The 57,671-nt window shown below is 67.9% G+C and carries 37 protein-coding genes (1 of these 37 running past the window's edge); 14 read left to right on the top strand and 23 right to left on the bottom strand.

The genetic code is table 11. The annotated features are described in order from the left end of the window. Together JZ792_RS20720 and JZ792_RS20715 are read right to left on the bottom strand one after the other, a co-directional pair. On the bottom strand, positions 1 to 4,337 hold part of the coding region annotated (locus JZ792_RS20720; protein ID WP_216912402.1) for a WXG100-like domain-containing protein (this coding region is incomplete at its 3' end). 6,553 nt of the annotated region lie to the left of the window's left edge; 4,337 of 10,890 annotated nt are visible. 27 nt (positions 4,338 to 4,364) lie between these two features. After that, positions 4,365 to 4,676: a hypothetical protein gene (locus JZ792_RS20715; protein ID WP_216912400.1), complete on the bottom strand. Its 312-nt coding sequence runs from the start codon at positions 4,674 to 4,676 to the stop codon at positions 4,365 to 4,367. Between the two features lie 220 nt (positions 4,677 to 4,896). Here JZ792_RS20715 and dtd point away from each other — a divergent pair, with 220 nt between their 5' ends. Continuing rightward, positions 4,897 to 5,328 (top strand): D-aminoacyl-tRNA deacylase, encoded by a 432-nt coding sequence (gene dtd, locus JZ792_RS20710; RefSeq protein WP_216912393.1) that lies wholly within the window; start codon positions 4,897 to 4,899, stop codon positions 5,326 to 5,328. 227 nt (positions 5,329 to 5,555) lie between these two features. Beyond that, entirely contained in the window at positions 5,556 to 7,451 is a 1,896-nt protein-coding gene (locus JZ792_RS20705; RefSeq protein WP_216912391.1) for a non-ribosomal peptide synthetase, read from the top strand. 34 nt (positions 7,452 to 7,485) lie between these two features. Here the strand turns inward: JZ792_RS20705 and JZ792_RS20700 are convergent, their stop codons facing one another. Next, positions 7,486 to 7,755, bottom strand: a complete 270-nt coding sequence (locus tag JZ792_RS20700) for a hypothetical protein (RefSeq protein ID WP_216912389.1) — start codon at positions 7,753 to 7,755, stop codon at positions 7,486 to 7,488. A 344-nt stretch (positions 7,756 to 8,099) separates the two neighbouring features. Here JZ792_RS20700 and JZ792_RS20695 point away from each other — a divergent pair, with 344 nt between their 5' ends. Beyond that, the gene (locus JZ792_RS20695) at positions 8,100 to 9,638 is read left to right on the top strand and encodes a hypothetical protein (RefSeq protein ID WP_216912387.1); all 1,539 of its coding nucleotides are present in this window, start codon (positions 8,100 to 8,102) and stop codon (positions 9,636 to 9,638) included. Positions 9,639 to 9,811: 173 nt separating this feature from the next. Here the strand turns inward: JZ792_RS20695 and JZ792_RS20690 are convergent, their stop codons facing one another. After that, entirely contained in the window at positions 9,812 to 10,090 is a 279-nt protein-coding gene (locus JZ792_RS20690; protein ID WP_438804354.1) for a hypothetical protein, read from the bottom strand. A 286-nt stretch (positions 10,091 to 10,376) separates the two neighbouring features. Between JZ792_RS20690 and JZ792_RS20685 the strand changes: the two genes are divergently transcribed. After that, on the top strand, positions 10,377 to 11,030 hold the full coding sequence (locus tag JZ792_RS20685) for a Uma2 family endonuclease (protein ID WP_254190107.1): 654 nt from the start codon (positions 10,377 to 10,379) through the stop codon (positions 11,028 to 11,030). Positions 11,031 to 11,131: 101 nt separating this feature from the next. Beyond that, the gene (locus JZ792_RS20680) at positions 11,132 to 12,577 is read left to right on the top strand and encodes an AAA family ATPase (RefSeq protein ID WP_254190106.1); all 1,446 of its coding nucleotides are present in this window, start codon (positions 11,132 to 11,134) and stop codon (positions 12,575 to 12,577) included. Between the two features lie 108 nt (positions 12,578 to 12,685). On the opposite strand, the gene JZ792_RS20675 is transcribed toward JZ792_RS20680, so the two are convergent. From JZ792_RS20675 to rplN, 4 genes are read right to left on the bottom strand one after another with little or no spacing between them, the layout of a single operon-like run. Then, positions 12,686 to 12,871 (bottom strand): type Z 30S ribosomal protein S14, encoded by a 186-nt coding sequence (locus tag JZ792_RS20675; protein WP_109525397.1) that lies wholly within the window; start codon positions 12,869 to 12,871, stop codon positions 12,686 to 12,688. Between the two features lie 4 nt (positions 12,872 to 12,875). Next, positions 12,876 to 13,439 carry a 50S ribosomal protein L5 gene (gene rplE, locus JZ792_RS20670; RefSeq protein ID WP_109525396.1) on the bottom strand — a complete coding sequence of 188 codons (564 nt, stop codon included), beginning with the start codon at positions 13,437 to 13,439 and terminating at the stop codon, positions 12,876 to 12,878. A 1-nt stretch (position 13,440) separates the two neighbouring features. After that, a complete protein-coding gene (gene rplX, locus JZ792_RS20665) occupies positions 13,441 to 13,758 on the bottom strand; it encodes a 50S ribosomal protein L24 (RefSeq protein WP_109525395.1) in 318 nt (105 codons plus the stop codon). 1 nt (position 13,759) lies between these two features. Continuing rightward, positions 13,760 to 14,128 carry a 50S ribosomal protein L14 gene (rplN, locus tag JZ792_RS20660; protein WP_109525394.1) on the bottom strand — a complete coding sequence of 123 codons (369 nt, stop codon included), beginning with the start codon at positions 14,126 to 14,128 and terminating at the stop codon, positions 13,760 to 13,762. A gap of 372 nt (positions 14,129 to 14,500) precedes the next feature. Between rplN and JZ792_RS20655 the strand changes: the two genes are divergently transcribed. Further along, positions 14,501 to 16,549 carry a M13 family metallopeptidase gene (locus JZ792_RS20655; RefSeq protein WP_308165377.1) on the top strand — a complete coding sequence of 683 codons (2,049 nt, stop codon included), beginning with the start codon at positions 14,501 to 14,503 and terminating at the stop codon, positions 16,547 to 16,549. A gap of 48 nt (positions 16,550 to 16,597) precedes the next feature. Here JZ792_RS20655 and JZ792_RS20650 read toward each other — a convergent pair whose 3' ends face one another. Beyond that, positions 16,598 to 18,379: an MFS transporter gene (locus JZ792_RS20650; protein WP_216912383.1), complete on the bottom strand. Its 1,782-nt coding sequence runs from the start codon at positions 18,377 to 18,379 to the stop codon at positions 16,598 to 16,600. A gap of 203 nt (positions 18,380 to 18,582) precedes the next feature. Here JZ792_RS20650 and JZ792_RS20645 point away from each other — a divergent pair, with 203 nt between their 5' ends. Beyond that, positions 18,583 to 19,962, top strand: coding sequence for a SagB family peptide dehydrogenase (locus tag JZ792_RS20645; protein ID WP_216912381.1), 1,380 nt, complete (start codon positions 18,583 to 18,585; stop codon positions 19,960 to 19,962). On the opposite strand, the gene JZ792_RS20640 is transcribed toward JZ792_RS20645, so the two are convergent. From JZ792_RS20640 to JZ792_RS20600, 9 genes are all read right to left on the bottom strand, one after another. After that, positions 19,937 to 21,013: a DUF6545 domain-containing protein gene (locus tag JZ792_RS20640; protein ID WP_216912379.1), complete on the bottom strand. Its 1,077-nt coding sequence runs from the start codon at positions 21,011 to 21,013 to the stop codon at positions 19,937 to 19,939. The genes JZ792_RS20645 and JZ792_RS20640 overlap by 26 nt on opposite strands. A 120-nt stretch (positions 21,014 to 21,133) precedes the next feature. After that, on the bottom strand, positions 21,134 to 24,667 hold the full coding sequence (locus JZ792_RS20635; protein WP_216912377.1) for a non-ribosomal peptide synthetase: 3,534 nt from the start codon (positions 24,665 to 24,667) through the stop codon (positions 21,134 to 21,136). A gap of 108 nt (positions 24,668 to 24,775) precedes the next feature. Next, positions 24,776 to 25,564, bottom strand: coding sequence for an ABC transporter permease (locus JZ792_RS20630; protein ID WP_216912375.1), 789 nt, complete (start codon positions 25,562 to 25,564; stop codon positions 24,776 to 24,778). Then, positions 25,561 to 26,349 (bottom strand): ABC transporter permease, encoded by a 789-nt coding sequence (locus tag JZ792_RS20625; RefSeq protein ID WP_308165376.1) that lies wholly within the window; start codon positions 26,347 to 26,349, stop codon positions 25,561 to 25,563. The genes JZ792_RS20630 and JZ792_RS20625 overlap by 4 nt, the downstream gene beginning before the upstream one ends. Next, complete coding sequence (locus JZ792_RS20620) at positions 26,346 to 27,305, bottom strand: ATP-binding cassette domain-containing protein (RefSeq protein WP_216912373.1); 960 nt, start codon at positions 27,303 to 27,305, stop codon at positions 26,346 to 26,348. The genes JZ792_RS20625 and JZ792_RS20620 overlap by 4 nt, the downstream gene beginning before the upstream one ends. Before the next feature lie 7 nt (positions 27,306 to 27,312). Continuing rightward, positions 27,313 to 31,602, bottom strand: coding sequence for a nocobactin polyketide synthase NbtC (nbtC, locus tag JZ792_RS20615; protein ID WP_438804355.1), 4,290 nt, complete (start codon positions 31,600 to 31,602; stop codon positions 27,313 to 27,315). A 34-nt stretch (positions 31,603 to 31,636) separates the two neighbouring features. Beyond that, the gene (locus tag JZ792_RS20610; protein WP_216912369.1) at positions 31,637 to 32,980 is read right to left on the bottom strand and encodes a beta-ketoacyl [acyl carrier protein] synthase domain-containing protein; all 1,344 of its coding nucleotides are present in this window, start codon (positions 32,978 to 32,980) and stop codon (positions 31,637 to 31,639) included. After that, positions 32,977 to 33,735 (bottom strand): thioesterase II family protein, encoded by a 759-nt coding sequence (locus JZ792_RS20605; protein ID WP_216912406.1) that lies wholly within the window; start codon positions 33,733 to 33,735, stop codon positions 32,977 to 32,979. Before JZ792_RS20605 ends, JZ792_RS20610 begins: the two co-directional genes overlap by 4 nt. Before the next feature lie 126 nt (positions 33,736 to 33,861). Then, a complete protein-coding gene (locus tag JZ792_RS20600; RefSeq protein ID WP_216912367.1) occupies positions 33,862 to 38,427 on the bottom strand; it encodes a non-ribosomal peptide synthetase in 4,566 nt (1,521 codons plus the stop codon). A gap of 231 nt (positions 38,428 to 38,658) precedes the next feature. On the opposite strand from JZ792_RS20600, the gene JZ792_RS20595 reads away from it, so the two are divergent. After that, positions 38,659 to 39,636 (top strand): ABC transporter substrate-binding protein, encoded by a 978-nt coding sequence (locus tag JZ792_RS20595; protein WP_216912365.1) that lies wholly within the window; start codon positions 38,659 to 38,661, stop codon positions 39,634 to 39,636. Between the two features lie 70 nt (positions 39,637 to 39,706). Here the strand turns inward: JZ792_RS20595 and JZ792_RS20590 are convergent, their stop codons facing one another. From JZ792_RS20590 to JZ792_RS20580, 3 genes are all read right to left on the bottom strand, one after another. Next, positions 39,707 to 44,794 carry a non-ribosomal peptide synthetase gene (locus tag JZ792_RS20590; RefSeq protein WP_216912363.1) on the bottom strand — a complete coding sequence of 1,696 codons (5,088 nt, stop codon included), beginning with the start codon at positions 44,792 to 44,794 and terminating at the stop codon, positions 39,707 to 39,709. A 69-nt stretch (positions 44,795 to 44,863) separates the two neighbouring features. After that, positions 44,864 to 45,799 (bottom strand): methionyl-tRNA formyltransferase, encoded by a 936-nt coding sequence (locus tag JZ792_RS20585; RefSeq protein WP_216912361.1) that lies wholly within the window; start codon positions 45,797 to 45,799, stop codon positions 44,864 to 44,866. A 71-nt stretch (positions 45,800 to 45,870) separates the two neighbouring features. Then, positions 45,871 to 47,157, bottom strand: a complete 1,287-nt coding sequence (locus JZ792_RS20580; RefSeq protein WP_308165375.1) for a SidA/IucD/PvdA family monooxygenase — start codon at positions 47,155 to 47,157, stop codon at positions 45,871 to 45,873. A gap of 154 nt (positions 47,158 to 47,311) precedes the next feature. Between JZ792_RS20580 and JZ792_RS20575 the strand changes: the two genes are divergently transcribed. Next, positions 47,312 to 47,782: an MTB12 C-terminal domain-containing protein gene (locus JZ792_RS20575; protein WP_216912357.1), complete on the top strand. Its 471-nt coding sequence runs from the start codon at positions 47,312 to 47,314 to the stop codon at positions 47,780 to 47,782. Positions 47,783 to 47,914: 132 nt separating this feature from the next. After that, the gene (locus JZ792_RS20570; RefSeq protein WP_216912355.1) at positions 47,915 to 48,622 is read left to right on the top strand and encodes a siderophore-interacting protein; all 708 of its coding nucleotides are present in this window, start codon (positions 47,915 to 47,917) and stop codon (positions 48,620 to 48,622) included. A gap of 60 nt (positions 48,623 to 48,682) precedes the next feature. Here JZ792_RS20570 and JZ792_RS20565 read toward each other — a convergent pair whose 3' ends face one another. Both JZ792_RS20565 and JZ792_RS20560 read right to left on the bottom strand, forming a co-directional pair. Next, positions 48,683 to 50,419 carry an ABC transporter ATP-binding protein gene (locus tag JZ792_RS20565; RefSeq protein WP_216912353.1) on the bottom strand — a complete coding sequence of 579 codons (1,737 nt, stop codon included), beginning with the start codon at positions 50,417 to 50,419 and terminating at the stop codon, positions 48,683 to 48,685. Beyond that, positions 50,416 to 52,260, bottom strand: coding sequence for an ABC transporter ATP-binding protein (locus JZ792_RS20560; RefSeq protein WP_216912351.1), 1,845 nt, complete (start codon positions 52,258 to 52,260; stop codon positions 50,416 to 50,418). The genes JZ792_RS20565 and JZ792_RS20560 overlap by 4 nt, the downstream gene beginning before the upstream one ends. 168 nt (positions 52,261 to 52,428) lie before the next feature. Between JZ792_RS20560 and JZ792_RS20555 the strand changes: the two genes are divergently transcribed. From JZ792_RS20555 to JZ792_RS20535, 4 genes are all read left to right on the top strand, one after another. Further along, positions 52,429 to 52,881, top strand: a complete 453-nt coding sequence (locus JZ792_RS20555) for a TIGR03667 family PPOX class F420-dependent oxidoreductase (RefSeq protein ID WP_216912350.1) — start codon at positions 52,429 to 52,431, stop codon at positions 52,879 to 52,881. A gap of 78 nt (positions 52,882 to 52,959) precedes the next feature. After that, complete coding sequence (locus JZ792_RS20550) at positions 52,960 to 53,901, top strand: RluA family pseudouridine synthase (RefSeq protein WP_216912349.1); 942 nt, start codon at positions 52,960 to 52,962, stop codon at positions 53,899 to 53,901. 92 nt (positions 53,902 to 53,993) lie between these two features. Beyond that, positions 53,994 to 54,737 (top strand): CPBP family intramembrane glutamic endopeptidase, encoded by a 744-nt coding sequence (locus JZ792_RS20545; RefSeq protein ID WP_308165373.1) that lies wholly within the window; start codon positions 53,994 to 53,996, stop codon positions 54,735 to 54,737. Between the two features lie 430 nt (positions 54,738 to 55,167). After that, a partial coding sequence (locus JZ792_RS20535) for a hypothetical protein (RefSeq protein ID WP_216912347.1) occupies positions 55,168 to 57,671 on the top strand: 2,504 nt, incomplete at its 3' end.

Raw genomic sequence — 57,671 nt, 5'->3', positions numbered from 1 at the left:
ACACCGTGACTGTCGAGCACCCCCTCGGCCCATCGGCCGACCTCGGTCGTGGCCAGTTCGGCGCGGATCCGGGCCACCCTCGCGTCGGTAGAGGCCATGCCCGGATCGTGCGGGACCGGCGCGGGACGGGCGGACGGCTCGGAACCGGCATGCGGGTCGGCGGTGCTCACGAGTACGCGCCCGTCGGAGTCGACACGCACATCGAGACGGACGGGGTCGGCGTCGGCGCGGTCGATGATCGCGGCGACCTCGGGGTCGGTCCGCGCCCGATCGAGCACGCCCTGATGTTCACCGGGTGGCGCGACGACCAATGCGCGGTCCGACACCAGCAGCAGTTGCTCGGCGATGGGCCTGGCATCGGGGTCCGATTCCGCGCGGATGGCCGTGTACTCGCGCGCGCCACGGGTGGCGAGCTCGCTCTCGCGTCGGTCGACCGTGTGCTCCGCCGCGTCCCGCTGATCGGCGAGATCGGACAGGGTGCGCAGATCGTGTTCGGTCCGGCGCAACGCGGCGGCTTGGTCGGCGGACAGGTCGGGCGAACGGAGTGCCGCGGCCACCTCGGCGCGCCGGTCTGCGATACCGCGATCGAATACCGGGCGCGCGGCGGTCGGATCGACCCCTACCGACGTCGCGAGCGTCGCCACTCGGCCCGAGATCTCGTCCAGCGCCAGCAGATCCGCGCGAACTGCCAGGGCGTCGGCGCGCAACCGCCGGGCGGCGTCGGGGTCGGCAGGCCGGTGGACTTCGTCCGGTAGGAGCGTGTCGGCACCCTGCGCGCGCGGCAGGCGCTGCTCGTTCCAGGCGTCGCCGTAGAACCGGGTGTAGGTCGCGCCGTTGTCGAACTCGAAGCGCGCCAGCGGTTCCCGCAGCGCGTCGACCGCCACCTCGTGCGCGATCGCGGCGATCTCGTCGGGCGGCAGATCCGGATCGGAGCGCAGGAGGCTGAGTTCGGCTCGCTCGTAGGCATCGGCGTAGACGGCTTCGAGTTGGTTGGAGCTCACTTCGTAACCGATGGCACGCAGGTCACGGGCGAGCTGGAAGCGGCGGCCGGTGGCCGCGGCCTCCTCCTCGATCATCGTCCGCACATAGTCCTCGCGCGTCATCGACCGCACCACCTCGGCGCTGTGCGGTGTCAGACCGTCGACGAATCGCTGCGCGTGCACGGATTCGTGCGCCAGCGCCAGCACCTGCCCGATGTGGCTGTTTCCCTCGGTGAACACGACGGCCGCGAGGGCGCTGCGGCGGAACGAACCGACCCGGCCGTCGGCGGCCGGGTTGTGGTCGTAGAGATCGCGGACCGGTCCCGCGTCCAGCGCGGCCAGGATCTCGCGGCCGGTGGGAGTCTGGGCGAGCAGATCGCGGACCTGGTCGCGGTGGTCGTCGACCGAACGGCCGATGCGGGGCGAGGCATCGGTGTCGGCGAGCGGGTGCGAGGCGTCGTCGGGCAGGGCGTTGCCGTCGGCGTCGAACAGCACGGCCGAGACACGGTTCAGTTCGGTCGGGATGTCGGGCGGGAAGCCGCGGCGCACGCCGACACCGGGATCGCTGACCTGGACGGTGCGTTCACCGGTCACCGGGTCGACATGGGTCCGCATGGTGTAGGCGTGTGCGCCGACACCGTATTCGTCCAGCACACCGTGGTATTCGTCGACCACGAGCGCCCATTCGGCCGGGTTGTTCGGGTCGAGCAGGGCCTCGGCGATCTCCTGGTGCCGGGGCACGACGGTGTCGCCCTCGATATGCGGCGCGGGCACGTCGTGCAACCTGCCGCCGGTGTGGGCTTCCAGCTCCGCGCGCGACATACCGGCCGGCCCGACGTCGTCGGGGACTCGCACGGTAGTGCTACCGGTCTCGCCGACGATCTCCGCCAGCGAGAGAACCACACACTGACCGCGGCGGGCATCGTCGTGGTGCGGGAGCGGGCGATCCGGCGTGGCGGTGTCGGCCGGGTCCGGACCGGTCCTGTCGTCGGTGTCGCGATTGGCGCTGTCCGGGCGGGCGGTGTCACGGGAAGCCGGGGGGCTGTCGATGGTGGCCGCCGGGATCAGAGCGAGCAGGCTTTCCGGCGAGACGTCGGTGCTCGTATCGTCGCCGCGATCCGAACGTGCGGGCTGGTTCGCCGAATCAGCGGGCGGCGCGGTGGAGTCGACCCGTCTTCCCGGTGCGGCACCGTCGCGGCCCTGCTGGTTGGCCGCGCTGTCGCGGCCCTGTGGATTGGCCGCGCTGTCGGCGACACCGGCCCTGCCCGCGAAAGGGGTAGCGGGACGGCGTGAATCGGTCGCCGCGCCCGCCCGGTTGTCCGGCGATCCGGCGGTGGGACGGTCACCGGTCTGCGCCGCGCCCGCTTGCGGCGCACCGCTGTGCGCGGTCTGTGCCGAGGTCGTCGCGGGATTCGTGGTCGGGCCCGGATTCGCGGTGGCGGGGGAAGCCGCGCCCGAGGTGGGGGTCGCCGCGGTGCCGAGCGGGGTTGGTGAACCGCCGGTGGCGGGGGCGGTCGCGCCCGGCATGCCGGGTGTCGCAGGTGGGGACTGCTGTGTCGTGTCCGCTCCGTGGTGGGCGTCCGAGGTAGGCGCGTCGTGAGCTGCCCGGTCCGGGCTCGCCGCGTCCGCGCCGGTTCGATCCGTGCCCGATGCCTCCGCTCCCGTCCGATCCGGACTCGCCGCGTCCGTACCGGTTCGGTCCGCACCCGACGCCTCCGCTCCCGTCCGGTCCGGACCCGCCGTGTCCGCGCCGGTTCGGTCTGTGCCTGACGCCTCTGCTCCAGTCCGTTCCGGACCCGAGGCTTCCGAGGTGCTTCGGTCCGGAGTCGCCGAGTCTGTCCGGTCCGAAGCCGACGGGTCGGGGGTGCCGTCTCGCGACGGGCTCGCATCCTGCGTGGCGGGGGTATCGGCTGCGCGGGTTTCCGGGGCGGCCTCACGGGTGGGTGAGCCCGAACCTTCTCCGTCTGTATCCGGCGACGTCGCAGTGGGTTTCGCTTCGGAGGAGGTCGCCGGATCCGTGACGCTATCGCCTACCTGGTGCACCGGCGGCGTGTCGGCGTTCGGGCGGGGAGTGGAGCCGTCGACAGGCGGTGCGGACGCGTCGTGGGTCGCCGTCTGCCCATCGGCCGGAGCGAGATCGGCGGGCGAGAGCCCATCGGGCCGAGCACCGGGAACTCCCCGGTTCGTCTCACCGGATTCGCCCGAATCCGTTCCACCCGTGAGCGGTTCGCCGTCAGGACCGAGAGCGTCGGGACCGCGCCCGTCCGGCCCGAAGGCGTCCGGCCCGAACCGATCACCGCCGAAGGCGTCCGCGTCGGCGGGATCTATATCGAGTCGTGGCGAGCCGCCGATGCGCGGGCTCGGGTCGGGGTCGGGGGTCGGCGCGGGATACCACTCGGGATGTCTGTTGTGGTAGAAGCCGTCCGCCATCGCCCTGTTACCACCGGCGAGTCCGCCGTTGGACACACCCGCGGTGAGCATGCGCGGATCGAATTCGGTATTTCGCGCGTTCTCCCACGCGGCGCCCCACCCGTCCTGGTAGGCGTCGATACCGAACTGGGTCGCCACGCTCGCACCGAAACCGGCACCGGCGCCGACCGCGCCCGCGCCCGCGCCGGTCACCACGCCACGGACGACGTTCGGCATCGCGTCCGGCAGCCTGCGCCCGAGCCAGTCGCCGAACGGGCTGGCCGCGCCCGCGCCCGCGGCGGAACTGACCGCCGTCACGGCGACCTGCTCCCAGTTGATCCCGTTACGGTGATTCTGGGTGACCTGGTAGCCCTGGATGCCGACTTCCTGGAAGGTGCCGATGAGGGTGTCCAGCGCCATGTGCCGGACGATGAAGGTCGCCACCTTCTGCCCGACCAGTTTGGCGAGATGCTGGATGATCCGGTTCATCAACCGCTGGGCCAGAATTCGGATGCCGACCCGGGTCAAGCCGACCGCCGCCGCCTGCACCGCGGGCGCGGTCGGCGGGAAGGCCCACGCCGCGGCGAGTTCGATGGCGAGCAGCGCCAGCGACGAGATCATCATCAGCTGGGCGTAATCCATCTCGGTGCCGACCGCGTCCGCCGAGGCGGCCATTCCCTCGAAGTACTCGATCAGCTTTTCCAGCGACTGGTCACCGCTGCGCAGTTGATCGAAGGCCGCGGTCATCGCCGCGAGACCTTCCCCCTGCGGGTAGGCGGCGATCGAGGCCGCCTTGGCATCGTCGATATCGTCGAGGATGGCGCGCAGCCCACCGGCGGCGGTGCGCCAGTCGTCGGCGATACCCCACATGCCCTCGGGTTCACCGGCGGGCCAATCCGAGCCGGCCACCCACTCCAGCCAGCGCAGATACCCGGGTAACTCGGCCATCAGCGGCTACGCGTCCGTCGCGGCCGGTCAGTCGAACTGACCCTCGTTATCCTCTTCCAGTTCTCGTAACTGCCTGGCCGTGTCGTACTGGGTGGTGCTGAAATTGTCGAAGGATCCGGCGATCGCCGCGGCGCTCGTCTTCAGATTGCCCCGCGACGACAGGTAGCCCTCCGGACCATCGGAGAATCGCCTACCCATCTCGTCATCCCCCCAGGGCGCACCGCGACCGGCCAGCGAGACATCGAGCGTGCCCATCACGGTATTGATGGCATCACGCACGCGGCCGGTTTTACCCGCCGCGATATCCAGCAGATTCGGGTAGTTCTCGACAGTGCCCATGAGTGCCGCTCCTAGGACCGCGTGATGAGCACGGCCGCCACCTGTTATCTCGATGTTCGCGTCCGACGACCATGCCAGCGTCAGACGACAACCGAGTAGCGCCGACATGAACGAACAGTGCCACCGAACCGACATCCATTCCGAATGGTCCGATCCCGCAACGGCTCCCACCACCGCGTCGCGGTGCGGGCGCACCCCCGTGACGTGCGAGGATCGGACCATGCGGGTACTGCTGCAACGCGTCACCTCCGCCCGGGTCACCGTCGACGACGAAGTGACCGGGCGAATCGAGCCGAACCCGCAGGGCCTGGTAGCCCTGGTCGGCATCACCCACACCGACGACCTCACGACGGTCAAGGCGCTGGCGGACAAGACCTGGCGCTTACGAATCCTCGACGGCGAGCGTTCGGCCGCCGACCTGAACGCCCCGATCCTCGTGGTCAGCCAATTCACCCTCTACGCCGACACCGCGAAGGGACGCAGACCGTCGTGGAACTCCGCGGCCCCACGCCCGCACGCCGAACCGTTGGTCGACGCCTTCGTCGACGAACTGCGCGCATTGGGCGCCACCGTGGCGACGGGCCGCTTCGGCGCGGATATGCGCGTCGAACTCACCAATGACGGTCCGGTGACGGTCATGCTGGAGATCTAGGGCGGCCTCCGCGGACGAACTCGCCTCGGTCACGCGGGATCCCGCGATTCGGCGTCGGGATCGACCGTTCAGACCGGGTCGGTTCCGAAGCGGACCACGGAATGTCACCCGCGGTCCACACGCGATTCACCTCCCCGGTTCCACGGGGTCGCACACCGTGGCGACCCTGGTCCGACATTCGGCGGACGTACCGGCCGATATCTGTTGTGGCGCAGAGGAGGAACGACGTGCCCGGTGGCCCGCGGACACTGACCGAACTGCTGGAATCCCTGCGCGACAGCGAGCAGACGATCACTTTCGCCGACACCGGGAGCACGCTCGCGCACCGGGACCTGCCCGTGGCGGCGCGCGAGGTCGCGGGGCGGTTACGCGCGCTCGGGGCCGGTCCCGGCGATATCGTCGGGCTGCTCATGCCGACCGGCCCGGCGTGGATCACCGGGTTCTTCGGCGCGATCACCGCGGGCGCCGCCGTCACCGGACTGCCGCTGCCGCCGGTGGCACCCGCGGCGGTCGTCACACACCTGGCGGCGATCGTGCGGGCAGGCGGGGTCCGGTATCTGCTCGCCGCGGGCATCGGCGTCACGGTGGCCACCGCACTCGCCGAGCAGATTCCCGAGCTGCGGTTCATCGATATGGACACCCCTGGCACCCAGCCCGACGACTCCGACCGGACACCTCCCTCCGCCGCACCGGACACGCTCGCGGTCGTGCAGTTCAGCTCCGGCAGCACCGCCCGACCCAAAGGTGTGCTGCTGACCCACGACCAGTTCGTCCACGGCGTGACAGCGCTGATCGACCATGCTGGGCTGAGCTCCGACGACGTTCTCGTGCAATGGGTTCCGCTGTTCCACGACATGGGTCTGGTCTCGCTCATGACGTCGCTGTTCACCCCGTACAGCGCCCACCTGTTCGGGGCGAAGACCTTCATCACCGATGCCGCGGAGGTGCTGCGGTACACGGCGCGGGTGCGCGGCACCATCGTCTGCGGCCCGAACTTCTCCTATGACAGATTCATCGGCGCCGCGGCCGAAGCGTTCGGCGATGACGCCGCCGACAAGCCCCTGGCCGCTTGGCGGTTGGCGATCAACGGGGCCGAGCCGGTGCGTCCGCACACCGTGCGCGAATTCGCCCGTGTCTTCGGACCTCTCGGCGTGGCCGAAGCGACGATGTCACCCTGCTACGGCATGGCGGAGGCGACGCTCGCGGTCACCATTCCGCGCCCGGAGAGTCCGCCGCGTGTCCTGACCGTCGACCGCGACGCGCTGGCACCGGGCGACCTGTACCGGGTCGTGGCGGCCGACGCGCCGAACGCGCGGGAAATCGTCGGCGTCGGTGTACCGGTGCCGGGAATCTCACTGCGCGTCACCGATTCGGACGGCACACCGCTGTCCGATGGGCACGTGGGCGAGATCCGCGTCCAGGGACCGGCGGTGACGTCGGGCTATCTCGGCGACGACGTGGTCACCGGGGAAACCCTCGTCGACGGGTGGTTGCGCACCGGCGATCTGGGCTTGATCGATGACGGCGAACTCGTCGTCGTCGGCCGGACCAAGGAGATGATCGTCGTCGCGGGCCGCAACTTCTTCCCCGACGATGTCGAGGAAGCCGTCCGCGCGGTGCCCGGTGTCTACAAGGGCCACTGCGTCGCGGTCGCCGACAGCGACACCGAACGCATGATCGTCGTCGCCGAGACCGAGGCCGTGCCGGGCACCCGGGGAGCCGAGGCCGTGGCCACGGCGATCCGTCGCGCGGTATCGGGAACGCTCGCGCTGTCGGCGGTGACGGTGCTGGTCGTGCCCCCGAAAGCCCTGCCGCGCACGACCAGCGGGAAATGGCAACGCGCGCTGATCGCCGAACTCGCCCGCGCCCAGTTGGCCGACCGCTCGTCCGCCGCGATCACCCGGATCCTGCGCGAGGAACTGGCCCGACGATTCCGATGCCGGGTCGAGCACATCGATCTCGCCGCCCCGATCACCGAACTGCCCGGCGCCGACTCGGTTCTGATCCTGGAGGCGATCGTCGCCTGCGAGCGACGCTGGAAGACCCGGCTCGACGAGGACGCGCTCGCTCACGTCTACACCGGCGCGGATCTGCGTGACCTGTTCGAGCGCGCACTGGCCTAGGGTCCGCCGATCCCATGGCATCCGGGCAGCGAATTCAGCGGCCCGACAATGTCTTTGCGGCACTCGGGAGTACCCGGCCGACCTGCCGCGTACGCACTCGAATTCGCCGGGCGGCGATGACCGGATTCCGGTCGAGACCCGCGACGCCCCGCACCGGCAGCGGCCACCGGGCGGGCAGACCGAGATACCGGATCCGGCCGGAATGCCACGGGGCTCGCGCGACCGTTCCGAGGATCTGACCACAGCGTCCGACGAAGATTCCGGAACCGACCCCGAAGACCACGCGGAACCGAAGAACCTGCACGGCAAACCACGCCCGCAACGGTGGTGGCCCGACGAGCGGGAGCCGATGCCGACGAATTCCGCGCGCCGGTCGACTCGGGCCGATCGTGGCTACCCGGCACGCACGACGCACCCGGCGCGGAGCCGTCGACCCCACCGAAACCGGTAGACCCGCAGGCCGACGGCCCGCCGAGTGTCGATGTGCCCTTCAATCTCAGCTGACGCCACCGGCGTGGCGTCAGTTCTTCCCGTACCGGAACGGCGAGCGGCTACCGGCGGTAATGCCCTTCGTCAGCGGCGCGACGCCGAATGTGGCAAACTCTGCGAGCACCAGTGCGGCCGAATGACGACCGTGTGCGGAAGGTGATGGGCGAGTTGAAGATCGCGATGGAACTGAGCGCGATCGAGCGCCAAGTGGCGGTGGACCGTAGTGCGGCCAGGGACCGGACGGCCGAGAGCGAGCTGGAACTGGCGGCCTCGCTGTGCGAACTCGCCAAGGCGCTGGTGGCGACGAAGACGAACGGCGCGCCGCGTGATCGCACCGCGGACGCGATCGGCCCCGCCCAGGAGGCGGTCGGTATCCGGCTGCATTGGCTCGCCAACGGTCACGTCAGCGCTCGACACGCAGGCAATGTGCAGGAAGCGCTGCGCGTATTCGAGCAGGCCACCCGGCAGACCGGCCACCGCGAACTCGCCGTCAGCACCATCCGCAATGCCTGCCACACCTATCGCGAAGTGGCGCAGGCCTACCCGCACGTGGCGGGCACCTGCGCGGACGGACTCGGCAAATGCGGGGTGTGGCTCGGCAGGCTCGACCAGCACTCGGCCGTCGCCGCGACCGTCGACGCCGCCCGCATCCGCGCCGAACTCGCCGGCGCCAACCCCGAACTCGCGGGCAAGTACCTGGCCAGCCTGAGCACCCTGCTGCGCACGCTGATGGTCGGGCGCTCGCGCAAACAAGCGATATCGATGTACCGGGAGCACTATTCCTCGTTCACTCCGATGAGTTTGCAGATCCGGTTGCGGGCGTGCGCGGTCAGCGATCTGGACCTCACCCCGAAGTCGGCGGGCGCGTTGCTCGAACTCGACTGCCGCACCCTGGAACAAGCCGGACGGCTGACCCAACAGCAGATCCTGCGCAAGACCTCCGGCGACCTGTCGACCGTCGAGGAGATCAACTGGCGGCTGGCACTGGTCGGGATGCGGCCGATGCTGCCGGGAGCCGACCCGGAACCGCCGTCGATGCCGGTGGAGATCGGGCCGACCTTCGGCGCCCTCGGTGTGCGCTGTCCGGACCGCGACGCCATCGCCAAACTGAAGGCGGCGATCGTCGTGGCCTACGCGATCGACGATATCCAGCCGGTCGACAACGCCACCTTCCGCGCCGCGGCCGACCCCGAGGCTGCGAGCGAGGCCGAACTGACGATCGGCGCGGCCGAACTCAACACCGCGAGCACGCTCGGCGAGGACGTCGTCGTCATCGAGATGTCCGATGGCGGCTGGGTCACCGTCATGAGCTTGAACTGGGAACTGACCCCGGTCGGTAAGAATCCACTGGCGCTGCGGCTTTCGCAGGACTGGCCGGTGATCAGCGTGAGCGCCAGCGAGAATCTGGCCTACGAACTGTGCCGCTACGACGACGGCAAGCCGACCCAGTACGCGGCGCTCGGCCGTCCGGCGGGCTCCAGCACGCTGGACGAGCCGTTGGCACCGTTGGATTTCGAGTGGCTCGCCGCCTACGGCGCGCATTTCGCGACCGAGAACAAGCTGCGGGTGGCGTTCGGCAATACCAAGAGTTTCGCCAATCTGACCTATCTGCCGAGTGTCGGCATCCGGCAGATTCGCAAGACGTTGCCGCTGATCGATCACGATCACGTGCTGTTCTTCCGCAAGTCCGCCACCTGATCCGCACGCCCCGGCGTCGATCTGGTTTCCTGAAGGCGAATCCGGGGTCCACACGGCGGCAGCGATCCGGCCCTCGTCGAATAGACCGGTCAGAACACGGCGTCGGCTCAGGCATTCGAATGCCGGAGCCGACGTGTCCGCTCCCGAGGTCGTACCCCGGTGTCCTCATTCGCTCAGGGCAGCGGAATCCACTGCCCGAAGATCCAGAACCCGTGCGGGGACGGCTGCTGATGCTGATCCCCACGCTGCTGTTCCTGGCGCTGCTGATCTTGCCCCTGCCGCTCCTGATACTGCTGTTCCGGCACCGACCCGCGTCCGCGATCGTCATGCCCCGGATCCGCGCTCGCGACACCGGCCCCCAGTCCGAGCGCAGCCAGCGCGACTCCCCCGACCATCGTCGCCTTCGCCACCTTCGTCTTCAGCACCCGCATATCGATTACTCCTCGTGTCACCGGTCGCATGGTCGTGTTCGACCCGCACCATCGACCTTCGTCCCCCGACCTCGAGGTAGGCCGAGTCCTCGCTGGGAACCCGCTGGCAGCGGATGGAGCTACGCGTCAGCGACTTCCAGGACTGGCGCTGCGGCGGAAACGTAGCCGGGTGATCATCGACACCCGTGAACCCGACGATGTGGGAGATCCGGGCACCCCGGACAACCGCGTCGGGCGCCCGCCTACTATGCCCGCGACCTGCGGAAAGAGCTACCGATCCGAACCGTCGACGCACTACCATGAGGCTATGGCGAGTCCGAGGATCGAACGGCCCGACCTCCCCGAGTACATGACCTGGGAGCAACTCGAACAGCTTCCGGAAGAGATCGCCCGCCAGATCGAACTGTGGGACGGGCGGGTCGTCTGGCTGCGGCGTGGCCCGGCCGAACATCAGGAGTTCACGTTCGCGCTCACCGGCGCATTGAAGCGATCCGCGGGGGCCGAGATGTCCGAGAACCCGGAGTCGTGCTGGCGAGTAATCCTCGAGACGAACGTGTTTTTCGGCCATTCGGGTAAGTCCGATTTCGTCACACCGGACTTCCTCGTCTATCGATGCCCAACCGAGCCGTACCAGGATATTCGTGCACACGATGTCCTCCTGGCAGGCGAAGTGCTCTCCCCCTCGAATACCCAGACCGACATCGATGAGAAGAAGGCACGCTACGCCAAGGCAGGCATCCCCTGGTACTGGGAAGTGACACTCGAACGCGAGAAGAGCGCCATCGCCATGGTCCGCGCCTTCGCCCTGGAAGACTCCCCGGGTGCACTGCCGGAAGGAGTCCACCCGCTCTACCCCGCCAACTACCTCCTGATCGGAAAGTGGACACCCAAGGATTCCGACGCGATCCGGGCCGAATACCCCTTCCCCATCGAAATCCCCTGGTCAGACCTCGAATTCTGAGGGTAGACACGAAGCCACCGAGAGACTCAGCTTATAGGGGTACAGTTATGTAAACTGCAACCCTACAAACTGCCGGGGGCGACGTGCAGAAACCTGCCGACATGTTCGACCGCGAGTACGAGTGGGGTGCCCTCACCCGCTTCGTGTCGGATCAGCAACCCGGCGCGACGCTGGGGGTGGTTTCGGGCAGACGTCGCCAGGGCAAGACATTTCTGCTGGAGGGGATCTGCCGGGCCGCCGACGGTTTCTACTTCGGCGCGACAGAGGCGACCGAGGCAGAATCACTGCGCCGCGTCAGCGCGGCGCTGACCGCTCATATCCGTCCGGCGAGTCCGTTCCACTTCCATGGTTGGGCAGAGGTCATCGACACACTGCTCGAACTGGGAGCGCGAGGACCGGTTCCGGTCGTCATCGATGAGTTTCCCTACCTCGTGAAAGCGAGTCCGGAGCTTCCGTCGATCATCCAGGAAGCGTTGCGGCCCTTACGTGACCAGCGCACGAACTCGCGGACCCGGTTGCTGTTGTGCGGATCCGCGCTGTCGTTCATGGGCCGAATCCTCTCCGGCAACGCACCTTTGCGCGGTCGCGCCGGACTCGAGTTGCTGGTCCGTCCGCTCGACTATCGGCCCGCGGCCGAATTCTGGGGAATCACCGATACTCGTCTGGCATTACAGGTCAACGCGATCGTGGGAGGAACACCCGCGTACAGGCGGGAATTCGCACGAGGCGATTCCCCGACCGGGCCGGACGACTTCGACGATTGGGTCGTGCGGACCGTCATGAATCCGGAGACGCCGCTGTTTCGCGAGCCGCGATACCTGCTGGCCGAAGAACCCGAATTGCGTGACACCGCACTGTATCTGTCGGTGCTCAGCGCGGTCGCGGACGGCAACGCCACACGCGGCGGCATCGCCAACTATCTGGAACGCAAGGCGTCCGATATCGCCCATCCCATCAACGTTCTCGAAGATGTCGGGCTGCTTCACCGTGACGCGGACACCTTCCGCGACAACAGATCCACCTACCGCATTTCCGAACCACTGATCCGGTTCTATCACTCGATCATGCGTCCGGTGTGGGATCAACTCGAACGCCCCGGCAGCGCTGATCGAGTATGGCGCGCCAGCAGACGCAGATTCGTCAGCAACGTGCTCGGACCGCATTTCGAACAGATATGCCGGGACTGGGCGCTGCACTATTGCGATCCGGCGCTGTTCGACGGACTTCCGGCCAAGGTCGGCCACGGCGTGGTTCACGACGCGGGAACTCGGACGAATCACGAAATAGATGTCGCTGTCATCGGGATATCGGAGGGTGGCAAACCACCGCTCTTGGCGATCGGTGAGGCGAAATGGAACGACACGATGGGACAGGCTCATCTGGATCGACTTAGGCATATCCGAGATGTCATCACCCGCAACGGCCGCTACGACACGAGCCGAACTCGGCTCCTGTGCTTCAGCGGCAGTGGTTTCCACGACAACGCCCGCAAGGCGGCAGAGTCCGACGAGGTCGTCCTGATCGGTCTGCCGATGCTCTACGCGTGATCGCCGCGCCGCGGAAAATCCACACCACCGGAACACCTCAAGGCACGGACTCACCGAGTCCGTGCCTTGATGATTGTTCAGTTGGGTGCGCCCACTACGGGCGCGGGCTCACCAGGAGCTCTTGTGCACGCCGGGGAGCTCGCCGCGGTGCGCCATTTCGCGCAGGCAGATGCGGCAGAGGCCGAACTTGCGGAAGACCGCGTGCGGGCGACCGCAGCGCTGGCAGCGGGTGTAGCCGCGGACCGCGAACTTCGGCTTGGCGTTGGCCTTGTTGACCAGTGCTTTCTTAGCCATGTGCTCAGTTCTCCTTGAACGGGAAGCCGAGGTGCTTGAGCAGGGCACGGCCTTCTTCGTTATTGGTCGCGGTGGTGACCACGGTGATGTCCATACCGCGCGGACGGTCGATGGAGTCCACGTCGATCTCGTGGAACATCGACTGCTCGCTCAGGCCGAACGTGTAGTTGCCGTTGCCGTCGAACTGCTTCGGCGACAGGCCGCGGAAGTCGCGGATACGGGGCAGCGCGATGGAGACCAGGCGGTCCAGGAACTCCCACATGCGATCGCCACGCAGGGTGACCTTCGCGCCGATGGGCATTCCCTCACGCAGCTTGAACTGCGCGATGGACTTGGTCGCCTTGCGGATCTCCGGCTTCTGGCCGGTGATCAGCTCGAGATCCTTGACGGCGCCGTTGATCAGCTTCGCGTCACGGGCGGCGTCACCGACACCCATGTTCACGACGACCTTGACCACGCCGGGGATCTGCATGACGTTGGCGTAGTTGAACTCGCCGTTCAGCGCGTCCTTGATCTCGGCGCGGTAGCGCGCCTTGAGCCGGGGCTGGACTTTCTCGGAGGTGGTCATATCAGATGTCCTTCCCGTTCTTACGGGAGATCCGGACGCGCTTGCCGCTCTCCTCGTCGGTGCGGTAGCCGACGCGAGTCGGGTTGCCGTCCGAGTCGACGATCATCACGTTGGACACGTGGATCGGAGCTTCCTGGGTCACGATGCCGCCCGAGGAGGCGCCGCGCTGGTTGGCCGAATCCGCGACGTGCTTCTTGATCCGGTTCACGCCTTCGACGAGGACCTTGTTGTTCGCCGGGTAGGCCTGGATGACCTTGCCCTTGGCGCCCTTGTCCTTGCCAGCGATGACGAGAACGGTGTCACCCTTGTGCACCTTCATGTCAGAGCACCTCCGGAGCCAGCGAGACGATCTTCATGAACTTCTTGTCGCGCAGTTCGCGCCCGACCGGGCCGAAGATGCGGGTGCCGCGAGGATCGTTGTCCGGCTTGATCAGCACGGCCGCGTTCTCGTCGAACTTGATGTAGGAACCGTCCGGACGGCGGCGCTCCTTGACGGTGCGCACGATGACGGCCTTGACGACGTCACCCCGCTTGACGTTGCCACCGGGGATGGCGTCCTTGACAGTGGCGACGATGATGTCGCCGATTCCGGCATAGCGGCGCGACGAACCACCGAGAACGCGGATGCAAAGAATTTCCTTCGCTCCCGTGTTGTCGGCGACGCGCAGCCGCGACTCCTGCTGAATCACTTCAGCCTCCTTGACCTGGACGTATAAGCACGCCGGATTGCCGACCCGACGGGCATGGTCATGTCACCACCCGAACACGCGCCTACCAGCGGTTTCATCGGATCCGAGTGGAAACTCGGACGCCGACCACTGGGGGTTCACGGCCGGATTGCGGGTACAGCTCCCGCAGGCAACCGGTCAAGCATAGGCGAAGCCCCAGGTCCGGCCAAAATCGGGGTCGGTCCGGGGTCGGTCCTGGGTCCGTCGGGGCCCGCGAGCTGAGGTGGCGCTGTGAATTCGCGCCCGCCACCCGTCACCCCGGTAGCCTCGGTCCGAATACCGGCTGCCATTTCGTAACACGTGCGGCTTCGCCGCATCGGGGAGAGGATTCTCGTGACATCATCCGGTCGTCCGGTCCAACTGGATCGCCGTACCTTCCTGGTCGCGCTCGGTGTCGCCGCGCCCGCCGCCGCCTTCCTGGCTTCTTGTTCGACCGATTCGGACAACCAGCAGGTACGGCTGACCGGCGTCGACATGGGCGGGGCCGACAACGCGATCCGGCCGCAGGACGATCTGTACCGGCACGTCAACGGGACCTGGCTGCGCGACTACAAGTTGCCGCCGGACAAATCCACGGTCGGCGCGATCACCGAGGCGAACGACCGCACCCTCGATCAGCTGCGCGCGATCGTCGAGGGCATCGAGAATCCGAAGTCGGGTACCCCGGAACAGCAGATCCGCGATCTCTACGACGCCAGGTTGGACACCGACGAGATCGAACGGCTCGGCATGACGCCGCTGGCCGATCTGTACGCCGCCATCGACGGCGCGACCACCAAGGCCGATCTGGCCAAGGTGATGGCGCAGCTGCCGATCGGCGGGCTGATCGGGATAGGCATAGGCATCGATCGGAAGAATTCGACGGCCTATATCCCGACCATCGGCCAATCCGGGCTCGGCCTCGGTGAGCAGTACTACCGCAAACCCGAATTCGCCACCCAGCTCGCGGGCTACAAGACGTATCTGGAGAAGATGGCGGCTGGCGCGGGATTCCCCGATCCTGTCGGTATGGCCCAGCGGGTGGTCGCGCTGGAGACCAGGATGGCGGCGGCGCACTGGGACAATGTCCGGCTGCGTAATACCGATGCCACCTACAACCCGATGAGCTGGGCCGAATTGGTCGCGCTCGCGCCCCAATTCGACTGGGAACCGTGGATGGCGGGCAATACCGACCGGCCGCGGGCGCTGTTCGAGCGTCTGGTCGTCGGGCAGCCGTCGTATGTCACGGCGGCGGGCCAGTTGTGGACGGAAGTCGATATCGCGCAGTGGCGTGAGTACCTGAAATTGCAGACGACCGCGTCGTTCGCGCGATTCCTGCCCAAGGCCATCTCCGACGCGCGATTCGACTTCGTGGGCAGAGTGCTCAGCGGGCTGGAGGAACGCCCGGAACTCTGGAAGTCGGCGGTCGGCGTCGTCGACGACAATCTCGGCGATCAGCTCGGCAAACTGTATGTCGCCAAGCACTTCCCGCCCGCGGCGAAGGAGCGGGCCAAGGAGATGGTGGCCGACCTGATGGCCGCCTACAAGGACAATTTCACCAACTCCTCGTGGATGTCGCAGCCCACCCGCGACGCGTCGATCGCCAAACTCGACAAGATGAACGTGAAGATCGGCTACACGGACAAGTGGGACGACTACTCCAAGCTGGTCATCACGCCGGGCAAACTGGTCGAATCACTGCGCGCGGTCAATGTCTTCGAGTCGAAGCGGGCCTTCGACCGGCTCGGCAATCCGGTCGACAAGGCGGAGTGGTCGATGTCGCCGCAGACGGTGAACGCCTACTACTCCCCGACCAATAACGAGATCGTCTTTCCCGCGGCCTATCTGCAACCGCCGTTCTTCGACAAGGACGCCACCACCGCGGTCAATTTCGGCGCGGTGGGTGCGACGATCGGCCACGAGATCGGTCACGGCTTCGACGACCAGGGTTCCAAGTACGACGGTGACGGCAATCGGCGCGACTGGTGGACCCCGGAGGATCTGCGCGCGTTCGAGGCCAAGACCGAACAGATCATCGGCCAGTACAACGCGCTGACCCCGGAGGGGCTCGATCCGGCCACCTATCACGTCGACGGGGCTCTCACGGTCGGCGAGAACCTGGCCGACCTGCGCGGATTGCAGATCGCGCTGGCCGCGTACCGGATCGCCGCGCGGCGCGAGGGCGTCGAGCCGAACTACCGCGAGATGTTCCTCGCCCACGCGAGGGCGTGGCGGGAGAAGCAGACCGACGAATACACCATCCAGTTGTTGCAGGACACCCACTCCCCCAACGAGTTCCGGTGCAACCAGGTGGTCCGCAACATCGCCGAGTTCTACACCACGTTCGGGGTGCTCGAAGCCGACAAGTTGTTCCTGCCCGCGGATCAGCGCGTCGCGTTGTGAGCCGCGTCCGGCGGCACGCCACGCGTGCCGCCGGGGTGGGAGTTCCGGTCAGCGGGCCGCTACCGGGACCGGGACGACCCGGTCGGCCTCGGCGAGTTCCTCGTCCTCGTCGCGCGCGCGGTCGTTACCCGCGAACCAGGAGGCGAAGGCCGCGAACAGCATCATGACCGCGGCCGCGATGAAGACCACGACCAGTCCGGAGTGGAACGGCCCGGTCAGCAGGTTCGGGAAGAATTCCTGACCGGTCAGCACGTCGGCGTTCACGCCGGGTTTGCTCAATTCGCCCGAGGGACCGAGCAGTTCCTCGATCGGGTTGAAGCCGAGGAAGGCGGCGAACATACTCGCCACCGGCGGCATCCCCGCCAGTTCCGAGGCCGCTCCCGCCGAGACGCCCTGGGCGCGCAGGCCCGCGTCGAGGGCCGACGGCAGGGTCGCCGCGAGGCCGACGACCATGAGGGAGAAGAAGATTCCCATGGACAGGGCATTACCGCCGTTGAACAGGGTGCCGCGCATTCCCGACGCGGCCCCGCGCTGCGACGCGGGCACGCTCGACATGATGGCGGCGGTGTTGGGCGAGAAGAACAGTCCGCTGCCGATGCCGTTGAGCAGGATGATCAGCGCGAAGACCCAGTAGTCGAAATCGACGGGGATGACGAGCATCAGGATGAAGGTGAGGCCGGTGAGCAGCGCGCCGCCGGTGGTGAGCAGGCGCGCTCCGTAGCGATCGGAGAGCCAGCCCGATACCGGCCCGGCGGCCAGGAATCCCACGGTCAGCGGCAGCAGGTAGATACCTGCCCACAGCGGAGTCGTCTCGAAGTCGTAGCCGTGCAGCGGCAACCAGATGCCCTGCAACCAGATGATCAGCATGAACTGCATGCCGCCGCGGCCGATGGAGGCCATCAGATTCGCGAAATTGCCGAGTCCGAACGCGCGGTTGCGGAACAGCGCGAGGTCGAACATGGGTTGCGCGACGCGTTTCTCCACCACGCAGAACGCGACGAGCAGGGCGAGTCCACCGAGGACGGAGCCCAGGACGAAGGGGCTGGTCCAGCCGGTGGCGTGGCCGCCGTGCGGCTGGATTCCATAGGTGATGCCGGTGAGCAGGGCGGTGAGACCGAGACCGAAGGTGATGGTGCCCGCCCAGTCCAGCCTGCCCGAGGTGCGCACACCCACTTCGTGCAGTGAGCGATACGACCACACCGCGCCGATGATGCCGATCGGGACGCTCACCCAGAATACCGCGCGCCAATCCCATTCGGAGAGCACACCGCCGATGAGCAGGCCGAGGAATGATCCGGCCACCGCGGCGACCATATTGATCCCCAGTGCGGTGCCGCGCTGATTGGCCGGGAAGGCGTCGGTCAGGATCGCCGAGGAGTTCGCCATCAGCATGGCGCCTCCGACACCCTGCACCACGCGCCAGACGATGATCCACATCGCCCCGGCCCCGCCGTGCCACGGGTCGAAGGACAGCGCGACGGCGCAGATCGCGAATACCGTGAAGCCGAGGTTGTAGATCCGCACCCTGCCGTAGATATCGCCGAGCCGCCCGAACATGACGACGAGGACGGCGGTGGCGAGCAGATAGCCCATCAGCATCCACAGCAGATAGCCGACATTGCCCGCGTCCAGCGGATTCAGGCCGATTCCGCGAAAGATGGCGGGCAGCGAGATCAGCAGGATGGACGAGTTGACGGCGGTGAGCAACACCCCGAGGGTGGTGTTGGTCAGCACGATCCATTTGTAGCGGGGATGGTCACGGTCGTAGCGAAGTCGGCGCCGGATGGTCCGGACATCGCCCTGGTCGAGATCGACGGATTGATTGGTCACGGCAGCCCTTCGGAGATATTTACCTCAGCAAACTATATAGTTAGCGTATGTAACGATCAAGTCGCGATCCCGCCGTTCGGACCCGGACCACCCCTTCAGCGGGAGGGGTTGAATAGGTTAGGCTTGGCTGACTTGCCCTATCGGCTCCGCGCCGAGCCGGGGATGTCTCGCCCAGATCGGCTCGACCAGCGGAGGTAAGCGGCTTGTCCGCCGTCACATATCCCGAACAGACCAGGTTCGCGCTGCGCACCGGCGTCACCTGCCTGACCACACCGGCGGGCGCGATACTGCTGAACCCACCGCACAACGAGAAGCTGACCGGCCTCGCGGGTGGACAACTCCACGCGCTCAAAACCCTCAACAAGGGGCCCGCGACCGTCGCCGAGATGGCGGCCGGAGCGGACGGCGCCGATGTGGCGGGCCTGATGGATCGGCTCGCCGACGCGGGCTGGCTCGCGGTCACCGTCCGTGACAGCGGACGCGACCTCTACACGATCCGCCCGTTCGGCCAGCCCGCCCCGCGCCCGACGACCCCCCCGCGCTGGTCCGCGACACTGTCGAAATTCGCGGTACTGCACCGGGATTCGGAAGGTTTCGTCCTCGAGCACCCGCGCGGCTGGTGCGATCTGCGGATCCACGATCCCCGACTGCTCGCCCTGCTCGACGGGCCGGGCGCGGCCGACGCCAACGTGCCGATCGCGGTCAAGACGCAATTCGCCGAAGACCTGCACTGGTGCGGATTCATGGTTCCGGACGAGACCAGCGAGGACCGCGAGTTCGGCACACGCAGTTGGAGCGCGCCCGATCTGTGGTTCCACCGTCGCAGCACGCTCGGCGAACGCACCGTCACCTGGGAGCATTTCGGCCCGACCAAATGGGGTAAGGGCCAGTTCCCGCAGCCTGCGGCGCGCAAGCCCAACTACCCGGGCGAGGCGGTCGCGCTGGCCACACCGGATCTGACCGCCAGGCGCGAGCAGGATCCGAGTCTCACGGCCGTCCTCGAGGACCGGGTGTCGACGCGGGCATTCGACGACGCGCGCCCGATCTCGGTGGAGCAGTTGGCCGAACTGCTGTACCGCACGGGACGCACGCGCGGCAGCCAGACCGTCGGCGAAGGCGAGGAACTCCTCTCGCGGCCCTACCCCTCCGGTGGCGGTGTCTACGAACTCGAGCTGTACCCGGTGGTGCGCAATGTCGCCGGGTTGGCGCCGGGCATGTATCACTACGACTCGTTCGACCATGTGCTGCGGCCGGTCGCCGCCGCGGATTCGCCCGCGGTGTCACGGCTGCTGAAGTCGACGCGCGCGACGTTGGCCGAGGGCGCCGATCCGCAGGTGCTGCTCATCATGGCGGCCCGCTCCGGACGGGTGATGTGGACCTACGAGCAGGTCGCCTACGCCGCCATCCTCAAACATGTCGGCGTGCTGATGCAGACCATCTACCTGGCGTCGACGGCGATGGGCCTCGGCGCGTGCGCCCAGGGGTTCGGCGATACCGCCGCCTTCGTCTCGGCGGCCGGTGTCGACGAGCTGGAGGAATGCAGCGTCGGGAGCATGATCATCGGTTCCCCGGCACCGCGCTGAGGCCCGAGCGATCGGTGGCGATGTAGGCCAACTCGGCCTCGGGCCACCGATCCGCCAGTGCCAACAGGTGGCGCAATTCCACGTCGTGGCTGTCCGCGCTCGAACGTGCGGGAAGTCCGAGTTGCGCGCCGCGCAGGATCTCCAGGGCGCGGCGGCCGATGACGTCGTCGTGATCACCGTCGGCCTGCCTGCGCAGATGTAGCAGCGCGTCGCGGATCTCGATCGCCATGCGGTATCGACGCTCGGCCGGTTCGCGAGGCGTGTCGTCGGGGGTCAACGCGACGTGGGGCACCGCGTCGGTGAGCGCGGACCACAGCGGACGCAGCCTGCGGCAATCCCGGCTGTCCCGGTCCCACCCGAGCCCTACCGCCGCCATGCGCGCCAGCGGGATCGCCAGCAGCGTCGTGATGACGGCGAGGGAGGCGAACCCGGCCAACGCCAAGCCCTTTCCCGGATCGTCCGGCCGGACCCCCATCCCGTACAGCACGACCAGTGCCACCGAGTAGCAACTCCAGAAGACCCCCACACAGATCAGCCCGCCGTAGGCGACCCGTTCGACCATCGGGGTATCGGCGGAGCGGACCTCACGCAGACTCGCGCGCATCAGCAGGAATCCGGACACCGCGAGCGGCAGACCCGAGATGGCGGAGCAGACACTGTGCCAGCGCGACGAGAGTTCCACCGGTATCAGATGCAGCACGACCGCCAGATTGACCAGCACGATCGACACCGATCCGCACAGGGCGACCAGGTCGTATCGGCGCTGACGACGGTAGGCGCCCCGCCCGCTTCCGGCGTCGAACATCCGCGCCACACCGTATATCGCGCTCGTGGTGAAGAACCCGGTGATCGCGCCCAGGTGGCCCGCGACAACGGGGACGGCGGACCACGTGGTCGCCAGCGCGATGAGCATGCCCGCCCCGGCCAGACCGAGCGCCCGATTGATCAGGCGATCGACCGCGCTGTCGCGCACGAAGAACAACCGCAGGATGGTGACCACGATCGCGAAAGCGGTGATCACCAGGACCGGAAGGACCGGTACGCCCGTCACGAGCGCGTATCCCGCTCGGCCGCCACCCCGATTACGCCAACGGCCGGATTCCTCATGAACCGAAACGATAGGCGCGCGCGCCACCGAACGCACCGCCGGGTGCGGTGCCCCGCCATCGGTTCAGGCCTCGGCGAGGATCTCCTCGTCCGACATCGCGGCGACCTCGAGGTAGAGGCGCGCGACGGCGGGCAGCCGGTCCGGAGTGCCGCGATCGGCTTCCCGTTTGCCGAGCCGTTCGGCCAGACTCGCGACGGTACGGGTCGCGAAGATATCGGCGACCAGCGCGTGGTCGACCTCCAGCCATTCCCTGACCCTCGCGATGACCGTGGTTGCCAGCACCGAATCGCCGCCGAGAGCGAAGAAGTCGTCGTGCACGCCGACCGATTCCGCGCCGAGTACCCCGGCGACGATCTCGGCGAGCGCGGCCTCGACCTCGTTGCGCGCGGCACTGTTCGCGGTATCGCCCGCACCCGGTTCGAGTAGCGCGATCACGGCCCTTCGATCCAGTTTGCCGTTATCGGTGAGTGGCATCCGATCGAGGTATTCGACCCTGGTCGGAATCATGTAGCCGGGCAGAAGATCCGCGACGGCTGCGGTGATGTCGCCGACGGAGATGTCGCCGATGGCGTCGCTGTCCCCCGCGATCGCGGCGACCAGTTTGGGCGCGCCCGCGCCGACGACGGCCGCGACGGCGTGCCGCACACCGGGCACCGTGCGCAACGCGCTCTCCACCTCACCGAGTTCGACCCGGTAGCCGCGGATCTGCACCTGGTGATCGGCGCGGCCGAGGAATTCGATGGTGCCGTCGGGCCAGTACCTGGCCATATCGCCGGTCCGGTACCAGCGCAAACCCTCGTATTCGACGAATCGCTCGGCGGTGCGTTCAGGATCGTTGCGATAGCCGGCGGCGACATTGGCTCCGCCGACCCAGAATTCGCCCGGCACCCAGTCGGGGCAGTCCCGCCCGGCGGGCGAGACGACCCGGCACCGCACATTGCGCAGCGGAATTCCGAACGGCACCGTCGCCCACTCGGCGGGCGGCTCGCCGACGACCTCGCAGATGGTGTTGTGGATGGATGTCTCGGTGGCCCCGCCCAATCCGGAGAAGCGGGCGCCCGGCACCTGGGCGGCCAGCCGCCGCGCCAGATCCGCGCCGACCCAGTCGCCGCCGAGCGTCACCGCCCGCAGCGAATCGCCCAGCCGGTCACCGCCGATCTCCAGGATCATGTCGAGCATGCTCGGCACGCAGTTCAGGATCGAGACACGGTGGTGGCGTAGCAGTTCCACCCAGCTGGTTGCTTCGGCGCGCTGCTCGGAGTCGACGGCGACGATCGAGCCGCCGACGGCGAACATGCCGAAGATGTCGTAGACCGACGCGTCGAATTCCAACGCGGACAGGGCGAGTACGCGATCGGCGTCACCGACGTCGAACCATTCGTTGACCGCGTCGATGGTGTTCATCGCGCCCCGGTGCGGCACATCGACGCCCTTGGGCACACCCGTGGAACCGGAGGTGAAGATCACGTAGGCGATCGCGTCGGTCTCGGGCACGACCGGTGCGGGGAGGGGTTGCGCGTACTCGCTCGCGGCATCGATGCTCAGGCACGGGATCGGCACGCCCATATCCGCGCCGGTGACCGTCAACGCCGCGACGATCGCGCCGGTGCGCAGGATTTCGGCACGCCTGCCGACCGGCTGATCGAAGCCGATGGGCACGTAGGTCGCGCCCGCGGCGAGGACACCGAGGACGGCCAGGATCTGATTCGGGCCCTTGGGCAGCTGGACCGCGACGGCGTCACCGGGCCGCACGCCTTCGGCTTTCAGCGCTCCCGCGACGGCGAGCGCGCGGGTGGCGAGTTCGCCGTAGGTCCATCGGCCCGTCTCGGATCCGAGGCCCCACACCACGGCGGGAGCGCCGGGGGTGTATCCGGCGTAGTCGAAGAAACCCTCGTGCAGGCAGCGCCCGCTGACCGGGCCATCGGTCGCGTTGACCGCGGCCCTGACCTCGGCCTGCGCGCGCGGCAGCCGGACCGCGGCTTCGGCGTTCCAGCCCGCCTCGCCGTCGCCGAGCCGCCCGATCGCCTTGGTGTAGTGGTCGAACATCGCGTCGACCAGACCGGGCGGGAACGCCGACTCGCGAACGTCCCAGTTGAGCAGCAGACCGCCGCGCACCTCGGTGACCTGAGCGTCGAGCAGGACCTGCGGGCCCTGCGAGATGATCCACACCGGTTCGCCGAAGGTTTCGGTGACCCGGTCGGCGAACAGTTCGCCCAGATTCAGCGCGCTGGTGTAGACGACAGGGGCCAGTACCGGTTCGCCGCGATGCCTGCCCAGATCACGCAGCACCTCCAGACCGGAATAGGCGGTGTGCGCGCCGCTTTCGTGCATGGCGCGCTGCAACGCGGCGGCCCGTTCGGTCACCGACATGTTCTCGGTGACGTCGACCTCGAGCATGATCGAGGAGGTGAAATCACCGATCACCCGGTCGATTTCGGGATGCACCGGCTCACGGTGGAACAGCGGGACGTTCAACAGGAATGTGCTCTGCGCGGACCAGCCGCCGATGGTCTCGGCGAAGATCGCCGCCAAGGCCATGGCCGGGGTGATGCCGCGCTGATGCGCCGCGGCGAGCAGCCGCTCCTTGGCCTCGGGCGCCAGCCAGTGGTCGTAGCGGACCGTGCGCTCCGGTGCGCTACGGTCGCCGACGGGGACGGTCGGAAGTTCCGGCGCACCGGGCAGTTCCGGCAGGCGCTCTTGCCACCATCGCCGGTCGCGTTCGCGGGCGGCGGTGTCGTCGTCGCGTTCGGTGCGGTACCGGCGATAGGTGTAGCCGGGGGCCGACACGGTCGCGCCGTGGTAGAGCTCGGCGAGTTCGGAGATCAGCACGCGGTAGCTCATCGCGTCGCCGGCCAGCATGTCGACGTCGAGATGCAGTCTGGCGCTGTCCTCGTCGCGCAGGGTGAGCGTGATGTCGATGACCTGGCCGTCTTCGATGGCGAGGCGCTGGTGGGTCTTGCGGTCGCGCAGTTCCAGCAGGGCGGCCTCGGTCGCTTCGGAGGTCTCCCCGCGCAGATCGACCACGGCGAAAACCGGTCGGCCCGGCTTCGGCATGGTCTGCTGGGTGCCGTCGGGCAGGAATCTGGTTCGCAGCATCGGGTGCGCGGCGATCAGATCGGTCACCGCGCGTTCGAGGCGCACCGGATCGATACGGCCGCCGTCGAATTCGACGTAGAGGTGGGCCGCGACGCCGCCGAGTTCCTGTTCGTCGGACCGCCCGATCCAGTACGCGTGCTGCATGGTGGCCAGCGGGAACGGCGCGTCCGAGGTGTCGGCGGTATCGGTGGCCTCCGGTTCGACCGAGAACCGTTCTTCGACCGGCTCGGCCTGCGCACCGGCGGCGTCGACGCCGAGCAGCGCGTGCCACGACTCCACCGTCGGAGCGGCGGCGAGCTGCGCGAAATTGATGTCGGCTCCGCGTTTGCGCCAGCCGCCAGCGAGTTTCATCGTGCGGATCGAGTCCAGGCCCAGCTGGATGAGATCGTCCTGATCGGCGAAATCGCCCGCCGCGATACCGAGTTGACCCGCCACGGCGGCCCTGATCTCGTCCCTGCTGATACTCGACGTGCCGTCACCTGGCTGCCGTGCCGACTCCATGCCGCTGTCACTCCTTGCCTGCCGCCGCTTCCGGCGGATCGAGTCTGCCCGAGAGGCAGTTTAACGCATTTAGATAGGGTTGCCTAACCTACCTTTCCGGATCGGCGCTCAGCTACGCGCGGCCTTGCGGTACCCGCGTACCGCCAGCGCGCCGAAGACGAGGACCAGGCCGATCGACCAGACGACCGTCCACAACAGCGGTGTCACGATGGGACCGCCGAGGGTGAACCCGCGCATGGCGTCGATGGCACAGCTCATCGGCTGCCATCGCACGACCGGCTGCAACCAGCCCGGATAGTTGTCCACCGGAACGAATCCCGAATTGAAGAACATGCCGAGCAGCACCACGATGGCGAAGAACTGCACGACCTTGTCGCCCGCGCGGCTCACCCCGACCACGATCACCAGCGGTGCGAAGCCGATGATCACGATCACCGGTACCGCGAGCACGCCGAGCACCCCGAGCAAACCCTGCTGGAACCGCAGCCCGAGCACGACGCCGACCACCAGCACCACGGCGGTCGCGGCGGCGGCGCGCGCGCATTCGGCGATCAGGCGGCCCACCAGACCGGTGGCGCGGTGGATCGGCAGCACCCAGAACCTGCGCAACAGTCCGTTCTCCCGCTCGCGGAACAGCGACATGCCGGTGCCGGTCGCGCCGTACATCGCCCCGGCCACCGCGATCATCGGCACGAAACCGTAGGTGGGATCGACATCGGAGGCCGAGTCGAGCGATTTCGCCAGGACCAGTTCGTACATCAGAAGCAGCAGAATCGGCAGCACGAGCGTGGTGGTGATGACGTCGGGTTGCCGCGACCACCGCCGCAACAGCCTGCCCGCCTCGATCAGGCTCTGCGAGAGCAACGAGGGCGCGGGCGGATGGTCGACTGTGGTCACGATCGCCGTCCCTGTGCCAGCACCGCGAAGGTGGCGCCGAGGACCAGCAGTCCGGCTATCCAGATCGCGGCGACGCCGAGGGTCGCGGTGAACCGGCCGTCGGCCAGTTCCCGCAGCGCGTCGGTCACCTGCGATACCGGCTGGTTGCGGACCCACGGCTGGATCCACCCCGGAAACCCCTCCGCCGGAACGAAACCCGTTGAGGTCATGACGAGCAGCAGTTGCGGGCCGAAGAGTACGGTGCCGCTGAGATCGGAATTCTTGGTCACGGTGCCGAGCGCGTCGGTGTTGAGTACGAGGGCGGTGCCGAAGGCCAGCGCGACCGCGACGAAAACCAGCGCCGCACCGACATCGTGGAACCGGAAGCCGAAGACGGTGCCGATCACCAGCGAACCCGCGAGCGCCGCGAGCGCGCGCACCACGTTCGCGGACATCCGCGCCGTCAGCGGCACCCACGCGGGTACCGGCATCGCGCGCAGCCGGGTGGCCATGCCGCCGACCACCTCGCGCGCCGCGCGGTCCCCGGCGAACATCCCGGTGAAGAACATGGCGTACACCGCGATCAGCGGCAGCAGATACTGGGCGTAGTCGATGCCGCCCGCCTCCATCGACCGCCGCAGCGGCACGTAGAAGCACAGGTAGAACACCAGCGGGGCCGAGAAGGCCAGCGCGAGATCACCTTCGCGCACCGTGGTACGGATACTGCGGCCGCTCAGCGCGCTCCACTGGGTCGACGCCGGGATGCGCAACTCGTCCCCGGGGATCGGCACCGGGGAAACCGTCACGACGGCACCCCGGATTCGGTCAACGCGCCGGGTTTGGTCAATTCGATGAAGACCTCGTCCAGCGACGGGCGGCGCAGCGCGATATCGATCAATTCGATACCGGCGTCGTTGATCCGGTTCAGTGCCTCCGACAGCGTCACCGCACCGTCCGGCGCGGGGAGCGCGACCCGGTCCGCCGATTCGGCGACGGTGACCGCGCCGAGTCCGGACAGCGCCGTCACCACCGCGGGCACATCCCCCGCGTCGACCGGAACCACCTCGCAGTAGCTCGATCCCGAACGTGCCTTGAGCTGGTCGGCGGTGCCCTCCGCGATGACGCGGCCCTTGTCGATCACGATGATGTTGTCGCTCAGCGCGTCCGCCTCTTCGAGGTACTGCGTGGTGAGCAGAATCGTCACGCCCTGTGCCTTGAGCGAACGGATCAGCGACCACAGCCCCTGCCTGCTGACCGGATCGAGTCCGGTGGTCGGCTCGTCGAGGAAGACCACGCGCGGTGGCCGCACCAGTCCGCAGGCGATATCGATACGTCTGCGCATACCGCCGGAGTACTGACCGACCCGCCGATCGGCGGATTCGGTCAGCGAGAACTCCTCGAGCAGTTCGGCGGCCCGCTGTGCCGCGGCCTTGCGGCGCAGGCCCATCAGTCGTCCGAACAGGACCAGATTCTCTCTGCCGGTGAGCATTTCGTCGAGTGCGGCGTACTGGCCGGTGAGCATGATCTCCGAGCGCACCCGCGCCGCCTGCTTCACCACGTCGAACCCCATGACCGTGGCACGGCCGGAATCGGGTTCGACCAGGGTGGACAGCACCGACACGGTGGTGGTCTTACCCGCGCCGTTCGGCCCGAGCACACCGAGCACCGTGCCCTGCTCCACCCCGAAGGTGACCCCGCGCAACGCTTCTACGGCTCCGAAGGATTTGCGCACGTCCTCGACGACGATCGCTTGATCCGGCATGGTCGATTCACTCCCCTCGGCCGCGTACGCCGATGAATACTCGCTGATCCAGCAGGGCCACCGGATGGTCGCCCTCGGGAAGGACGAGTTCCGGGTGCAGCCCCGCCGCCACCAGTTGCTCGCGCCATTCCCGCTCGGTCAGGAAGATCCGGTCCGTGCCCGCGCGCACGTCGGTCAGACCCGCGTGCGGCTGATCCTGGGCGGGCGACATCAGGAAGTGCACCGAGGTCAGCTGTTCGCAATGCGCGTGGCAGGTCTCGATGATCACCACCGCGCCACCGGGATTCAGCAGATCGCGCAACTGTCCCAGGGTCACCCCGATGTCGAAGGCGTTGTGCAGCACGTTGGCGGCGATCACGATGTCGTAGCGCGGCTGCTTCGCCAGATCCGCGTTCATGTCGACGAGTCCGTAACGCATCCACGGATAGTCGGCGAACCGGACCTTGGCGGCCTCGAGGAAGAACGTGGACACATCGGTGAAGTGGTATTCGACCGGCAGCCCGGACAGCGCCGCGGTGACGTCGTCGGTGGTGCCGCCGATGCCCGCGCCCAGTTCCAGGACGCGCACCGGCGATCGGTCACCGCGCAGGCCGTCGACCAGGTCCGCGACCGCCCGGCCCGCGGCCAGATTCAGGTAGCGGCTGCTGAGGTTGTCGCGGTAGGCGGCCTCGGCGGTGGTCATATCCCCGTTGGGGAACAACAACTCCTGCAAGCGCATGGTGTCGGCAGCGAGTTCGGTGAGGTGGTCGTCCGAGGCCTGGAGGAAGGTCGCGAGAGGACGCGAGTAGCCGAGGTCGGCACACACCTCGACCAGGTCGGGCCTGATCGGCGGCCGCACCGAACGTACGAAGCGGAAACCGTTGTCCATGTCGCCGTCGACGCTGCCGTGCGCGCCGAGGGCCTGTAGCCACTGCCGCAGCAGCCAGCGGTGGCGCGGCGCGAATTCCATGCGCTCGGCGATATCGTCGACGGTGCGAATCTCGCTGTCGGACAACGCGGGCCGCACTGCCGCCAGCATCGCCCCGAGGCCGTACAGGTCGATATCCGCGCGCGCCGATGCGAATCGCTGTGCGTCGAAATCGCTCGGAACCGCGTGCTGAGCAGCGAGTTTCGCCCTCGCGATCCGTTCCGTGGCGGTCAGCACCGCACCCGACGGCAGGGTTTCCACGACCGGCGCCGAACGTGTCAGCGGCGCGACAACCGCGGCGACGGCTTCCTGCGCGGCACCACCGTGCTCGGTGTCGACGAGCCGCACCACGTCGGCGAGCGAGGCTCCGCCGATGAGATCGGCCACGGGCAGATCGGTGCCGAACGCGCTCTTGACCCGCCTGCGCAGTTCGAGGGCTTGCAGCGAATCCAGTCCGATGGCGACCAGCGGCTTGGTGGCGTCGATGGTGTCGATATCGTCGGCGCCGATGATCTCGGCCAGCAGCCGGGTCACGCGCGCAGGCACATCGCCGCCCACCGCGGCCGGGGCCGCGGCGGTGAGCGCCGGTGCCGGGGTCTCCGCGACAACGGGCGTCTGGAGTCCGGACAGCAGGGGGCCGTAGCCGAAGGCGCCGAATACGGTGCGTCCGCGATCCCAGTCGAAGGCGGCCACGACCGCGTTGCCCGGCAGCCCGCCGAGACCGAGCGCGATCGCGTCCGCCGACGCCATCGGCAGGTAGCCGACCTCGGCCAGTCGCGCGATATCGCCGTTGCCGCGACCTTCGAAGACCGACCACTGACCCCACTGCACCGAGACGCAGTCCAGACCGTCGGCCCGGCGCTGACGCGCGAACGCGTCGACCATCCGATTGGCGGCGGCGTAGACCACGGTGCCGCGTCCGCCGAGCGTGGCGGCCAGCGACGAGCACAGCACGATCCGGCAGTCGGCGGACAGCTTCACGGCATCCAGCACGTTCGCGATACCGGCGACCTTGCCGGACAGGGCCTGTCCGACCTGTCCGGGGGTGATCTCGGTGAGTTCGAGTTCCCCGATGGCCGAATTGTCGGCCGCCGCGTGGATGACGAGTTGCGCGGGTGTGTCGCGGAACCGGTCGGCCAGCAGCGCGACCGACGCGCTGTCGCCGATATCGCAGGCGACGACGTCGATCTCGACCGAGCCGAGCGCGCGAAGCGTACGCAGCCGCCCCGCGACCGCCTCGGTCTCCCCCGACCGGCTGACCAGGGTGACGCGCCGCGCGCCGGAGCGCACCGCGTGTTCGCAGAACTCGAGGCCCAGGCTTCCGGTACCGCCGGTGATGAGGACGTTCTCCGCCGTGACCGGGCCGAACGATTCCGACCGATCGGCCTCGACGAGCCGCTTGGCGTACAGATTGCCCTCGCGCAGCGCCAGTTCCGGCTCGTCTGCCGTGTGCAGCGCGGTGACGATCGAGGTCACGGCCGCCGCATCGGAGTGACCCGGTGCGAGATCCAGATGCCGGAAGGCGACCCCCGGATATTCCGCGCCCGCCGAACGGAATCCGGCCGCCACCGCGGCGTGTACCGGATTCGGCGACGCGTCCTCGGGAACGACGGCCTCGCCGCCGATCGTGAGGAGCCAGTATTCGGTGACGGCCGCCTCGGGTTTGAACAGCCAGCGTCGCGTGCCGAAGAATGCCGCGGTCTCCGCGATGGCGGCGGTCACGTCCACCTCGGGCATGGCGGGCAGCAACACCACCACGGTGTCGATACCACCGTCGCCGATACCCGCCTCGGTATCGAGCAGACGACCGCCCAAACCCTGATTCGTCGCGTATTCGACCAGTGCAGCGGCCAATTCGGCGCTCTCACCGGTGTGATCGACGATCCCGAGCGCACGGGGCGCGGTCATCGAACGCCGCACCAGCCTGGCCCAGTTCTCGACGAGCAGTCGCGGCGTCGGACCTGTCCGGACCACCTCGACCGGTTCCGGTCGCACCGGCGCGGCTTGTGCCCTGGCCGCACCGTTCGCGCGGGCCCCGGCGTTGCCGCGGTGCACGTCGTGGGCGAGCCACAACGTCATCTCGTTCATCCGCACATTCGGGAAATCGAGCAGCGGCAGCGGGACCGGGGCGTCGGATTCGACGCGCAGACTGTCCCACCGGTAGTTCAGGTCGTTGACGGCCAGTACCGCGAGATTGCGGGTGAAAACGCTCAGATCGGTCGCGGTGCGGCTCGACGTGCCGCTCACCAGGGTGGCGTGATCGCTCGCCAAGGTGGCGAGGCTTTCCTCGACGGCCAGTTGCAGTGTCGGATGTTCGGCGAGTTCGACGAAGGTATCGACCTCACGCGCGACAGCGGCGGCGACGGCCCGGTCGAAGCGGACCGGATTGCGTAGATTCCAGAACCAGTACTCGTCGACCGGCAGATCGGCGGTGATCGCGTCACCGAGAGTCGCGCCGAGACAATCGATCTCGCTGTCGAGGAAACGCTCGTTCTCCAGCCTGCTGTGCACGGCGTCACGGATGACGTCGCGGAATTCGTTGAGCAGACTGGTGTGCGCCGGGTAGCGCACCTTGATCACCCGGGCGAACCGGCCGCGTTCGGCGAGAACGTCCACCACGCTCTGCACGGTGTCGCGATCGCCGGAGATGCCGACCTGGCGCGGTGAGTTGACCACCGAGACCTGCGCCCAACCGGATTCGCGCGCGAGCACTTCCTCGCACTCGTCACGGTCGGCCGCGACGACGGCCATCGCGTACCGGTCCGAGGCGATCTTGTCGACCGCGCGGGCCCTGGTGCCGACGACGACGATCGCATCGGCCAGGCTCATCGCGCCGGACAGGTACGCCGCCGCGATCTCGCCCTGGCTGTGCCCGACGGTGGCCTGGGCCTCCACACCGACCGAACGCCACATCGCGCCGAGCGCGACCATCTGCACGAACAGCGCGGGCTGCACGATCTGCGCGTTGTCATCGGCTTCGGCGTCGGGGTCGAGCAGATACGGCAGCGGGGATTCACCGAACAGGTCGCGGAAGATCGCGTCGCAGCGGTCGGCCTCGGCGCGGAAGGCGGGGACCAGATCGTAGAAGAGTGTGCCCATACCCGGGCGCTGGGTGCCCTGACCGGGCAGCACGTACGCGAGCCGACGCGCGGCGGCGGGTTCGGCGCCCGCGACCACGGCCGGATGGTCGTATCCGTCGCGCACGGCGGTCAGCGCCGCGTCGAGTTCGGCGCGATCGTTCACCATCAGCAGGGCGCGGTACCGCCGGGCGACCCTGGTGCGCAACAGCATGTCCGCCACCCGATCCGGGCCGAGCTTCGGGCGATCGGAGACGTAGGCGAGGATGGCCGCGGCCTCTTCGCGCAGCGTCGCGGGCGTATCCGCGGACAGCAGGACCGGGATCGAACCGTCGGGAAGTCGATAGCTAGAAATCGTCGTTCTCCTCACAAACGGGCATCGCGATGATGGCGTGCGCGTTGGATCCCCCGGCGCCGAACGAGGACACCGCGCCGTAGCGCACGCCGTTCGTCGGTTCCCATGGCTGAAGTTTCGTGGCCAGCCGCAGACTCGACCGGTCCCAATCCACCCGGGTGGTGGGATTGTCGGAGAACAGGGTCGGCGGAATCATGCCGTGCCTACCCGCGAGCAGCAGTTTGACCAGACCGAGCATGCCCGCCGCCGCCTGGGCGTGACCGGCGTTCGATTTCACCGAACCGAGCAGCGGTTCCGAACCCGCCATGCCGTAGGTGTTCTGGAGTGCGACCAATTCGACCGGGTCGCCCGCGCGGGTGGCGGTGCCGTGGCCCTCGATCATGCCGACGAGCGCCGGATCGATACCCGATTTGTCGAGGGTCTTGCGGATCAGCCGTTCCTGGGCGTCGGTGCGCGGCGCCAGGATCGGTTTGCCCTTGCCGTTGTGATTGTGATTGGACCCGAGGATGCGGCCGTGGATCCGGTGACCGAGTCGTTTCGCCCGCGATTCGCGTTCGACGATAACGATGCCCGCGCCTTCGCCCCACAGGGTTCCGGTGGCGTCGTCGGAATAGGACCGGCAGTGACCGTCGGTCGACAGCGCGTTGGCCTTGGCGAATTCGTAGTAGGCCATCGGCGAGCCCATGACGCAGACCGCCCCTGCCAGCGCCCATTCGCAATCGCCGTCGCGCACGGCGGCGGCGGCGAGGTGGACGGCGGTCAGCGACGAGGCGCAGGCCGAGTCGACGGTCATCGACGGACCCGTCAACCCGAGACAGTGCGACACCCGGCCCGCGACGCTGAGCAGTCCGTACCCGATGGTCCGAAGACCGTTGTATTCGTTCACTTCCGAGGCAGGCGGGCCGTACTCCATCGGCGAGCAGCCGATGAAACAGCCCGCGTCCTCACCCGCGAGCGCGCCGGGATTGATTCCCGAATTCTCGAGCGCGCGCCAGGCGACGCGCAACGCCACCCGCTGCTGCGGATCGGTCGCGAGTGCCTCGCGCCGGTTGATGCCGAAGAAGGACGGATCGAATTCTGCGGCGTCGGCGAGGAATCCGCCCGCGTCGCTGACGTGACTCCAGCCCTCCAACTCCGAGACCGAGAGCAGATCGTCGACCGGCCAGCCGCGATCACGCGGGAACGGCCCGATCAATTCCTTCGACGCCTCCAGTGCGGACCAATACGATCCCGGGCTGTCGACTCCGCCGGGCGCCTCGATGGCCATACCGGAAATGACGATGTGATCGACGTCGGACGCCGTTGCTGCTGTCACCGCTGATCCTCTCGAGTTCATACCGGCGATCCGGGGCGCGCCTGTTCGGCGAGCAACTCCGTGATGGCGTCGACGTGGTTGTTCAGGTAGAAATGGCCGCCGTCGAACATCGTGATCTCGACGTCGTCGCCGTGGCGGTGCCAGCCGTGCAGGTCGGCCATCGAGACGATGGGGTCCCGGTCACCGCCGATGGCGTGGATCCTGGTGCCCACGCGCACCGTCTCGGGGCATCGGTAGGACTCCGACGCCCGGTGATCGGCCTTGATGGCGGGCAGGGACAGACGCATGATCTCGCGGCTGGCCAGGACATCGGAACTGATGCCCTCGAGCATGACGAGATGGTCGAGCAGTTCGTCGTCGTCTTCCGGTGTCGGCTTGCGATATTCGGCGCGCGAGGGCGCGACCGCCGCCGAGATCGTCAGCTGCCGCACGTCCACACCGGCGGCGAGCGCGAGTCGGACGAATTCGAAGGACACCAGCGCGCCCATGCTGTGCCCGAACGCGATGATCGGTACGTCGCGGTTGTACGGGGAGAGCCGGAATTCCGCGAAAGCGCCAGCGGCGATATCCGGCAGCGAGGTCAACGCGGGTTCGCTCGCACGATCCTGACGTCCGGGATATTGGAAGATGATGACGTCGAAGTGCGCACTGAACGCTTTGGAGATCGTCCGGTACGCCGACGCCGACGCGCCCGCGTGCGGAAAGATCAACAGCGGCAGCCGCTCGGGCGAATCCGGCTTGTGGAACTTCCTGATCCATCCCGGTTTGTGCTGCATAGTGCTACCCACTTTCGAAACTCCCGCCGACAACTACAGCGGAAGCAAATCCGCGAACCGTTCGATACATGTTTCACCGCAGCAGATCCCGGCCCCTGCGCGAGGTAAGGGTACCATAACCTAACTTCAGTGTTCGAGTGCTTCCGCCAGCGCCGCCACGCTCCGACTCCACAGCGCGGACACGCGGTCGATCTCGTGCTCGGTGAACAATTCGGTGCTCCAGCGCCACGTGACCATCAGCCTCGGACCGTCCTCGGCGTTGTGCACGGCGGCGATCAGACCGAGCGAATAGCGCAGCGGCAGATCGGGTTCCGGCGCGATCGGCATCGCCTGCGTGAGTGCCGGATCGGTGATCATCGACCAGGTTCGGTCGGTACCGCCGCCGAGATCGACTCGGCCGAGATAGTTGAATTCGACCTGCGGTTCCTTGGTACCGGCCAGTTCGGGAACGCCGAGCACCGAGTGCAGCAACCCGTAGTCGAGACCCTGTTCGGGCACCGAGGCGATGTGGGCGACAACGGAATCCAGCAGCGTGCGGGCCAGCGCCGGATCGGCCTCGGCCCGGTCCACGTCGACGGCCGCCGCACCCGCGCCGAGCCGGACCGGATAGGTGGCCGAGAACCAGCCGACGGTGCCCGAGGTGTCGGCACCGACGACGGCGTCGGCCCGGCCGTGGCTCTCCAACCCGATCAGCGCACCGCCGTCGTGGACCTGGCCGCGTTCGCGACGCCACGAGACCAGTGTCATCGTCAACGCCGCCAGCAGGAATTCCCGCACGCCGTCGGACCTGGTCAGCGCCTTGGTGATGCGCGCGGTGGTCGCCGAGGGGATCTCGGTCGGGGTGAGACGCAACGAGGACCAGGTGTCGGTCCGCGCGGGAACGCGCTGTCCGACCGCGGGATCGGGGCCGTCGACCTGCTCGACCCAGTAGTCGCGCTGGGCGAGCACCTCGGGCTGTCCAGCCCGATCCCACATCAGCTGACACCACTGCCGGTAGGACGTCGGTTCGGCCATGGCCTTGGGGACCGCGCCCGCCACGACCTGATCCCACGCCGCGGCCAGATCGGCCGTGAGGATGCCCCAGGACACCACATCCACCGCGAGGTGGTGGATCGCCAGCAGCAGGACGTCGCCGCCGGGCGCGCCCCGGAACCACACCGCCCGCACCATCTCCGCGGCGGCGGGGTCGAGCCCGTCCAGCGCGGTCCGCCCGGCCGAGGCCAGCACCTCGGCGAAAGTATCGGCGGGACCGTCGAATTCGACTCGGGTGAGGATATCGGCGGCCGAGACCGCACCGGGTTCGCGGGTGACCAGACGCGGACCGTCGTCGGTGTCGTCGAGCCGGGAGCGCAGGGTGTCGTGCCCGTCGAGCACGGCCTGCAACACGGCTTCGAGATCGACCGCCGACATCGCCTCGGGCAGGGTGAGCAACAGGTGCTGGGCCAGCCTGCGGAAGTGGGGCTGACGACGCATCCAGGAGACGATCGGCAGCGGTAGGACCGGACCGTAGTCCTCGGCGCTCGCGACCCGCGCCGCGAGCGCGGTCACCCGGCTGTCGACCGCGGCGGCCAGGTCACGGATGGTCGGGGCGGCGAGCACCATGCGCACGTCGATCGCGATGCCGTGCCGCCGTGCCTTGTTGACCAGCGAGATCGCCACGATGCTGTCCATGCCGAGTGCGAAGAAATCGTCCTCGACGCCGGGGGTGCGTCCGTCGAAGACCTCGGTGAGCACCGTGGTCAGGGCGGTCTCGGTCTCGGTCTCGGGTTCCGCGGCCGAACCCGAACCGTCACCGGCGAGCGAGCGTTCGGCGAGCACGGCGAGTTCGCGCACATCGAGTTTGCCGTTGGCGTTCACCGGGAGCCGTTCCAGGACCACCAGCCGCGCGGGAATCATGTAGGCGGGCAGACGATCGGCCAGCGCCGAACGCACGGCGACCGGATCGGCGGCGCGGCCTGGCGCGCACACCACGAATCCGACCAGGGTCACCGCGTCGCCGCGTCGCACCACCGTCGCCGCCGCGCCCGCGATCGCGGGCAGGGTCCGCAGGGCCGTCTCGACCTCGCCGATCTCGATGCGATAGCCGCGGATCTTCACCTGATCGTCGGCGCGGCCGAGGTAGGCGATATTGCCGCCGGGCAGTCGGCGCACCAGATCGCCGGTGCGGTACATGCGCCGTCCGCCCGCGAACGGGTCGGCCACGAACCGGCCCGCGGTACCCGCCGGGCGTCCGACGTAACCGCGCGCCAGTTGCGGACCGGCGAGATACAACTCCCCGACCACGCCGACCGGCGCCGGGCGCAGCCGCGAATCCAGCACGTAGGCCGACGTTCCCGCGGTGGGCCTGCCGATCGTCGGCACCTCGAGGCCGGTCGCCCCCGGCGCGGTGACGTCGGCGACGACCGCTTCGACGGTCGTCTCGGTCGGGCCGTAGCAGTTGTGCACCGCGACATTCGGCAGCGCGCGCAGTCGACTCCACAGCTGGGTGTCGATGGCCTCGCCGCCGAGAGCGAGCACGGCGGGCGGACCGTCGAGCAGTCCCGCAGCGGCCAGCTGCCGGAACATCGACGGCGTCGTGTCGATCATGTCGATGCCGTGCTCGGCCATCCCGTCGACCAGGCGTCGCGCGTCGCGCATGGCGGCGTCGTCGAACAGGTGGATGGCGTGGCCGTCGAGCAGGCCGACCATCGGCTGCCAGGACGCGTCGAAACTCAGCGACCAGGCGTGCGCGATCCGCAGCGGCCGTCCCAGCCTGGCGCACGCGGGCCGGTACACCCGTTCCCGGTGATCGGCGGCATACGCGACGACGGCCGAGTGCGAGTTCACCACGCCCTTGGGTTCGCCCGTCGATCCCGAGGTGAAGATGATGTAGGCGCTGTGCGCCGGATTCCACGCGATCACGGGCAATTCGGCCCGCCGCGCGGACGGGGCGAGATCATCGAGATCGAGCACGAGGGCCCGGTCGAGTTCCGCGCCGTATCCGTCGCAGACCAGCACCAATTTCGGCCGCGCCTGCCGCAGAATCGATTCGACGCGGGCGGCGGGCAGCGCGGTATCCACCGGCACGTAGGCGGCCCCCGCGGCGAGCACGCCGAGAACGGAGACGATCGCGCGCTCGTCGCGCGGCAGCGAGATCGCGACGACGTCTTCGGGTTCGATACCGCGCGCGAGCAGCGCACCGGCGAGTTCCCGTGCCCGCTCGGACAGTTCACGGTAGGTCAGTCGCGCGGTGTCGGTGGTGAGGGCGACGGCGTCGGGCGTCGCGGTGACCTGGCGTTCGAACAGCTCGAAGATCGTCGCGTCGTGATCCCTCGGCACCTCGGCGGTGGTGTCGAACCGACGGGATTCGGCGCGCGCCGCGTCGGGCAACACGTCGAGGTCGTCGGTGGGAAGTTCGCCCGAGTCGGGCAGCCGACGCAACACGGCGAGCATGGCCGCGCCGATGTCGTCGGGCAGGTAGGGCACCGATTCCCGCATCGCCTCGACCACGACGGCCAGTTCGTCCTCGTGCACGTGCGCGACGACGGTCAGCGGATAGTGCGTCAGATTCTTGGCCATCATGGGCCGGAAGGTGACCCCGGCGACGGTATTCGCCCCGACCGCGTCGTCCATGGGCGCGTTCTGGAAGACGAACATGGTGTCGAACAGCGAGCTGTATCCCGCCGCGCGCTGCACCGAGGACAGACTCAGATATCCGACATCGCGCATGGCGGCCGATTCGCGCTGTAGCCGAGCGGCTTCGGCGGCCACCGAAGCGGACGGATCGACTCTGAACACCACGGGGATGGTGTTCAGGAACAGGCCGATCATCCGCTCGACGCCCGAGATCTGCTCGGGGCGGCCGGTGACGATGGTGCCGTAGACGACGTCGCTGCGGTCGGTGAGCCGCGACAGCAGAATCGTCCAGGCGAACTGCACCGTCGAATTCAGCGTCAGTCCGTGCTGTCGCGCCCAGCCGCGCAGACGGGCGGTTTCCCGCGCGGACAGGACGAATCGGGTGACCTCGGCGATCTCGGTCGACGTGCCCCTGGCGATTCCCATGCTGGTGCCGCCGTCGGCGATCATCAACGGTCCGCTCAGATCACCCAATTGCTCGGCCCACCAGCGCTGTGCCGCCGACATGTCCTTGGCGCCGAGCCAGCCGATGTAGTCGCGGTACGGCCGCACCGGCGGCAGCGCCTCCGCCGCGCCACCCGCCTGGTACAGCGCGCGGAGTTCGCCGAACATCACGCCGAGCGACCAGCCGTCCATCAGGATGTGGTGGATCGTCATGATCAGCCGCGATCGCGCGGTGCCGTCCTCTGCGGGCGGCAGCGTCACCAGCGTGGCCCGCAGCGAGGGTCCCCTGGCGAGGTCGAACGGGCGGCTCAGTTCCTCGGCCTCGACCGCGTCCAACTCGTCGGACACGGCGGCCCGCACGGTCCACGGTAGTTCGACCCGACGCGGCACGATCTGAACGGGTTTGGGCACGTCGCGATCCCAGAACACCGCGCGCAGGTTGGGGTGGCGGCGCAGCAGCGTCTCCAGGCAGCCGCGCAGCAGTTCCGCGTCGAGCGGGCCGTCGATATCGACCACGAACGGAATCGTGTAGACGTCCTGGCCGTCGCCGGTCAGCTGGGACAGCGAGAAAAGGCCCTCCTGCAAGGGGCTGAGCGCCAGTACGTCCTCGATCTCCGCCATGGCCTCACTCATTACCGCTCTCCTGAATCGCCGCCACCAAAAGGTAGGCTTGCCTAACTCATGTGATGGTAGCCGAGACCGACGCGGAGATACACACATGTGGTTTGGCTAACCTAATGAGATGATCGATCAGCCCCGCGAACCGGCACGGCGATGCCGCGCGGAAGCGCAGGTGGGTCGTCCACCGCATGGGACGACTCGACGAACCGGGTCAGCACCAAACCCGACGATGGAGGTTCAACAATGAAATCCGGGCGAACATACAGCATCTGGGCCCGCGCGGCGGGCGCTGTCCTCGCCGGTGCCATGGCATTCGGTCTGGCGGCATGCGGATCCGACGAGGACTCCGCGGGCGGCGGTGAGTCCCTCACGATCCAGCACGCCCGTGGCGAGACCACGATCGACGGGACGCCGGAGCGGATCGTGGTCCTCGGCAACCAGTGGCTGGACACCGCGTTGGCATTCGGCGTGACCCCGGTCGGATACCTCGACAACGTCGCGGTGCTGTCCAAGAGCACACCGCCGTGGCAGGGCCCGATCGCGCCGTCGGCCAAACAGATCGAGGCCACCGGCAATATCCCCGAACAGGTCGCCGCGCTGGAGCCGGATCTGATCCTGGCCGACACCTTCATCGCCGATCAGCCGCGCTACGACGCGTTCTCCAAGATCGCGCCGACCCTGCCCGGCCTGAGCAAGGAGATCGTCTCCCCCTGGCAGGAACTGGTGACCACGCTCGGCAAGGTGCTGCACAAGGAAGACGCCGCCACCGCCCTCATCGCGGGCGTCGACTCCAAGATCACCGCCATCACCCAGGCCAATCCCGGCCTGAAGGGCAAGACCTTCGCCAGCACCTGGCTCGGCGGCCCGAGCCAGCTCATGGTGCTGACCGACCCGAACGACGGTTCCGGCAAGGTCTTCGGACAGCTCGGCCTCGGAATCCCGCAGAACCTCATCGATATGCCGTCCAGCCAGGGCCGCGTCTCGCTCTCGCCGGAACGTCTCGACGAACTGACCTCGGATCTGCTGCTCGCCGGATACACCCCGGGTATGGAGAGCAAATACCGCGAACTGCCCGGGTACTCGGACCTGCCCTCGGTCCGCAAGGGCGGGGTCGTCTTCCTGAGCACCCAGGAGATCACCGCGGTCAATCAGCCGACCGTGCAGTCGATCCCGTACATCCTGGACAAGCTGACACCCGCGCTGGTCAGCATCTCCAAGTAGTCAGGAACACGACCGCCCCGGCCACCCGATTCGCTCGGGTGACCGGGGCGGTGTCGTTCCTACGCGGTGATCAGCCCTGCGAGGCCCACGAACTCTGGAGCGCGGCGAGCGCGTTCGCGTCAAGGCCCGACGCCGACATCGGCGCGGTCTCCTGCTCCTCGGCGGTCACCTCGGGCGGGTTGGCGATCGCCTCGTCCACGGCGGCGGCCAGATCCGCGATCGTGAAGTACTCGAACACCATCTGCGGGCTCAGCGGCAGATCCGCCTCGGCCGCGCGGGCCGCCCACTTGATCGCGATGACGCTGTCACCGCCCAAGCCGAAGAAACCGTCCTCGCGGCCGACCTCGTCGATCTCGAGCAATTCCTCGAGGATGGAGGCCAGGGTGCGCTCGGTGTCGGTTCGCGGTGCGACATAACCGGTTTCCCCTTCGACAGCCGCGGCCGGGTAGCGGATCACCGAACGGCCGGTGTCCCACCCCTGCGGCAGCACGTCGAGTTCGCCGACGACGCGGTCCGGCTGTTCGGCGAAGGCCTCGAGCACACCCACCAGCACATCGGCGAAGATCTGGCCGGTCTCGGCGTTGTACAGATCCGGATTCACCACGACGCGCGCCATCAGGTCGCCGTTGGTCTCCACCGAGTAGTCCAGGTGGAAGTCCATGAAGGAGACGTCGTAGTAGCCCGCGATACCGCTGAGCGTGGTCGAGCCGTCCTCGGTGAACGGGACCGTGGTCGGCCGATGCCGGAAGTGCATCATGACCTGGAACAACGGATTACGCGACAGCGAGCGTGCCGGATTCAGCGTCTCGACCAGCCGCTCGAAGGGCACACCCTGGTGGCTGATCGCGTCGAGCGCCGCGTTGCGCGTGCGCTCCAACATGCCGCGCGGAGTCGGATTCCCCGAGACGTTGTGGCGCATCACCACCACATTGGCGAACAGGCCGACGAGTTCGTCGGTGGTCTGGCCGATGCGGTTGGCGACCGCCGCGCCGATCGCCACGTCCTCGCCGCCGCCGAGCACGTTCACCACGGCCGCGCTGACCGCCTGGCAGAGCATGAATTCGGTCGCGCCGACCTCGTCGGCCCTGGCCCGCAGCGCGTTCCAGGTCGCGGCGGGCACCACGCGCGCCGCGCTGAAACCGTTGCGGCCCAGCACCTGCGGACGCGGGTGGTCGTGGGCGACGCAGATCTCGTCGGGCAGCCCGGCGAGGGTGTCGCGCCAGTAGTCCAACTGCGCCTGACCGTACGGACTGACCTCGCGGCCCGCCCCGCGATCGAAGATCTCACGCTGCCAGATCGCGAAATCGGCGAACTGGATCGGCAATTCGGACCAGCCGGGCGCCGCGCCAGACAGCCGCGCCCGGTAGGCGACGGTGAGATCGTCGAGGAAGATCTGGCAGGAGCGCATATCCGCGATGATGTGGTGCATCAGGATCGACAGCACATGCTTGTCCGGGGCGAGTTCGAGCAGACGGAACCGCACCATCGGCTCGGCCGCCAGATCGAACACGTAATCCCAGTCCGCCGCGAGTTCGGCGTCCAGCCTGGCGTCGACATCGGCGGCGTCACCGATCCGCACCAGCGGAACCGGCACCGGTCCGGCGGGAGCGATCGCCTGGTAGGGCGTGCCGTCGTGCTCGGGGAACGTGGTGCGCAGGGACTCGTGCCTGGCCACCACGTCGTCGATGGCGGCGCGCAACACGTCCACGTCGAACGGTCCGTCGAAACGCACCGGGTAGCTGACGTTCTCGCCGTCGATCGCGCCCTCCAGCCGCCGTTGCAGCCAGTACACGCGCTGGGAGTAGGACAGCGGGACATGTTCCGGACGATCACGGCGCGCCAACGCGGGCTTCGCGGCCCGTGATTCGGTGACCGGCGCGGGCTCGCTCGACTGTTCTTCTGTCTCGAAACCACCGGTCTCGAAACCGTCGATCTCGTCGAGGTCGATATCGAATTCGTCGCGGAACGCGGCGACCAGGTGGGCCGCCAGCGCGGTCACCGTCGGCTTGTCGAACGGCACCCGCATATCGATCTCGATGCCGAATTCGGCGCGGATCATGGTGATCAGCCGAGCCGCGAGCAGCGAATGCCCGCCCAGTTCGAAGAACGAGTCGTCCGCGCCGACCCGCTCACGGGTGAACAGCGTGGCGAACAGTCCGGCGATACGGACCTCGGTGGGGGTCTGCGGTTCCCGGTAGGCGCGGGTCTCGGCGAATACCGGGGCGGGCAGCGCGCGCTTGTCCAGTTTGCCGTGCGCGGTCAGCGGCACCTCGTCGATGACGGCGAAGGCCGAAGGCACCATGTACTCGGGCAGGGTGGTCGCCACGTGGGCGCGGATCTCGTCGAGATCGACCTCGGCGCCCGAGGCGGGCACGAGGTAGGCGGCCAGGATCGGACCGAGCATCTCGTGCTCGGCGACGATCACCACGCAGTGCGCGACCGTCGGGTGATCGGTGACGGTGGCCTCGACCTCGCCGAGTTCGATCCGGTGCCCGCGAACCTTGACCTGTTCGTCGGCGCGGCCGATGAATTCGATCTCGCCCTCGGCATTGCGCCTGGCGAGGTCACCGGTGCGGTACAGCCGCCCGCCTTCGAGGAACGGATCGGCGACGAACCGCTCCGAGGTCAGGCCGGGCCGATGCAGATAGCCGCGCGCCAACTGACGGCCACCGAGGTAGATCTCGCCGACCACACCCGACGGCACCAACTGCAAGGCGTCGTCGAGCAGGTAGAGGTACACGTTCTGGTTCGGCAGTCCGATCGGCACGATGCCGTTGCCCTGCGGGCCGTCGACCTCCATGTGCGCCGAACACACCACCGCCTCGGTGGGGCCGTAGTGGTTGCGCAGTTCCGCGTCGAACTGGGTGGCGAAACGATCGGCCACCTCACCCGCGAGCGCCTCGCCGCCGACGGGCACGCGCCGCAGCGTGCGCCAGTCGTTGACCTCGGGCAGCACCAGGAAGGTGGCGAGCATGGACGGCACCATGTGCAGCACCGTGACGCCGTGGCGGGTGACCAGATCGGCGACATAGGGGATGTCGCGGTAGGCGTTCGGCTTCGGGATCACCACGCGCGCACCCGCGGTCAGGGTGACGAAGATATCGAGCAGGGAGGCGTCGAAGCTGACCGAGGTCGATTGCAGCACCCGGTCCTGCGGGGTGAGATCCCATTCCGCGTTGAAACCCGACAGATGTTCGGCGATCGCGTCGTGCGGTACGGGAACACCTTTCGGCTTACCGGTGGAACCGGAGGTGTAGATGACGTAGGCGGTATTCGACGGGTGCAGCGCCGCCGAGCGGTCGGCGTCGACCGGATCGCGGTCGGGCAGCGTCGCGGCCTGCTCCTCGGCGGCGGCCACCGTCACCTCGTCCAGCGTCAGCCTGGGGTCGGCGTCCTCGAGCAGGTACTCGGTGCGCTCGGCCGGATAGGCCGGGTCGATCGGCAGATACGCTGCCCCGGCCTTCTGCACCGCCAGGATCGCGACGACGAATTCGACCGAGGTGGCCAGGCGCAGCGCGACGAGGTCTTCGGGGCCGACGCCGTTGCCGATCAGCCAGTGCGCCAACCGGTTCGCCCGCTGGTTCAGCCCGCGATAGGTCAGTTCGACCTGGTCGGACACCATCGCGACGGCATCGGGCGTCGAGTCGACCTGACGCTCGAACATGGCGACCATGGTGGTCGGCCGCTCGTCGACGAGCGTGCCGCGCGATACCGCGAGCAACTCCTCGCGATCGGTGTCGCCGAGCAGATCCAGGTCACGCAGACGCTGTTCGGGATCCCGGACCGCGCTGTCGAGCAGCTGGACGTAGTGGTCGAGCAACTGCACGACCAGCGACTGTTCCAGTTCGTCGACCTGATAGGTGGCCTCCACCCGCGAGCCCGCGGCGTCGGAGACGACCATCAGGCCGAGCGGCTCCTGGGAGACGACGCTGCCGAGCGGCAGTTCGGTGGCTTCGATTCCGGGCAGGTCGAATCCGTTGGCCTGGCCGCGAACGGTGAAGCTGAGTTGCACCAGCTGCGACATGGCGTCACTGCCCGCCACCCGGTCCGGGCTCACCGCCTGGATCACACGATCCACGCCGATGTCCTGGTGGGTGAACGCGCCGACGACGGCGTCCCTGGTCTGTTCGAGCAGCGTGGCGAAGGTGTCGGCGCTCTCCGGCATCGCGCGCACCAGCACGGTGTTGCCGAAATATCCGATCAACGCCTCCGCGTTCGCGTCACGGCGGTTGACCACTGGCATCGAGACCAGGAAATCCGTCGCGGCGGTGTAGCGCCGGATCAACGCCTGGAAACCGGCGAGCAGCACGGTGAACGGGGTCGCCGAATGCGCGCGACCGGTCGAGGCCACCAGCGCCATCAACTCGGCGGGCAGTTCACGAACCACGTGATCGGCGCTCTTGGAACTCGTGCCACCGGTGCGGCGACTCGGCAGTTCCAGCCGCTCGGGCAGCGGGGTCAGCGCGGAACGCCAGAATTCCAGGCCAGCGCTCTCGTCGCGCTCGGCCTGCCCGAGTACCTCGACATCGACATACTGCGCGCGGATCTCGGGCAGTTCGCCCTCGCCCCGGTAGGCCGCGTTGAGTTCGGCGAAGAAGACCGGCCACGAGTCGTCGTCCCAGCCGATGTGGTGGACGACCAGAACCAGGACGAAGGATTCGGCGTCGGTCCTGATCAGCGTCGGACGCAACGGCAGATCGGAGGACAGCGCGAACGGGCGGGCGAATTCGCGTCGCGCGAGCACCTCCACCCGACGCTGTCGGACACTGTCCGGCAGGTCGGTCAGATCGTGCTGCTGCCAGGGGATCTCGACGTCGTCGCGGGAGATCTGGTACGGCTCGCCGTTCTCGCCGGTGTGATAGGTCGTGCGCAAGACCTCGTGCCTGGACACGATGGTCGCGAACGCGGCCCGCAGCCGGTCCGGGTCGACGGTTCCGTCGAGCCGGTAGGCGACGCAGACATTCAGTGTGGTGTCGCTCGGATCGAGCCGCTGCACGAACCACATCCGCTGTTGGGCGGCCGAGAGCGCGCTCGGCTCACCAGGAACGCGAGCGGGCACGGTCGGCGCGGTCTGGTTCTCGGGCGACGCCTGCACACCCTGCTCGCGCAAGCGTCTCTGCAACAGCTGCTTGCGGCGCTCGAGAATGTCGTCTGCCATGTTCGTCCTTCGAATCGTCTGTCTGGCTAGATGTCCGGACGCGCCGGATTGCGGTGAGGGGCGATCAGGTCACTGATCGGTGAGGTAGCCACCGCGCGCGAAGAACGCGGTTCCGTCGTGCTCGACACCGTCGGCGTCGCGCACGCGGGTGATCACCAGCGCGTGATTGCCACCGCGGTGCGCGTCGACTCCGGTCACCACGGCGCCGCCGCCCTCCTGGACGATGACGCGCCCCGGTGTCCCGCCGTAGCGCGCCTCGGAGACCCGCGCCGACAGCACCTCGATACGCTCGCCGCGGTAATGGCTGAACGCGCGTGGATACGGCGCGGACAGCGCGCGCACGAAACGCTCCAGATCCTGGGCCGACCACGTCAGGTCGATCCGGCTGTCGCGGTCGGAACGCTTGTGGAAGTAGGTGCGTTCGGCCCTGTTCTGCGGCCGCCACGCGGCGGTGCCCTGGGCCAGCGCGGTCAGCGCCTCGTTGATCGCGTCCGGAATCAATTCCATGCCGCGCAGCACGAGTTCGGTGCCGGTGTCGGTGGGGCCGATGGGAATCGAGCGCTGCACGATGATGTCGCCGGTGTCGAGGCCCTCGTCCATGCGATGCACGGTCAGACCGGTCTCGGACGCGCCGCTGATCAACGCCCACAGCACCGGGGAGAAGCCGGTGAACCGCGGAAGCAGTGAGTCGTGCAGGTTCAGGGTGCCGTGCGCGGGCAGGTTGTACAGCTCGGCGGGCATCCACGTGTACCAGCTGTTCACCACGATGACATCGGGTTCGGCCCGCTTGACCAGGTCGATGGTCTCCGCGTCGGCGCGTTCGGTGAGATGCACGGGTATCCCGTGTTCGCGCGCCAGTTCCTCGACCGAATCCGAGAAGATCGCCTTGTAGGACTGCTCGCTCGCCGGGTGGGTCACCGCGAGCACCACCTCATGTTCCGAGTCGATCAAGGCCTGCAAGGTTTTACGACCCCAGGTCTGGAATCCGAACGACACGATACGCATGAAATGAACCTTCCCTCACGAATACAAAGGTTAGCCTAGCCTATTTCGGCCGGGCCGGGTCGTCGACCGGATCAGTCGACGGGAACGGCGGATTTGCGACGCCTGCCCGCGGATTGGCGCACCGTCGCCGTCTGCAACACCCGATCCGAAAGCGCGCCGAGGCAACTGAGATTCGGGAACCCCGGCCCCTGGGCCAGCGCGGCCAGATTCGGCAGGTACAACTTGCTGTCCAGACCAGAGACCGCCAGGTCGTAACCGATGGACGCCTCGATCCTCGCGTGCGTCAACTCTCCGCCGACGGCGAGTTCGAGCAGGTCCTCGGCATCGGCGTCGAACAGGTCGAGGAACCACAGCGGACGGCCGCCGGTCGCGTCGATCACCAGATCGCAGGTGTGCAACTGGTCCGGACGCATCTCGTTGCGCAGGGTCAGCGCGACGCAGTCGTCCTGATCCGCGACCCGCACCACCCGGCCCTGCATGTGGTGCACGCGGTTGTCGGCGAGCAGACTCTCCTGGACCCGGACCGAGAACACGCCGCGATCGGTGCGCCGGATGACATCGCGGCGCTCGTCGACGCTGAGCGTGCCCCATTTGATGGGATCGCTGAAAAGCGAATTCTCGAAATAGCTCTCGCCGCGGGTGTAGATGGTCGCCATCGGCGAGATCACCGAGATCGACAGCATGCCGTGCCGAATCAACTCGTCCAGCGCGGAACCCGCGGTCTCACCGCCGCCGATCACGGCGACCCGGGAGGCGACGGGGAGACTGCGCTTGCCCGCGAGATCCCAGAACTGCGCGATGCTGAGCACCTTGGGATGTTTCGCGAGCGCCTTCTGACTGCGGCCCTGGCCGGTGATCATCAGGCCGTCCGCCTCGATCTCGGTGGCGACGCCGTCGCCGTCCAGCGCGGTCACCCGCCAGCCGTCGGCCGCCGCGGCGATCGAGTCGACGGTGCCGTAGACGACTTCGAGATCGACTGCGCGCGCGACCCATTGCAGGTACTTGGCCCAGACGTGGTGCTGCGGACTCGGCCTGCCCCGATCGATCCACTCGGCGTAGGTGCCCTGGTCGACGAGGAACGAGGTCCAACTGAAGGCCATCATGGCGTCGTTGATGTCCCGGTTGCGCCCGCGCGCCCAGGTGGAGTGGTACGGGAAGCCGATATCTTTCTCGGGACTCGTGCCGAGCCGGTGTTGCCCGTCGGTCCAGCCACCCGTGGGAAGCCAATTCCCCCCGACCGCCTGGGCTTCGACCACCACGACGCGCGGCGCGGGCAGACCCAGTTCACGCAGCACATAGGCTTTGGCCGCGACCGCGATGGCCTTCGGCCCGGCCCCGACCACTACTAGTGTTCCCACCGGTACTCCACTCTCGACTCGCGTCATACTCGTGGGCGCGCCCACGTCGACCAACACTTTGCATCTATGTTTGCATAGGCTTACCTTACAGTGAAGGCGCGCGCTCGACCCAACCCGTGGGCGAACCGCACACTGGAACGATTGGAATGAACACATGATCGGAATCAGCCGAAAGACCATGGCCGCCATCGCGGTCGCGGCCTCGGTCCTGACGGGTGGCCTCGGCACCGTCGCTACCACCGCGGTCGCCCAGGCCGCCCCGATGACGGCCCCGATGCGCGCGAACACCCCCGGTGTCGGCGAACTCCGAGCCAAGGTATCGGTGCTGTTCAACACGGGTGCTTCACGTTCGGCGCGCGCCGCCGAACTGGAGAACGGCGAAGCGGGCCTGCCCGCGTTCGATCGCGCCGCCACCCTGATCGCCATCGCGCCCGCCGGCTGGCACTGGGATGTCGTCGGTCCGGTCACCAACGACGGCGACGTGGTGTACGCCCGTCTGCTGACCGCCACCGACGGTTACGACCCGTGGTACTTCGACTTCTCCTGGCGCCAGATCGACGGCACCTGGAAGCTGACCCAGGAATCCGTCTGCGAAATCGGCAACTTCGTCGGCACGGGCTGCTGAACGCCGTCACCGTCGACTGAACGCGGTACGACACCGCGACAACCGGAATGCCCCGCCTCGGTGCGGGGCATTCCGCGTTCCTCGGGCTCGCGCCCGTGACGCCGATAGCTTTATTAGGTTACCCTCAGTCGCATGAGCAGAGGATTCAACGGCGTCGTGGTCAAGGCGTGGGGCGGAAGGGACTACCGGCTCACCGTGACCTCGACCGAAGAGGTGACCGACAAATTCGTCCGGCTCGGCTTCGACGCGGGCGGCCTGCTCGCCGACCACCCGGTGCATCCCACCCAGTGGGTGCGCGTGTGGATTCCGGAGGAGGGCAGCGAGAAACTGCACCACCGCGCCTTCACCCTCGTCGATCCCGATCCCGAAGGTGATCGATTCTCGATGGAATTCGCGCTGCACCACGGACCCGCCGCCGAGTGGGCCAGGAGCGCCTCGGTCGGCGACCCACTCGACGCGAGCGTGCTCGGCTCGAAATTCGAACTGCCGCAGACCGCTCCGAGCGAATATCTCGTCTTCGGCGACACCGCCTCGCTGCCCGCGATCAATTCGCTGCTCGACGCCATCGGCGACACACCCGCGCGAGTGTGGCTGGAATGGCAGTACGAATCGGACAGGACCCTGCCGGTGCGCAACAAGCCACATCACGAGGTGAGCTGGTGGCAGCGCGTCGACGACGGCAGGCTGCTGCGCGAGCAGGCACTCGAAATCACCTGCGGTACCGACGCGTTCGGCTGGGTCGCCTGCGACGGCGCCACCACCCGTTCGATCGTCAAGACCCTGCGGACCACACACGGCCTGTCGAAGAATTCGATCAAGTACCAGGCCTACTGGAAATAGTCGTCACATGACGGTGCCGCCCGTTACTTCGAGTAGCGGGCGGCACCGTCACGAAAGTTGTCAGACCGCAGCGGGTTCCAGACGCCAACCCGCGGCGCGCGACCTCTCGTTCCAGAAATCGGCGTATCGGCCCGCGAGCGCGAGCAACTCCTCGTGTGTCCCGCGTTCGACGATCGTGCCGCCGTCGACGAACAGGATCTGATCGGCGTGGGCGACGGTCGCCAGCCGATGCGCGACCACGATAACCGTTTTGCCCCTGGTCAATTCGTGCACGCCGCGCACCACGACGGCCTCACTGTGCGGGTCGAGCGCGCTGGTAGCCTCGTCGAGCAATACGATCGGCGCGTCCTTGAGCAACGCGCGTGCGATCGAAACACGTTGCCGCTCACCGCCGGACAGCGCCGCGCCACCCTCCCCGACGGCGGTGTCCATACCGTCGGGAAGGCGCTCCACGATCTCGTCGACCCGAGCCGCGGTCGCCGCCCGCCACAACTGCTCCTCGGACGCGTCCGGTTTGCCGATCCGGATGTTCTCGGCCACCGAACGGTCGAACAAGTAGACGTTCTGGAACACCAACGAGAGCTGATCGAGCAGCGTCTCCGACGGCTGTTCGCGCACATCGTGTTCGCCCACCGCGACCCGACCGGAGTCCACGTCGTAGAACCGCGCGGCCAGTCGAAGCAGTGTCGTCTTACCCGCGCCGCTCGGCCCGACGATCGCCGTCGTCGTGCCCGCGGGCACGCTGAAGGTGATATCGGTCAGCACGGGTTCACCCGGCCGGTAGCCGAAACTCACACCGTCGAAGACGACCGTCGCCGCCCCCGGCGTCACGGGCGCGCTCGCCTCGGGCAACGTCGGCTCGTCCAGCAGAGCGCTGACCCGCTCCACGGCGGTCGCGGCCGCGCGCAGGCCGTTCCCCAACTGCGCGGCCAGATTGAGCGGTTCGATGAACCGCGAACTGACCGCGATCAGCGCGATGGCCGCGGCGACCGAGATCGCGCCGTCGGTCACCCGTGCGACGACGATGTAGGCCAACACCAGGAACACCGCCTGCACGAACAGCGCGAACACGATCAACCCCGGTACCGAGGTGAAGACCTGGCGCGCGATCGCCGCCCGCTGCCGGTGCAGTGCGGAGTCCAGCGCCTTGTTCCCCGCGCCGACGGCCCCGAACGCGCGCAGCACCGACTGGGCCTGGGCGAATTCGACCACGCGGGCGTCGGCCTCGGCCGCCGCCTCGTGCGCGTGCGCGTCGGCGCGCTGATAGGCCCGCCCCGCCACGCCGTTGATCGCGAACAGCACCGGGGCCGAGAGCAGCATGGCCAGCGCGATTCGCCAATCGATCAGCAGCATGCCGAGCGCGACACCGAGCGGAACGACGATGCCGCCGAGCACCTTGGCGACCAGATAGGCCACCGCGCCCTGGATTTCGCGGACATTCTCCACGGCGATCCGCGAAAGCCGACCGGAACTGCGGGTTTCGAACCACCCGAGCGGCAGGGCGTTGAGGTGGTCACCGATCCGGGTCTGCAATCCGCGTTGCATGCCCACCGCGATGCGCAGGCCGATCGAGGCCTGGAGGTATCCGAAGATCGCGAAGGCGACGACGGCGGCCAGCATGCACAGCGCCCAGATCCACGCGCGCTCCAGATCGTCGTCGAACACCGCCTCCAGCGTCGGCACCAGCAGCAGATACGCGGCGGCCTGGCTCAGCGACTGCGCGACGATGGCCGCGAGCAGCTTCGGCGTGAGCGGGGCGAATCGGGCCGGAACCAACCCGAGCAATGTGCCGATCATCGGGACTCCTCGCTTCCGATCAGCGCGACCGTGCTCAGCGCCGCCTCGTTGATCTCCCACAGTCGCTGATAGGTGCCGCCCGCCTCGCGCAGACTCTCGTGGTCACCCTGTTCCACCAGGGTTCCCCCCTCTAGCACCAGGATTCGATCGACACCGGTGATGGTGTGCAGACGATGCGCGATCACCAGCACCGTGCGTCCGGCGACCAGGACCGCGAGCGCGTCCTGCACCGCCGCCTCCGATTCCGGATCGGCGAAGGCGGTCGCCTCGTCGAGCACGAGCACCGGACTGTCTGCGAGCAGCGCGCGAGCGATCGAGAGCCGTTGCGCCTCGCCGCCGGACAGACTGGCGTCGCCGCCGATCTCGGAGTCGTAGCCGCGCGGCAATGCCATGATCCGATCGTGGATCTGGGCCGCGCGCGCGGCCTGTTCCAGCGCGGCGTCGTCGGCGTCCTCGCGAGCCAGCCGGAGGTTGTCGCGAATCGTGCCGCGGATCAGCCGGACGTCCTGGAAGACGAATCCGACGGTGCGATATAGCTCCTCGGTGGTGAACTCGCGAATATCGCGGCCCCCGATGGTGATCCGGCCCGCGTTCACATCGTAGAAACGGGGAAGCAGCTTGGCCAGCGTCGACTTGCCCGAACCGCTCGGGCCGACGAGCGCGGTCAGCGTGCCCGGCGTCAACTCGAAGCTGACATCGCGCAGCACCGAATGGTCGTCGCGGTAACCGAATTCGACGGATTCGAACCGGACCGTTCCCGCGGTCGCCGGGTCCTGCGTCGCCCCCGCGCCCGCGGGCAGTTCGGGAGTCTGCTGTAGGTCGTGCAGTCGCAGCACAGCCGCGCCCGCCGCGCGCAACGCCTGTCCGCCGTAGCCGAGTCCGAGCAGCGCGCTACCGAGTCCGAGCCCGACCAGCAGGAACGGCAGGATATCGAGCGGCTCCAGCCACTCGAGTCCGACCGCGCCCAGCCCGGCGGCCACGATCACCAGCATCACGAAAACCGGGGCGATCACGACGTCGGAGACGGCCTGCAACCGGATGATCGGCGTCTTCCACCGATCGAAACTCCTGGCCTGCGAATCCACCGCCTCCTGGTACACGCTGTGCGCCTTGCCCGCCTGTCCGAACGCGCGGACCACCTGGATACCGTCGGCGAATTCGATGGTCGCCTCCCGTGTCCGCTGCTCCCAGCGGTTGTAGACCGCGAGACGATCACGGCTGTTCTGATCCATCATCATGGCCAGCGTGACCGCGTAGAACACCAGGGGAAGCAGCAGGACGAGGGTCATCCGCCAGTCGACGGTGAACAGATAGCCGAGGGTGACCAGCGGCATGACGAGCGCGCCGACGAATTCCAGCCGCGCGTGCGCGACCAGATAGTGCAGGGCCTCGACGTCGTCCTGGAGGTATTTCTTCACCTCGGCCGAGGTGCGCTCGCCGAACCAGCCGAGCGGCACCCTGGTCAGTTTCTCCGCCAGCGCCCGGCGCACAGTCAATTGATAACCGGCGTCGACCAGGTGCGACCAGGTCAGCGCGACGGCCTGCAACAGACCTCGGACGATCAGGACGACGACCGCGCCGCCGAGCAACCACCACACGCGATCGGTGTCGACCGGATCATCGAGCAGTTCCCGGCACGCCTCGACGATCAGGATGAACGGAACCACGTTGCAGACCGACGAGATGGCGATGATGATGCTCGCCGCCGTCAGCGCCGGTCTGACCGGCGCGAGAATTTCCTTGCGGGCCTGGGCTTCCTGCTGTTTACGTTCCTTCGCCACCGTCTTGGGTGGCCGGTTCCCCGTCTCCGCCGTGGGTAGCGGCGTGACCTCCACCGTCATTGGACCTCGCCTCTCGCGCTCGTGTGGCTCACCGAATCGGCCTCATCTTCACATAGTCGGCACAAGGAAGATAGGTAAGGCTAAGTTACCCGCTCCCGGCGCCTCGCGAAGATCGGACAACTCGGACACATACGGAATCGCGCGCCGGATCGCCGCGTTGTGCACGGCATGACCTCTACGGCATCCGATCGCTCAGCACCGTCCGTCGTCGACACCGAGACCGAACTCGGCGCCACAATCACCGCCCGACTGAACAGCGAGCACGTCATCTGGCTGACCACCGTCGGCCCGAGCGGCACACCCCAGCCGAATCCGGTGTGGTTCCAATGGCGTGACGGCGAATTCCTGATATTCAGCCAGGACGACAAGCCGAAAGTTCGTAATATCATTCGTAATTCACGAGTTTCGCTGAATCTCAACTGCACCGAGTGGGGCGACGAGGTCACCGTTCTCACCGGCGCCGCCCGTATCGCCGACGAACCCCCGAGCGAAGCGGAAATCGCCGCTTACACAACGAAATACACCGAAGGCATGGTCAGCATCTCGATGACACCCGAGCAGTTCTACGCCGAATACACCGCCGCCATCCGAATCACCCCCGATCGACTGCGCGGATTCTGAGTCGATTTCGACCGCTCCCCGGCGTCGAATTTCGACCGGTCGTCGGCCCTGGACGGCCGACGACTAGGGTCGTCTCCGATGAGAAGGAGGCAGCAGCCGCCGTTGCCCAAGCGGTTCGGCTTGGATCCGGCCCGGCTACGGCTGCCGGAGGACGGTACGTGGGCAACCATCCGGGAACACCTGGTCGAACGGCTGCCCCGGGTCGATCCCGCGCGGATCGATGAACTGCTGCGCGCGGGCGCCATCGTCGACATGGACGGCCCCATCGCCCCGGACGCACCCTACGCACCCGGCGGGGCCGTCTGGTTCCACCGCGATCTGCCGCTCGAGACCGATGTCCCGTTCGACATCGGCATCGTGCACCGCGACGACACCCTGCTCGTCATCGACAAACCACATTTCCTGGCGACGATTCCGCGCGGACAGCACATCCGGCAGACCGCGCTGGTGCGGTTACGGCACGAACTCGACCTGCCGGACCTCGTACCCGCCCATCGACTCGACCGGGTGACGGCCGGGCTGGTGCTGTTCATCATCGATCCCGCCAGGCGCGGCGCCTATCAGACGATGTTCCACCGTCGCACGGTGCGCAAGGAATACGAGGCCATCGCGCCCTACGATCCGACGCTGACGCTGCCGAGGACCGTGCGCAGCCGGATCGTCAAGGAGAAGCAGGTGCTCGCCGCGCAGGAGGTCGAGGGCGAACCCAATGCCGAGACCGTGGTGGAACTGGTCGAGGAGCGCGACGGACTCGCACGCTACCGACTGCGGCCGCACACCGGGCGCACCCATCAACTACGACTGCATATGAACAGCCTCGGCGTGCCGATCCTGGGCGACGACTTCTACCCGAGGGTGACCGACAAACCGGTCGACGATTTCACCCGACCGCTGCAATTACTGGCCGCCGCGCTGGAGTTCACCGATCCGATCAGTGGGGAACTCCGGCGGTTCCGGACACAGCGGTCGCTCCAGGCGTGGACCGATCCCCGAGGGTGGGCGGGTTCCGGCGGCGGGTAACCGTCCGCTACCCCTGACCAGGACCGTTCCCGGTGACGATGGTTGCGTCACAAACACTCGCGGCCTCGGAGTCCGTCCGTACACTGGGCCGGGTGCTTGGAACCGACCTCGAGGAAGCGGCCCCGCTCCGCCCCCGTCTGCATGCCTACATCGATGTGGCCGTCGTTGTCGTCGTTCTCGCGGGAACCAATCTGATCGCGCATTTCACCACCGCGTGGGCGAGTATCGTCACCGTTCCCATCGCCGCGATCGTGCTGCTCGCACTGGTGCGCAGGCGCGGTCTCGGATGGTCCGAACTCGGTCTCTCACCACGGCACTGGCGACGCGGCACGCTCTACGCGCTCGCCGCGGTCGGCATCGTCCTCACCGCCGTGGCAATCGGCGCGCTATTGCCGATGACCCGCCCCTTCTTCCTGGCCGACCGCTACGCCACGATCTCAGGCGCGCTCATCGCCTCGATGATCGTGATCCCGTTGCAGACGGTGATCCCGGAGGAACTCGCCTTCCGCGGCGTCCTGCACGGAACCCTCGATCGGGCTTATGGCGCACGCGGGGTCTTCGCCGCCGGATCACTGCTTTTCGGTCTGTGGCATATCGCCTCCTCGTTCGGCCTGACCTCCAACAATCGCGGCCTGTCCGGATTCCTCGGCGGCGGCGTCGTCGGTCAGATCGCGGGCATCGCGCTGGCAGTGGCCGCCACCGCGGTCGCCGGTGTCGTCTTCACCTGGTTGCGCCGCCGCAGCGGCAGCCTGCTGGCCCCGATCGCACTGCACTGGTCGGTCAACGGCGCGGGCGCGCTCGCCGCCGCCATCGTCTGGCACACCACCGTCTCCTGACCATTTCGGAGCGGTCGGCAAGTTCGTCGCAATCATTTCCCGCGAACGGATGAATCGGTCCGAACGGCCGCTTTCGCACGCCATTCCTTCATTCGTTTTCGACGTATCTCGGACATATCACGACGTCGCGAATCAGCGGCGCGAGCGCGAGAAATCAGCGGTGAACGCGGCCTGATTCCGGCGGTCCGTCGACGGCATTCCCCGGTATCGAGCCCCCGCGTCCCGGCGGTTCGTACGGCCGCGCGCGCCGTGAGCTTCATCATTCAACCGATGCCCACCAGGGTAAATATGCGGTGTTCACAACACGCCCCCACGTGGCATTGACCGCGGCGGGGCAGCGGGATTACTCTCACTGCGTTCAAACATATGTTCGAGCAACTTTGTCGCCACCGATGAATCGGCACGATACCCGTTCCAGGGAAGGTTCGCGATGCCCGACGAACAGTCGACCGGCACCTCCGAGATCGCCGCGCTGGCGGACCGGGTCGCGACGGCCCGTGGCATGCTGCCGCTCCAGCACGACGCCGCCCTGGTAGAGGTACTCTCCGACGCCGAGATCGAGGCCGAACGCGAACTCGCCGAGTGGATCCGCGCACAGCGACGCGGTCAGCGGCGACGCTCGGTCCAGGACGAACTGGCCGCCGAGAAACGCGACCGTCGCACCTCCACCTCCATTCAACGAGCCGACGAAGCCGACGCCAGATGGCATCGGCGCGCGCTCGCCGCACGACGACGGGTCGCGAACCAGGACGCCAGGCTCGCCCAGCTCTACCGACGCGCCGAATGGTCCTCGCGGGTGCTGATCGGCGTCGTCGTCCTCGGCATGGTCTGGGCCGGGGTCAACGTGCAGCACAATCTGGTGCCCAGTGGCGACATGTCCGATCCGCTGTACTGGTTGAGCTACGGCATCGAGGCGATGATCTCGATCCCGATCATCACGATCATGGTGGTCGCGACCACCGCCGCCAGCTGGGGCAGGGAACTGCCACGCGGCAAGGTGGTCGTCTTCGAGACCGCGCTGCTCGGCACCACCGTCGCGCTCAACACCGGCCCGCACCTGGCCGCCGGACACTGGGGCAAAGCCGCCGAATTCGCCATCGCACCGGTGATGGTCGGCGTGGTCATCTGGCTGCACGCCTGGGTCGCCACCCGATACGCGCAGCTCATCGACAGTGTGCCGATCGTCGACGACACGGCGGCGCCGAAACTGGGCGGAAGTATCTACGCGTCGTCATCTATGGGCGACGAGTACCGCGAACATCGCGGCGACACGAGTGCCGAGCGGGCCGTCGAAGACGGGCGTTCCGGCGACGAGCCCCTGTCGTCATCGATCCCGATGACGCTGCTCGGTCGCCCCGGCCCGACCGAGCGTCCGCGACGCAACGGACACGAGGGCGACGTCGCGCCGCACCGCGAGCACAACGGCAGGAACGGACACAACGGCGTCAACGGCTCCGCAGCGCACTCGGGACACAACGGCAACGAGCCCAAGCGTCGCAACGGCAACGAGCCGTCGGCACGGTGGGACGACCGCGCCTCGGAGATCTTCACCCACGAACTGGTGTCGGTCGCCGACCTGCGGACCGGAGTCAACGGTGCGGCACGCGCCACCGGGCGTGCGAACGGTCGCACCGTCCGCACGCCCAACGGGCGCACGGTGCACGGTCCCGACGATTCGGTGCCCCACCCTGCCCCTCGGTCCGATCGCCCCGTCGACGGGTCGGCTGTCCATCCGGCCGAACGGAATGCGGATGAGCGGCGGGACCTTGGGTTCTCCGCGCTGGAGGAGTCCGCACCGGAGTTCGTGGATCAGCGCGCATCTGTCCGGCGCGAGGTAGCGGCATCCGTCCGTGACGAGTACGCCGTCGGCACTGATGGAGCATTTGCCGCAGAGGCGGATGAGGCCGCCTCCGCCACGCGCGCCTCGTCCGCTGCGTCCGTCGGCAACGGCGGCAACGGCGGCAACGGCGGCAACGGCGGCAACGGCGGCAACGGATCCGCACAGGCCCAGGAATACACCCGGTCCTCGGATGAGCCCGGCGTTCCGACGGCGAACGACAGTGCACCGGTTCACCGCGAATTCGATTCGACGCCTGCGTCTTCGGTTCCGCCCTCGGTTCGGGCTCCGTCTCCAGTTCAGATTCCGGGTTCGGTTCAGATTCCGGCTTCCAGTCCGGTGCAGACTCCCGCTCCGGCTCCGGCTCCGGCATCCGGTCCGGTCCAGACTCCGGCATCCGCTTCGGCTCCGGCATCCGCTTCGGCTCCGGCTCCGGCTCCGGCTCCGGCTTCGGCTTCGGCATCCGCTCCGGCTCCGGCTCCGGCTTCGGCTCCGGCATCCGGTCCGGTGCAGACTCCGGCTTCGGCTTCGGCTCACGATGGTGTGACGCGAGGAGCGGACGATTCCCGTACCGCCGCCGCGCCGAACGTCGACGGCCGCGGCACCGTAACCGAGTCGGTGCAACGCGCTGTGGTCGGCCGAACCGACCGCATCGGAGCGGTCAGCGACCTGAACGGCCACGCACATCCCAGCGTCGAATCCGGTGCGACGGCATCCACACCGGCGGAATCCGACTTCACCACGCGAAGCATCGAATCCGCTCCTGAAAACATCACCACGGATGGCACCCACCCCCCGACCGGCGTCGATGCCACCACCGTCACCGACGCGCACACACACGCGTCGACCGCAGGTCGCGTCAGCTCGACCAACAACCCGCGCAGCGAAAACTCGGCAGCCGAGTCGAACCACTCGTCCGGCAATTCCGATCCCGCAACCACACTCCCGTCGGCCAGTGCCGAACCGTCCGTCGCCTCGGCAACCCTCGCACCGATCTCGCACCGGAACAGCGGGGCGGTCACATCATTGGCCGACCAACGCGCCGCGCGTCGAAACGCCATGAACGGGCACCCCGCAGGATCCGCCCTCGTCAACAG

This window comes from Nocardia noduli (assembly GCF_019038455.1).
GTDB lineage: Bacteria > Actinomycetota > Actinomycetes > Mycobacteriales > Mycobacteriaceae > Nocardia > Nocardia noduli.
Note: the sequence above shows the minus strand (reverse complement) of the source record. Positions and strands in the feature narration are given on the sequence as shown.

Excerpts from the sequence above, each read along its gene's own strand:
- JZ792_RS20620 (WP_216912373.1), bottom strand. The coding sequence starts at position 27,305 with ATGCCGGATCAAGCGATCGTCGTCGAGGACGTGCGCAAATCCTTCGGA.
- dtd (WP_216912393.1), top strand. The coding sequence starts at position 4,897 with ATGCGGGTACTGCTGCAACGCGTCACCTCCGCCCGGGTCACCGTCGAC.
- JZ792_RS20715 (WP_216912400.1), bottom strand. The coding sequence starts at position 4,676 with ATGGGCACTGTCGAGAACTACCCGAATCTGCTGGATATCGCGGCGGGT.
- JZ792_RS20695 (WP_216912387.1), top strand. The coding sequence starts at position 8,100 with ATGGGCGAGTTGAAGATCGCGATGGAACTGAGCGCGATCGAGCGCCAA.
- rplX (WP_109525395.1), bottom strand. The coding sequence starts at position 13,758 with ATGAAGGTGCACAAGGGTGACACCGTTCTCGTCATCGCTGGCAAGGAC.
- JZ792_RS20560 (WP_216912351.1), bottom strand. The coding sequence starts at position 52,260 with ATGACGGTGGAGGTCACGCCGCTACCCACGGCGGAGACGGGGAACCGG.
- JZ792_RS20570 (WP_216912355.1), top strand. The coding sequence starts at position 47,915 with ATGAGCAGAGGATTCAACGGCGTCGTGGTCAAGGCGTGGGGCGGAAGG.
- JZ792_RS20635 (WP_216912377.1), bottom strand. The coding sequence starts at position 24,667 with ATGGAGTCGGCACGGCAGCCAGGTGACGGCACGTCGAGTATCAGCAGG.
- JZ792_RS20595 (WP_216912365.1), top strand. The coding sequence starts at position 38,659 with ATGAAATCCGGGCGAACATACAGCATCTGGGCCCGCGCGGCGGGCGCT.
- JZ792_RS20605 (WP_216912406.1), bottom strand. The coding sequence starts at position 33,735 with ATGCAGCACAAACCGGGATGGATCAGGAAGTTCCACAAGCCGGATTCG.
- JZ792_RS20585 (WP_216912361.1), bottom strand. The coding sequence starts at position 45,799 with ATGCGTATCGTGTCGTTCGGATTCCAGACCTGGGGTCGTAAAACCTTG.
- JZ792_RS20685 (WP_254190107.1), top strand. The coding sequence starts at position 10,377 with ATGGCGAGTCCGAGGATCGAACGGCCCGACCTCCCCGAGTACATGACC.
- JZ792_RS20610 (WP_216912369.1), bottom strand. The coding sequence starts at position 32,980 with ATGAACTCGAGAGGATCAGCGGTGACAGCAGCAACGGCGTCCGACGTC.
- JZ792_RS20600 (WP_216912367.1), bottom strand. The coding sequence starts at position 38,427 with ATGAGTGAGGCCATGGCGGAGATCGAGGACGTACTGGCGCTCAGCCCC.
- JZ792_RS20550 (WP_216912349.1), top strand. The coding sequence starts at position 52,960 with ATGAGAAGGAGGCAGCAGCCGCCGTTGCCCAAGCGGTTCGGCTTGGAT.
- JZ792_RS20555 (WP_216912350.1), top strand. The coding sequence starts at position 52,429 with ATGACCTCTACGGCATCCGATCGCTCAGCACCGTCCGTCGTCGACACC.
- rplE (WP_109525396.1), bottom strand. The coding sequence starts at position 13,439 with ATGACCACCTCCGAGAAAGTCCAGCCCCGGCTCAAGGCGCGCTACCGC.
- JZ792_RS20590 (WP_216912363.1), bottom strand. The coding sequence starts at position 44,794 with ATGGCAGACGACATTCTCGAGCGCCGCAAGCAGCTGTTGCAGAGACGC.
- JZ792_RS20575 (WP_216912357.1), top strand. The coding sequence starts at position 47,312 with ATGATCGGAATCAGCCGAAAGACCATGGCCGCCATCGCGGTCGCGGCC.
- JZ792_RS20675 (WP_109525397.1), bottom strand. The coding sequence starts at position 12,871 with ATGGCTAAGAAAGCACTGGTCAACAAGGCCAACGCCAAGCCGAAGTTC.
- JZ792_RS20680 (WP_254190106.1), top strand. The coding sequence starts at position 11,132 with ATGTTCGACCGCGAGTACGAGTGGGGTGCCCTCACCCGCTTCGTGTCG.
- JZ792_RS20565 (WP_216912353.1), bottom strand. The coding sequence starts at position 50,419 with ATGATCGGCACATTGCTCGGGTTGGTTCCGGCCCGATTCGCCCCGCTC.